The organism is Pseudomonas sp. NPDC089392 (assembly GCF_044749595.1).
In the GTDB taxonomy this organism is placed as follows: Bacteria; Pseudomonadota; Gammaproteobacteria; order Pseudomonadales; family Pseudomonadaceae; genus Aquipseudomonas.
Map to the genome: position 1 here is coordinate 56465 of NZ_JBIVIF010000019.1, position 53634 is coordinate 110098.

The window sequence follows — 53634 nt, forward strand, 5'->3', positions numbered from 1 at the left end:
AGGTCGTCGGTTCAAATCCGGCTCCCGCAACCAGATTCGAGAAAAGGCCACTGTTAACGCAGTGGCCTTTTTCTTTGCGCGCGAAAAAGACGATTTGAAAAAGTGTCGATAAATCAAATGGTAACGCTTGACACGTGCGCTACGAACTGTAGAATTCGATTCCACAGGCGCGGGATGGAGCAGCCTGGTAGCTCGTCGGGCTCATAACCCGAAGGTCGTCGGTTCAAATCCGGCTCCCGCAACCAGATTCAAGAAAAGGCCACTGTTAACGCAGTGGCCTTTTTGTTTGTGCTTGAAAAAGGCGTCTGGGCTGGTAGGTGTTCGTCGATGTAGTTGTGGCGCCTATGAGATCGAGCGCCGCCCGCGCGGCGCTTCGCGGGGCAAGCCCGCTCCCACTGTCTGTTTCGGGCCAGTCACGCCTGTGAGGTCACCGCTGTCCGCCTTGTGCGCTCCATTCAATATTGAAGGGGATGCCGTTGCTCTTCATCGTTCTCCAGCCATGTACCCAGGCGCGCGCGCCTCTGGCACAGGCATAACTGGCCCGAAACAGATGTGGAAGCGGCCTTGTGCCGCGAAGCGCCGCGCGGGCGGCGCTCGATTTGCGCACCACCTCACGACCCAAGACATACGCCTGGTAGCCCTCACATCAAAAAATTCTTGACACCTAATCACCAAACTGTAGAATGCGCCCCACTGACGCGGGATGGAGCAGCCTGGTAGCTCGTCGGGCTCATAACCCGAAGGTCGTCGGTTCAAATCCGGCTCCCGCAACCATATTCGTCAGAACAAACCCCGCCTGTTTAACAGCAGCGCGGGGTTTGTTGCTTTACCCTCCCTGCTTTTCGTCGCCTGGAACTTCCCCTCCCTCCAGCCAAACCGCAGGCTTGAGGTGTCGCCCCTTGGATGAACTATCTTTAACCCTGCCAAGCCGCTGAAAGCGCCTGAGGCCGGAGTACCATTGGATACGTTTTCCTAAAGGACTTTCAATTGGCCGCACCTTCCCCCCACCTCGCGCTGCATGCCCGGGGCACCCCATGACTACGCACAACCCCGAACCTCCGGTGCCGCTCGCCTCGGCGCTGCCCGGTGCTGTGCAACGGCTGCCCCTGCTCGAACGCTTGAGCCGCTACCGTCAGCCAATCAGCCTGGTAGTGACCCTGGTGCTGTTCACCATGGCCTTGATTGCCTGCCGCCACCTGCTGAGCGAGCTGGACATCTATGCCTTGCACGACGCCATGCTCAGCGTGCCGACCCAGGCGTTGCTGGGTGCCTTGCTGGTGACCGTGATCGGCTTCGCGATCTTGCTAGGCTACGAGTGGTCGGCCAGCCGCTACGCCGGTGTGAAACTGCCGGCCCGCAGCATGGTGCTGGGTGGCTTCAGCGCCTTTGCCATCGGCAACGCCATTGGCTTGTCGATGCTCTCGGGCGGCTCCGTGCGCTACCGGCTGTACGCACGCCAAGGGCTAGGCGCTGGCGAAGTCGCACGAATGACCGTTTTCGCCAGCCTGTCGCTGGGCTGCGCGTTGCCGCCCCTTGCCGCCTTGGCAACCCTGAGTGACCTGCATGCGGCCTCTACCGCACTGGGGTTGGCGCCTGGCCTGCTGGCAAGTATTGCCACCGCCGTGCTGGTGGCATGCGCCCTGCTGGTGTTTGGCTTGTACCGCAGGCGCCTGGCCGAGCAACCGCTGACCAATAACCTGCTGGTGCAAGTGGGCCGCCGTACACTGCGCCTGCCGGGTGCGCGCCTGGCAGGCCTGCAATTGCTGATTACCGCGCTGGATGTCGCCGCTGCCGCCACCGTGCTGTATCTGCTGCTGCCTGAAGCACCGCCTTTCGGTGCGTTTGTGCTGGTGTACCTGCTGGCCCTGGCTGCTGGCGTGCTCAGCCACGTACCGGGCGGCGTCGGGGTGTTCGAAGCGATCCTGCTGGCGGCCTTTGCCGACCAGCTCGGTGCCGCCCCACTGGCCGCCGCCCTGCTGCTCTATCGGCTGATCTATGTAGTGCTGCCACTGCTGCTGGCCTGTGTGTTGCTGCTGGCCAATGAGGCCCGGCGCTTGCTGTTCGCGCAACAGGCCATCAAGGCAGCCTCCGGGCTGGCCGCCCCCATCCTGTCGATCCTGGTGTTCCTGTCCGGTGTGGTACTGCTGTTCTCCGGTGCCACGCCCGAAATCGACACACGCCTGGAGCACATGGGCTTCCTGGTGCCGCACCGCCTGATTGATGCTTCGCACTTCGGCGCCAGCCTGATCGGCGTGCTATGCCTGCTGCTGGCCCAGGGCCTGCGCCGGCGCCTGTCCGCCGCCTGGCTGCTGACCACCGTGCTGTTGCTGGTCGGCGCCCTGCTGTCGCTGCTCAAGGGCTTTGACTGGGAGGAGGCCTGCCTGCTGACCTTCACCGCCGCCCTGCTCGCCCTGTTCCGCCGCTCCTTCTACCGCCCCAGCCGCCTGCTGGAGCTGCCGTTCTCGCCAGTGTTCCTGGTGGCCAGCGCCTGCGCGGTGGGTGCATCGGTATGGCTGTTGCTGTTCGCCTACCAGGATGTGCCCTACAGCCATCAGCTGTGGTGGCAGTTCACCCTTGATGCAGACGCCCCGCGTGGCCTGCGCGCCGCCATGGGCAGCGCCTTGCTGCTGGCCGCCCTGGCCTTGACCTGGCTGCTGCGCACCGCACCACCGGTAATCCACCTGCCCGATGAACAGGAGCTGCAGCGGGCCAACCGTATCCTGCTGGCCTCTGACCAGCCCGATGGCGGCCTGGCCCTGACCGGCGACAAGGCGTTGCTGTTCCACCCCCGTGACAATGCCTTCCTCATGTACGCCCGGCGCGGCCGCAGCCTGGTGGCCCTGTACGACCCGATCGGCCCCGCCCAGGAACGTGCCGAGATGATCTGGCAGTTCCGTGACCTGTGCGACCTGCACCACGCGCGGCCGGTGTTCTACCAGGTGCGCGCGGAAAACCTGCCGTTCTACATGGACATCGGCCTGACCGCATTGAAGCTGGGCGAGGAAGCCCGGGTCGATTTGCGCCGCTTCGACCTGGAAGCCAAGGGCAAGGAAATGAAGGACCTGCGCTACACCTGGAACCGTGGCGGGCGTGATGGCCTGAGCCTGGAAATCCACGAACCTGGCCACGCCCCGCTGGCAGAGCTGAAGGACATTTCCGACGCCTGGCTCGGCAGCAAGAACGTGCGCGAGAAAGGCTTCTCGCTGGGGCGCTTCAGCCCGGAATACCTGCAGCACTTCCGCATTGCCCTGATTCGTTTCCAAGGCCGGCCGGTGGCCTTTGCCAACCTGCTGGAGACCCATGGCAACGAACTGGCCAGCCTCGACCTGATGCGTGCGCACCCCGAGGCACCCAAGCTGACCATGGAATTCATGATGATCGGCCTGATCCTGCACTACAAAAGCCATGAATATGCGCGCTTCAGCCTGGGCATGGTCCCGCTTTCCGGCCTGCAGCCACGCCGTGGTGCACCTTTGACCCAGCGCCTGGGCTCGATGGTGTTCCGCCGGGGCGAACAGCTTTACAACTTCCAGGGCCTGCGGCGCTTCAAGGACAAGTTCCAGCCGGACTGGGAACCCCGTTACATGGCCGTGCCAGCCGGGCTTGACCCGCTGGTGGCGCTGGCCGACACCGCCGCCCTGATCGCTGGTGGCCTGACTGGATTGGTGAAACGTTGATGACCCGTCGCTATTGGTTGTACCTGCTGGTTCCCCTGCTGCTGGCTGCCTTGGGCGGTGCTGCGGCGTTCTGGTTGTGGACGCGTCCGGCCCCCGAGGCGCGTCTTGAGCAACTGAGTATCAATGACACCAGCATCACTCGCGTTACCCCTGGCGTACACCCCAAGGTCCGGGTGGCCATCGGTGTGCCCCAGGACCAGGCGCTGACCGACAAGCAGCTGCTGGACCTGGCCCAGGCCGGCGAAGCCCAGTTGGTGCAGGTGATCCTGCCGCCGAACGACTGCGGCAAGCAGCAACAGGCCATGGACCAGGCCCTGACGCAATTGCCAGAGAAGCCGACCCTGGTCGCCGGTATCGGCCCTGGTGCCGCGCAGGCCTGGCGCTGGCTGGCCAGCCAGACCGATGACAAGGCCCGGGCGATTTCCGTGGACTTCACCGTCGAGCAACCCGGCTGCGCGGCTGCGCTGCCCAAGTCTGCCGCCCACGGTCACTGGAACGTCGCCTGGAACGACAACCCCGATGACGCCAGCGCCGCCTTCGTGCGCGACCAGGCCAATGCCGAAACCAGCATCAGCGACTACGACATCCACCTGCCACAAGTGCTCAAGGCCCAGCTGACCCAGGCCTTGGTCGGCCATGACGGCAATGCCCTGGCCATCCCCGTGGTCGAAGTGCCGGCCGGGCAGACCACCGACACGGTCACCCTGTTCCTCTCCGGTGATGGCGGCTGGCGCGACCTGGACCGCGACGTGGCCGGGGAAATGGCCAAGCTGGGCTACCCGGTGGTGGGCATCGACACGCTGCGCTACTACTGGCAGCACAAGACCCCGGAACAAAGCGCCGCCGACTTGTCCGAGCTGATGCAGCATTACCGGCAGAAGTGGGGCACCAAACGCTTTGTGCTGACCGGTTATTCGTTCGGTGCCGACGTGCTGCCGGCCATCTACAACCGCCTGCCGGTGGAGGACCAGCAGCGTATCGACGCGGTGATGTTGCTGGCCTTTGCCCGCAGTGGCAGCTTCGAGATCGAGGTTGAGGGTTGGCTGGGCAAGGAAGGCCAAGAGGCGCCAACCGGGCCGGAAATGGCCAGACTGCCAGCGTCCAAGGTGGTGTGCGTGTATGGCGTGGAGGAGACCGACGAGAGCGGTTGCACCGAAAAGACCGCTGTGGGTGAACGCCTGAAGCTGCCCGGCGGGCACCACTTCGATGAGAACTACCCGGCGCTGGCCAAACGCTTGATTGGCGAGATCGAAACGCGCCAGGGCAAGTCGAGCGTGGCGGCGCAGAACTGATAGCCGTTGGTTAACCCGCTCCTACAGGCGACGCGGTCGATGTAGGAGCGGCCTTGTGCCGCGAATGGGCTGCAAAGCAGCCCCGGCGATTTCGGTGTTGATGCTGAAACCGTGGGGCCGCTTTGCGGCCCATTCGCGGCACAAGGCCGCTCCTACAGGGACCGCGCCTTGGCGCAGATTCAGATCTCGACTTGGGTCCCCAGCTCGATCACCCGGTTCAGCGGCAGGTTGAAGAAGCGCAGGTTACCGTTGGCATTCTTCAGCAAGAACGCAAACAGGTTGCCCCGCCAGCGCGACATCCCCTCCAGCCGTGAAGCAATCACCGTCTCGCGGCTGAGGAAGTAGGTGGTGCGCATCGGGGTGAAGTCCAGGTCATCCAGGTGGCACAGCTTCAATGCCGCCGGCACGTCTGGCTCATCCATGAAACCAAAGTGCAGCAGCACGCGGAAGAAGCCGTCGCCGTAAGCTTCCACCTCAAAGCGCTCCTGCTCCGACACCCGCGGCCGGTCTTCGCTGACCACGGTCAACAGCACCACCTGGCTGTGCAGCACCTGGTTATGCAGCATGTTGTGCAACAACGCATGGGGCACGGCATCGGAGCGTGCGGTGAGGAATACCGCCGTGCCTTCGACCCGGTGCGGCGGCTGAATGCGGATACTGCTGATGAACAGCGGCAACGGCAGCGCGCCTTCGTCGATGCGCTCGACCAGGATCTGCTTGCCGCGCTTCCAGGTGCTCATCAACAGGAACAGAACACCGCCGGCCAATACCGGGAATGCACCGCCCTGGAAAATTTTCGGCACGTTGGCGGCAAAGAACAGCCCGTCGACGAACAGGAAGCCCACCAGGATCGGCACCGCCAGCACCGGCGGCCACTTCCACAGCAGCAGCATCACCGACGAAACCAGGATGGTGGTCATCAGCATGGTACCGGTCACCGCCACACCGTAGGCCGCCGCCAGGGCGCCGGACGACTCGAAGCCGATAACCAGCAGCACCACGCCAACCATCAGCGTCCAGTTCACCGCACCAATGTAGATCTGCCCCTGCTCGTCACTGGAGGTGTGCTGGATCTGCATGCGTGGGATGTAGCCCAACTGGATGGCCTGGCGGGTCAGGGAGAAGGCCCCGGATATCACCGCCTGCGAGGCGATCACCGTGGCCATGGTGGCCAGCCCGACCAACGGTAGAAGTGCCCAACTCGGCGCCAGCAGGTAGAACGGGTTACGCGCAGCCTCCGGGTTTTGCAGCAGTAGCGCACCCTGGCCAAAATAGTTGAGCACCAGCGCTGGCAGCACCAGGATGAACCAGGCCCGGGCGATTGGCTTGCGGCCAAAGTGGCCCATGTCGGCGTACAGCGCCTCGGCGCCGGTCAGTGCCAGCACCACCGCACCGAGAATGGCCACACCCATGCCCGGGTGAACAACGAAGAAGTTCACTGCCCAGCCCGGGTTGAACGCCTTGAGCACTTCCGGGCTCTGCGAGATGCCATGCACGCCCAATGCACCCAGGGCCACGAACCAGGCGACCATGATCGGGCCGAACAGCTTGCCGATTTTCTCGGTGCCGTGCTTCTGCACCAGGAACAGCGCCACCAGCACTACCAGCGAAATCGGCACCACCCAGTGGTCGATGCCGTCGAACGCCAGGCCCATGCCCTCCACGGCCGACAGCACCGACACCGCCGGGGTGATCATGCTGTCGCCGTAAAACAATGAAGCGCCAATCAACCCGCACACCACCATCAACGTACGCAACCGCGGGTAGGCCGCCGTAGCCCGCCGCGCCAGCGCTGTCAGCGCCATGGTGCCGCCCTCGCCCTGGTTGTCGGCGCGCAGGATGAACATCACGTACTTGAACGACACTACCCACAGCAGCGACCACAAGATCAGCGACAGGATCCCCAGTACGCCGTCATGGTTGACCGGCACCCCGTAACCGCCGCTGAACACTTCCTTGAGGGTATACAACGGGCTGGTGCCGATATCGCCATAAACCACCCCGACCGCCGCCACGAGCAGGCCCAGCGACCGCGCCGCGCCCTGCTTCCCCTCGTGCCCGCCCTCAGCGTGACTGCTTGCCTGAACCATCGACCACTCCCGCAGACGGCCTTCACGGCCTTTAGTATTCACTTTGCCACCAGGCCCTCGAAGGCACCCTGGCGCAACGGCGCGAAGCATAGCGCAGCGTTCGTCGTATTTCTGCTGGTCAAGCGACCCTGCGCTCGCTAGAATTGCGCACTTTTTGATCAGAGGCGCCAAAAGCGCCCGTCAAGATCGCCCCCGATTCTGGCCGGGCGACCTGCATTCAATACCGAGGTTAGTCATGTCCACCACGCCCGCCACCCCCAAGGTAGGTTTCGTAAGCCTGGGTTGCCCAAAAGCCCTGGTCGATTCCGAGCGCATCCTGACCCAGCTGCGCATGGAAGGCTATGAAGTCGTGCCCACCTACGAGGACGCCGACGTAGTGGTGGTCAACACCTGCGGCTTCATCGACAGCGCCAAGGCCGAGTCGCTTGAAGTGATCGGCGAAGCGATCAAGGAAAACGGCAAGGTCATCGTCACCGGCTGCATGGGTGTCGAGGAAGGCAGCATCCGTGATGTACACCCTAGCGTGTTGTCGGTCACCGGCCCGCAGCAGTACGAGCAGGTGGTCAACGCCGTGCACGAAGTGGTGCCGCCGCGCCAGGACCACAACCCGCTGATCGACCTGGTACCGCCACAGGGCGTCAAGCTGACCCCGCGCCATTATGCGTACCTGAAGATTTCCGAAGGCTGCAACCACAGCTGCAGCTTCTGCATCATCCCGTCGATGCGCGGCAAGCTGGTCAGCCGCCCGGTAGGTGAAGTGCTGAGCGAGGCCGAGCGCCTGGTCAAGGCCGGGGTCAAGGAGATCCTGGTGATTTCCCAGGACACCAGCGCCTACGGCGTCGATGTCAAGTACAAGACCGACTTCTGGAACGGCCGCCCGGTCAAGACCCGCATGCTCGAGCTGTGCGAGGCCCTGAGCAGCCTGGGCGCCTGGGTACGCCTGCACTATGTGTACCCGTACCCGAACGTTGACGACGTGATCCCGCTGATGGCCGCCGGCAAGATCCTGCCGTACCTGGACATCCCGTTCCAGCACGCCAGCCCGAAAGTGCTCAAGGCCATGAAACGCCCGGCCTTCGAAGACCGCACCCTGGCGCGCATCAAAAACTGGCGCGAGCAGTGCCCTGAGCTGGTAATCCGCTCCACCTTCATCGTCGGCTTCCCGGGCGAGACCGAGGAAGACTTCCAGTACCTGCTGGACTGGCTGACCGAAGCCCAGCTCGACCGCGTGGGCTGCTTCCAGTACTCGCCAGTGGAAGGCGCCCCGGCTAACGACCTGGGCCTGGAAGAAGTACCGGACGACGTCAAGCAGGCGCGCTGGGATCGCTTCATGGCCCATCAGCAGGCCATCAGCACTGCCCGCCTGCAGCTGCGCATCGGCAAGGAAATCGAGGTGCTGATCGACGAAGTCGAGGAGCAAGGTTCGGTTGGCCGCAGCTTCTTCGATGCCCCGGAAATCGACGGCAGCGTGTTCATCGACGGCGACCATGGCTTCAAGCCGGGTGACAAAGTGCGCTGCCGTGTGGTGGATGCCGATGAATACGATATGTGGGCTGAGCCTATCTAAGGCGGCTGTGGCATAAAAAGCCCCTGCCCCGGCGTTCCTCATAGGGAATGATCGGTGCAGGGGCTTTTTTATGCCTGATTTGATAAGGCATCTCGGCTGCCAGGGGCTTGTCACAAGACTTTCAGCACCTGTGAGATCGAGCGCCGCCCGCGCGGCGCTTCGCAGCGCAAGGCTGCTCCTACATCTGTTTCGGGCCAGTTATTCCTGTGCCAGGTGGGTTGCAGCCTTGGCGCATGGCTGAAGATCGATGAAGAGCAACGGCGTTCCCATCGATATCAAAGGGAACAAACAAGGCGGACAGCGGTGACCTCACAGGCGTGACTGGCCCGAAACAGATGTAGGAGCAGCCTTGTGCTGCGAAGCGCCGCGCGGGCGGCGCTCGATCTGTGCATCACCTCAAATCCCCAGCCATGCACCTGGAAGCCCTGACCCCACCTCCCCGACGAGCAAACCGAAGCCACTCCTCCCCAACTTTCCATGAAGAACCTTTTTCGTCAGAACGAGTGAAACAGCATCACTCCGCCCTCCGCATCCGGGCTGGCATCGGAAAAGCCTTTAACCGCATACAGTTGCACTTTCCACTGCTGGCTGAGCTTGTGGGTGAGAAACAGTGTCAGTTCCTGAATCTGCGAGCCAGTCGAGACCACTTTCTGCCGCCAATCGTAGGAGGCGCCCGCCGAAGTGCCTGTAGCCACAGGAAATGCAAAGCCGAGGCTGGCAAATACCGGGTCGTCGAAATCGCTATCGGGCGGGTCGCCGAACTTCTTCCAACCCAAGGTGGCGAAGCCGGTAACCGGGCCAAAGCCCTTGGCGATATCAACCTGGGCGGTGTAGTCGTACTCACCGGTACCCAGGCATTGATCCTCATCGGCGGTGGGGAATTTGACCTTGCCGATCAGGTCGAGCATCACGCCGCCGTCACTGCCATCGAGCAAGGCATAGCCGGCACTGGCAACCGTGTCGCCCAACCCGCTTTCCACATCCCGGCAGCCCCCGGGCAAAGGGTCACCATTGGGGCCCACTTCGGGGTTGGTGATGCGCAACCAGGGCACGGTCACCTTGTAGGTCATGGGGCCGGTCTCATATTTGCCGACTACCGGGACGTACCAGATTTCCGAAGTGGTGCCGGTGCCATAGTCGCCACTTGAATAGTCCATGCCCGTGGCGATGCTGAAGGTATCGGCCAAGGCCGATGCACTGGTACATGACAACATGCAGGCAAGAAGAGGAAGCGCAGGTCTCATCGGCACCTCAGTACCCGTCGGGAAGTGTGGTAGGACCTACCCAGCCTAGTTGGCTAACGCCCAGATCGCTCTGGGTGCTCTACTTTTTCAGCCGTCTCGACCTTTTCGACTTTTTCTACCCGCTCTACTTTCTCTACCTTTTCGACTTTCTCAGGTACTTCGACCTTCTCTATCTTCTCGACTCTTTCTACCTTCTCGACCTTCTCTGGCTTCTCGACTTTCTCAACCTTTTCGACTTTCTCTACTTTCTCGACCTTCTCAACTTTTTCGGGCTTTTCGACTTTCTCTACTTTTTCAACCTTCTCAACCTTCTCAACCTTTTCAACTTTCTCAACCTTCTCAACTTTCTCAACCTTCTCAACTTTCTCGACCTTTTCCACCTTTTCGACTTCGACCTTTTCTACCCGTTCGGAACGGCCACTGTTGCTGCTCTCAGGCTGCTCCACCGTCTCGACATGTTCTGACTTGCCAGACTTGTCCACGCGTTCAGAACTGCCATCCCCACTGGAGTCTTCAACGTCACTGCGCCCGCTGTGATCATCTTCGACAACGGAGCCGCGGCCACTGTGATCGTCACTGCTTTCACTGCGCACGCTGGCCGCATCGCTGCTGCCATGCCCGCTGCTGCTGGAGCCACCCGAATCATTGGTGTCGTGCCCGCCGCCACGCCCCGAATGGCCTCTGTCCGGGTTGTCGCCAAGCTCATCCTGGAACTCCACACGGGTAGCCCGCAGCTCGTGATTACCACTGAGCACCCCGCTCACCCGAACACGTTGATCGAGCGCCTGCTTGCCGACGATCACGGTGCCCTGCCCCAGCGTCACATTGATGCCAGCGACCACCAATTGCCGTGCCTGCGCGCGCTGCACCAGCCCCTCGACCACTGCCTGCTGGACACGGCCAGCAAAAGGCAGGCTCGGGTCTGGACGGGTTTGCGCCACTTCCAGTTGGCGCCCGGTCCACTGGCCGCGCACCAGCACTTCCCGTGCGGGGGCTACGCGGGTTCCCAGCTTCAGCCCCTGAAGACTGCCTGGGCGATCGACCGCACCGATAGCACTGGCTTCCTTCAGGCCCGGCGCCCGTTCGATACGGGTCGCCACCACCTCGCCTTGGGCGTCACGCAGGCCGCTAACCTTGACCGGCTCGCCCGGGCGTAGCCCTTCCGCTACCCGCGCGCCTGCAGCAAGCCGCACCGGCTGGCCCATCACCCGCAGAGGTGCCGACGCATTGGGCAGCGCCGTCAGCGGCCCTTCGAAGACATTGAGGATCGAGATACGCCCTGCTTGCAGGCCGCGCTGGGTGGCAAATGCCTCCACCGCCACCACCTGCCCGATCGCCAGGTGACCACTGCTGGCTGGCACACCGTTTTCACTCACCGGTACGTCCTTGCCGTAGTGCACTTCCATGCCGTTGACACAGATCGAGGCAAACCCGGTGATGGTGCCAACGATGCCGGTGCCGCCAGTGCCGCCCGGGCGCTGGATCGGCGCACCGGTACCGCCTACGCCACCGTGGCTGTGATCGAAGTAGGTGCCATCCACACCTTCGGCCACCGCGCCAGTACCGCCTGTGCCACCGGGGCGTTGCGGCAGTGGCGCGCCAGTGCCGCCGACACCGCCGTTTTCACTGCGTACACCCGTACCACCGACACCGCCGGTCTTGGCCCCGGTACCGCCCACGCCGCCCGGAAACTGCAAGCCAGCGGCACCGGCCATGCCCACTTCGTCACGGCTGACACAAACCGGTGCTGCGGCCACCTCGGCAGGCGCCACCAGGCTCACCCCGAAAACCAGGGCGAGCGTGATGACACTGAGGCAGCGCGCGAGGAAAGTCATGGGTCTGGCGTCTTCGACAATTCGGGGTCAGTGGCCTCAGTGTAGAAATAAAGCCCGACAGTGATGCGCTGGCGTTGCTCGGTACTGGGTACATCGACGTTTTCCAGGTCTGCCGCGATCCGGCTGAAGGCAAGCAGCAGCTGCATGCCATCCTTGGCGACCACTTCACGAAATTTGTCGACGCTGGCCACGCTCAAGGCATCGTAGTGCACACTGCGCTCGAAAAATGGCTGGCCTTCGCCACTCAGGTTATGGACTGCGGCGCAAGCATGGTCATGCAGGTTGTGGCCGAAGTAAGCCGCCTTTTCATCGAAGCCCTTCTGCGGCACGAATGCCTGGGCTTCCAGATGAACACAGTCTTGCTCATCGACCCGGACGACGCCCAGGCGCAACCACTCGTCCAGCACCACCCGCCCGCGGATGTCGGTGCTGATCTTCGCCACCAGGGCATCGAAAGAACAATCTCCGCCGACACTCGCCAGCCGCGGCAGCGCTAACGCCTGGCCAGACGCCGAGCAGAACGGCTTGCAGTTGGTCCATACATTGACCAACTGTGCACCTAAGGTGATGTTTTCCGGTAGGGCGGCGGTCGACGTGTCACTTTCATTGCGCAGCCGCCGTACATCCTTGCGATGTACGCCTGTGAGCAGGCTGATGCGGCTGTCCGTCGGCGCAGCGTCGTCCAGGCGAAACTCACGATGGGCCACGTCGACGAACACTTCTTTGAGCAAGTCGGCGAACATCGTATAGGTCACCCCTTTGCGCAGCATCAGGCGCACCAGCGGGCGCATGACACGCCGCAGTGCGCTTAACATCGACGGGGGTAAGGTGGGCGATTGCATTGAGCGCATTCCTTGACAGATGAACCCAGTATACGACGCGGGAAAACATCCCACACGAACTGCAACCACTTCCCGAGAGGAATGAGAAAAAGCTGTCAGTGCTCATTGCCAGGACGTGATAAAGGCCGAGCAGGCTGGAACCTGCTCATACAAAACCCGTCCCTTGGGTTTTGTATGGGCCAATTCGGATCAGGACCAATCAGCTTCTGCTGTTGTCATCCCCGACCTCGCCGCCGGCATGAACACCGTGGTCATCACCCGGTTCGCCACCCACATGGTTGCCGTGATCATCACCAGGTTCACCACCAACGTGATTGCCATGATCATCGCCAGGCTCACCGCCGACATGATTACCATGATCATCCCCGGGCTCACCGCCAACATGGTTGCCATGATCGTCACCGGGCTCACCGCCAACGTGATTGCCGTGATCATCACCGGGCTCACCACCAACGTGATTGCCATGATCGTCACCCGCTTCAGCATGATTGCTGCTGCGCCCAGAGTTCGAGTTGCCGTCGTGATCCCTGCCATCGCGACCGCGGCCGTCGTGGCCCTGGCCGTCATGGCCGCTGCCACTGTTGCCGGCATGGCCACCGCCGTCGCCGCCACTGCCGTGGCCACCACCGCTGCCGCTGCCGCCACCACCACCGTGGCCACCACCGCCGCCGCTGCCGCCGCCACCATGGCCGCCACCACCGCCACTTCCGCCGCCACCACCGTGGCCACCACCGCCGCCACCGCCACCGCCACCGCCACCACCGTGGCCACCGCCGCCGCCACTGCCGCCACCACCACCGTGGCCTCCGCCGCCACCATGACCACCGCCGCCACCACCGCCGCCATCTTTGGCGTAGGCGCTTGAGCCATGAGAAATAGAGTCAGGGATCAAAACAATGGACGTCGACAGCACGCCAGCTACGGCAGCCGCCAGTAAAGCCTTCTTGAACAGCAGGTGGATTTGCATAGTCCGTCTCCAGGTCGTCGCCACGAGAAACGCCAAATCAAGTCGGGAATCTTTGAATTCAGTTTTTCTTTTCTTTGCGTGGGAATTTTTCCCACGTCTAATTAATAGACCCCCGCGCACAGCGCTTCAAGCGGCACACGCAAAAGCCGACCAGTGGTTGGCCTGCTATGTTTTCCTTATCACCCAGGAGGAACACCGGCATGCAATCGCCACTGACGCTGCAAACCCCGCGCTTGTGCGACTACAGCGAGCTGGTACAGGTGTGGGAGGACTCTGTACGTGCCACCCACGACTTCCTTCCAGAGGGCTACATCCTTTTGTTGCGTGAACAGGTGCTGCGCCGCTACCTCGACGCGGTGATGCTGATCTGCTGCAAGGACCGGCAACGCATTTGTGGCTTTGCCGGGGTCGCCAACGGGCGCGTGGACATGCTGTTCGTCGCACCTGAATACCGGGGCAAAGGGGTCGGCAAGCGCCTGCTGCACTACGCCATCGACGAACTGAATGCCGAGCGACTGGACGTCAACGAGCAGAACCCGCAAGCCTTGGGCTTTTACCTGCATGAAGGCTTTGAGGTGATTGGCCGCTCGGCAACCGACGGCCTGGGGCAGCCCTACCCGTTGCTGCACATGCGCCTGCGCAAAACGGCGTAAATGACACAGATTCCCAGCCCCTCTTGCGCGCGGGCAGGTACAATGCTGGTCTTTCCCTGCCTTTGCGAATTGTCGTCATGTCCGAACCCGTCCGCCTGTCCAAACGCCTTATCGAACAGCTTGGCTGCTCTCGCCGGGAGGCCGAGATGTATATCGAAGGCGGCTGGGTCACGGTCGATGGCCTGGTGGTCGAGCAGCCGCAGTTCAAGGTCGACCAGCAGCGCGTCGAGCTGCTGCCGGGTGCTCGCGCCGAAACACTGGAACCCGTAACGCTGCTGCTTAACCAGCCAGCTGGCATAGACAGCGAAACCGCCCGCGCCAGCATGAACATGGACACCCTCAGCGAGGCCCACCGTGAAGGCGTGCGCGCCCTGCACGGGCATTTTGCCCGGCAGGCCTGCGTAGCGCCGCTTGAACGCGGCGCCAGCGGCCTGCAGGTGTTCACCCAGGACTGGCGGGTAACCCGCAAGATCGAAGCCGACCTGCGTCGCCTGGAGCAGGAATTCATTGTCGAAGTGCGCGGCGAGACCACGCCCCAGGCGCTGGAACGCCTGGCGCGCGGGGCCACGCGCAATGACCGCGAGCTGCCCAAGGCCAAGGCCAGTTGGCAGAACGAGACCCACCTGCGCATGGTCTTGAAAAACCCGCAGCCAGGGCAACTTTCTGAACTGTGCGCCTACTTGCGCCTGGAGTTGGTCAGCATGCGCCGCATTCGTCTGGGTGGCGTGTCGATGGGCAAGTTGCCCCTTGGCCAATGGCGCTACCTGGCCACTACCGAACGTTTCTAAGCAATATGCTGCGCTGGAACGCGCAGCACCTGAACAGGATTCTGCAACAATGAACCACAACGACGTCCTGCGCAGCCTGCGCTACATGCTCAAGGTGAACGACGCCAAGATGGCCGAGATCATCGGGCTCTCCGGGCTTGAAGTGAACCCTCTGGTACTTGCCACCTACCTCAAGAAAGAAGAAGAGGAAGGCTTTGTGCGCTGCCCGGAACGGGTGATGGCGCACTTCCTTGACGGCCTGGTGGTCCACCGCCGTGGCAAGGACGATAGCCGCCCAGCGCAGCCGATCGAACTGCCGGTGACCAACAACCTCATCCTCAAGAAGCTGCGGGTGGCCTTCGAACTCAAGGAAGAAGACCTGCACGCGATTCTCAAGGCGGTCAATTTCCCGGTCAGCAAGCCCGAGCTCAGCGCGCTGTTCCGCAAGGCCGGCCACGACAACTACCGCCCGTGCGGCGACCAGTTGCTGCGCAACTTCCTCAAGGGCCTGACCCTGCGCGTGCGCGGCTGAGTGGCCATGCAGCACACGGTTGCCCCGGTCGGCATCGTCCGCTCCTGTTTCAAGGAGAAGTTCGCCATCCCGCGCCAACCGCAGCTGGCGCCTGCCGCCCGCGGCGTGCTGGAGCTGCTGCCGCCGTTCGACCAAGGTGATGCGGTCGAGGGCCTGGAGCAGGTCAGCCATGTGTGGCTGTTGTTCCTGTTTCACCAGGCCCTGGAAGACAAGCCGCGCCTGAAGGTGAGACCACCACGCCTGGGTGGCAACAAGAGCATGGGGGTGTTCGCCACCCGCGCCACCCACCGGCCCAATGGCATTGGCCAGTCGGTGGTACGCCTGGAAGCTGTGGAGCCCGGGCGCCTGCTGCTGTCCGGGATAGACCTGCTGGACGGCACGCCGGTGCTGGACATCAAGCCTTACGTGCCATACGCCGACAGCATCGCCGGCGCCAGCAACCAGATGGCCAGTGAAGCGCCTGCCGCAATTGCCGTGCAGTGGGGTGACAACGCCCTGCCCCAGGCCCGCGAGCAGGCCCTGCGCCTGGGGGAACCGCTGGTGGAGCTGATCGAACAATGCCTGGCGCAAGACCCGCGGCCGGCCTACCAGGTGCCACCGCCCGAGCGGGTGTATGGGGTGAAGTTCTGGGATGTGCAGGTAAGGTGGCATTACCCGCAGCCGGAGGTGATCCGGGTGTTGGAGGTTGTGCTGGCCTGAGCTCAACTCAGGCCTGTACGCGGTCCCTTGCAGGAGCGGCCTTGTGTCGCGATAGGGCTGCGCAGCAGCCCCGGCGATCTTGCAGGGTGGCGGAAATCCTGGGGCCGCTACGCGCCCCGATCGCGACACAAGGTCGCTCCTACAAGGGAACCGCGCAGGCATGAAAAAGGCGACCTCCAGGGTCGCCTTTTCGTTTTACCGCAACGCGATCAACGAGCCGGGCCTTCCGCCACGCCCAGGTCGTCGGTCGGACGAGTATCGATCAGCGGTGCACCACCGGAGGCCAGCTCCGAAGCCAGCTTGTCGTTGTCCATTTCCTTGACCCACTTGGCCACTACCACGGTAGCAACGGCGTTGCCCACCAGGTTGGTCAGGGCGCGGGCTTCGGACATGAAGCGGTCGATGCCGAGGATCAGCGCCAGGCCGGCAACCGGCAGGTGGCCAACGGCCGACAGGGTGGCGGCCAGCACGATGAAGCCCGAACCGGTAACGCCAGCAGCACCTTTGGACGCCACCAGCAGCACCAGCAGCAGGGTGATCTGGTGGGTGATGTCCATGGTGGTGTCAGTGGCCTGGGCGATGAACACCGCAGCCATGGTCAGGTAGATCGAGGTGCCGTCCAGGTTGAACGAGTAACCGGTCGGGATGACCAGGCCGACTACCGACTTCTTGGCACCCAGGCGCTCCATCTTGGCCAGCATGCGTGGCAGGGCCGATTCCGACGAGGAAGTACCCAGTACGATCAGCAGTTCTTCACGGATGTAGCGAATCAGCTTGAGCACGCTGAAGCCGTGGGCACGGCAGATACCGCCCAGCACCACCAGCACGAACAGCAGGCAGGTGACGTAGAAGCAGGCCATCAGGTAGCCCAGTTGCACCAGCGAGCCAACGCCGTACTGGCCGATGGTGAAGGCCATGGCACCGAAGGCACCGAGCGGGGCCAGCTTCATGATCATGTTGATGATGTTGAACATGACATGGGCGAAGCGGTCGATCATGTCCAGCACCGGCTTGCCGTAGCTGCCCAGGCGGTGCAGGGCGAAGCCGAACAGTACCGAGAACATCAGCACTTGCAGGATATCGCCGTTGGCGAAGGCACCGACCACGGTGTTGGGGATGACGTTGAGCAGGAAGCCGACAGTGGTCTGCTGCGCGCCGGCGGCGGCGTAGGCAGCCACGCTGCTGGCGTTCAGGGTGGTGACGTCGATGTGCATGCCAGCGCCTGGCTTGACCACGTTGACGACGACAAGGCCGATGATCAGGGCGATGGTGGAGACGACTTCAAAGTACAGCAGCGCGTAGCCGCCGGTCTTGCCGACCGACTTCATGCTCTGCATGCCGGCGATGCCGCTGACCACGGTGCAGAAGATGATCGGGGCGATGACCATCTTGATCAGTTTGACGAAGCCGTCACCCAAGGGCTTGAGGGCGACGCCCGTTTCCGGGTAGTAGTGGCCGAGCAGGATGCCGATGGTGATGGCGACCAACACCTGGACATACAGGGATTTGTACAGCGGCTGACGTGTCGTCATGGCTAATTTTCCTCAAGTGTGCCGGTTCACCCTTCCCAGGGTGATGGGGCACCTGAATCGCTAACCCTCCTGCACCTGGAGGGATTTGTCGTTGTGTTCGAGCTGCCTGGGCAGGCCTCTGCGAAGATCAATAGCAAGGGTGGTGCCAAAATGCCCATGAACAGGGCAAGGGCTGTAATTGCTAGAGATAAATGCCCAGCGACGGGGCGATTTGCCTGAGGAAGGCTGGCGGATTTCCGCCCGGTGGCGGGATTTGTACAGGGAGTGTGGCGGGAATCCGCCCATTATGGGGCTGCCTGTGCCGGCCTCTTCGCGGGTAAACCCGCTCCTACAACGATCGCGTACCGTTGTAGGAGCGGGTTCACCCGCGAAGAGGCCGGTAAAGCCAGCCAATCACTCTAGGCTGAAGGTAATCCTGAACGCCGCACCGCCCAGCGGCGAATCCCCCAGGCTCAACGCGGCGTCATAGCTGTCGACAATATCCTTGACCACCGCCAGCCCGATGCCCTGCCCCGGGTGCTGGCTGTCCAGCCGCTCGCCACGCTCCAGAATGCGCTCACGCTGATCGACCGGCACCCCCGGGCCGTCGTCCTCGATGCACAAGGTCAACTGCCCCGGCGCCTGCTCCAGGCTCACCCGCACCTGGCCCAGGCTCAAGCGGTAGGCGTTCTCCAGCAGGTTGCCGAGCATTTCCAGCAACGCGCCCTGCTCCATCGGCACCTGCGCCGCCTCTGGCAGTTCCAGGGCCACGCTCACCCGCTTGTCCCGATAAACCTTGGCCAAGGTGCTGCACAAGCTATCAAGCAAAGGCCGCAGCACCACGCTGTGGCGTACCAGGCCACTCTTGCGCAGGCTGGCGCGTTGCAGCTGGTAGTCGATCTGCTGGCTCATGCGCTCGATCTGGCTTTGCAGCACCCGCGCCTGCTCACGCTCGCCGCTGCGTTGTTGCAGGCTTTCACCCACCCCCTGCAACACCGCCAGCGGCGTCTTCAGGCTGTGCGCCAGGTCATCCAGCGAGTCACGGTAGCGCGTGCGTTGCTCACGCTCACTGCGTAACAGGCGGTTCAGCGAGCGGGTCAGGCGCAGCAACTCACGGGGATGCTCGCCGCTCAGGCCTTCACGTGCCCCCGATTCCACTTCATCGAGCTCATGGCTGAGCCGGCGCAACGAGCGCAGGCCCCAGGTCAGGCCAGCCCATAGCAGCGCCATAAGCGCCAGCAAGGCGGCGCCAAAGCCCAGGTAAAGCTTTTCTCGCAGGCCATTGAGGGTGGCCTTGTACTCGCTCAACGGCTGCAGGGCGACAATGCTGTAGGCGGCGCTCTGCCCCCCCAGCAGCTTGATCTCGACGTCGTAAACGAAGAACTCTTCACCATCGGCCTGGTGGATGCGGGCGAATTCGTTGCCGCGCCCGTCGTAGCGCGGGCGGTAGTTGATGTGCCGGTCGGCGGTGGCACGCGACTGCCAGACCAGGTTGCCGTCGCGGTCGAAGATGTAGCCGAGCAGGCCGGTGTACGGCAGGTTATAGCGCTCGTCCGGCAGCAACATCGGCATCTGCAGCTTGCCATGTTCGATACGCGCGGCGGAAATCAACGTGGTCACGTCCGAGGCCAGGCGCTGCTCGATCGACTCCTGCAGGGCCAGGCTGAAGGCCTTCTGCAAGGCTGGCAGCAGCGCCAGCATGAACAGCAGCGCCAGTACTGCGGCGGCCAGCATCAGGCGCACCCGCAGCGAGCGGATCATCGGCAGCGCTCGGTGAACAGGTAGCCCAGGCCGCGCACGGTATCGATGGGCTTGAAGCCGTGCTTGCCCTCAAGCTTGCGGCGCAGGCGGCCAACCAGTACTTCGATGACATTCGGGTCGCGTTCCTCGTCACCGGGGTACAGCTGCTCCATCAGGCGGTCCTTGGCCACCACTTGCTGGTGATGACGCATGAGGTATTCGAGGATGCGGTATTCGTAGGCGGTCAGGGCCAGCGGTTGTTCGTCGAGGGTGGCCTGCTTGCGGTTGAGGTCGAGCACCAGTGGGCCGGCGGCGATGGTCGACTGGGTGAAGCCACTGGAGCGGCGCAGCAGGGCATTCAGCCGCGCTTCGAGCTCTTCGAACTGGAACGGTTTGACCAGGTAGTCGTCGGCACCGGCAGCCAAGCCCTCGACTTTGTCCTGCCAATTGCCACGGGCCGTGAGGATGAGAATGGGGTAGGTCTTGTCCTGGCCGCGCAGGCGCGTGATCAGCTCCAGGCCGCTGATGCCGGGCAGGCCCAGGTCGATGATGGCCAGGTCGAAGTGGTACTGCCCGGCCTGGTACAGCGCCTCCTCGGCGTCGGCGACCGCCTCGACCACATGGCCGCTTTCGCCCAGGCGGGTGTAAAGGTGATGGCGAAGCAGGGCTTCGTCCTCGACCACCAGCAGTTTCATGTGCAGCTCCTTGATTTGTGTTGCCTGTGCCGGCCCTTTCGCGGGTAAACCCGCTCCTACATGGGGAATGCATCCCGTTGTAGGAGCGGGTTTACCCGCGAAGAGGCCGCCACAGGATAACCCGGCTCGCCCGTCAGAACTTGTAGGTAGCAGCCAGGTAGGTCTGCGCACTGCTGGTCAGGCGCAAGGTGCCATCCTTCGGCCCGCCATGCGCGCCCACTTCGGTCGCGGCGTTGGTGCGCAGGTAACGGTAGCCCAGTTCGACCGAGGCCTTGTCGGTAATGTCCTGGATCACGCCGGCCTGCAGGCCGTAGGCATAACCGTAGTCGGTATCACGGCTTGCACCTGGCGAGTCCTGGGTGAGCTTGGTCACGCCCAGGCTGCCACCACCGAACAGTTTGGTGGTATCGCCCACCGGCAGCAGCAGGTCGTAGCTGCCGAGCAGGTTTTCCTGCCGCAGCTTGAGGCCGCTGTGGTCACCCGAGACGTTGTCGTAGGTCATGTAGTAGCGGGCCTGGTCATTGATCTTGCCCACCCGCACACCCCAGGTGCCGTCCTTGTCGATGATGCCATCGGCGTTGAGGTGGTCGGTGGTGCTCTGCAACAGGCCAGACTTGCGAACCTTGTCGCTGGTCTGGCCATAAGTCAGGCTGGCAAAGTTGTCTTCAGCGGCCTGGGCGCTGGTGATGCCAGCGGCGCAAACGGCCATGGCGGCAAGCAGGGTATTGAAGGTTTTCATGGCTGGATACTCCAGTTGGGTGCGCTGTTTCGGTCTGGAAGCTAGAGTAAGCAGGGCACCCTGAACCGCGACTGAACCCTGGCTGAACCCCGGCTGAACGAGCCGATTGCCGAACAAGGAGTAGTGCCCATGCGTGCCCTGCTGGCCGTAACCCTGATGTGCAGCGCCGCCTTCGCCCAAGCGGCGGTACAAACCCGTGAGATCCCCTATCAGGATGCCGACGGCAACCGCCTGGTCGGCTACTACGCCTACGACGACGCCGTCGAGGGCAAGCGCCCCGGCATTGTCGTGGTGCACGAATGGTGGGGGCTGAACGACTACGCCAAGCGCCGCGCCCGTGACCTGGCGGCGCTGGGCTATAACGCACTGGCTATCGACATGTATGGCGACGGCAAGCACACCGAGCACCCTGCCGACGCCAAGGCGTTCATGACAGCGGCGATGAAAGACCCGAAGGCCGCGGAGCAGCGCTTCGATGCTGGCCTTGAGTTGCTGAAGCTGCAGCCCAACACCAACAAGCACCAGTTGGGGGCAGTGGGTTACTGCTTTGGTGGCAAGGTGGTACTCGATGCCGCGCGCCGAGGAGAGAAACTGGACGGCGTGGTGAGCTTCCATGGCCCGCTGGGCACGCAGACACCGGCCAAGCCAGACGTGGTGCGGGGGGATATCCTGGTCGAGCACGGGGCGGCGGACACCATGGTGCCTGAAGAACAGGTGACTGCATTCAAGGCGGAAATGGACGCAGCCAAGGTCAACTACCAGTTCGTCAGCATTGAAGGGGCCAAGCATGGGTTTACCAACCCGGATTCGGACCGCCTGAGCCATGGCGAGCATGGTGGGCCAGACATTGCCTATAACAAGGCGGCGGACGAGAGCTCGTGGGCGGATATGCAGGCGTTTTTCAAAAAGGTGTTCAAATAAAGGAAATCTAAAGGCTTGCGCAATCTTTGTAGGAGCGGCCTTGCGTCGCGAAAGGGCCGCGAAGCGGCCCTGGCGATCTTGCAGGGTGGCTGAAATTCTGGGGCCGCTGCGCGCCCCTATCGCGACGCAAGGCCGCTCCTACAGGGATGCGTTGCAGCACCACCTCCCTTAGCGCCTGCACAGCTGGCACAATAGCCCCCATGAACACACTCCCCGCCTGCTGCGCCCCGCTTCAGCACCACTGGCCTCTGCCCTGCCCACTGCCCGGCGCGGTGCTGGTCAGTTGCGCCTTCGACCCCGCCCGCCTGGAACACGACGACTTCCAGCGCGCCGGCATCGTGCCCAGTGCCAGCCTGCAGCGCTCGGTGGCCAAGCGCCAGGCCGAGTACCTGGCCGGCCGCGTATGCGCCCGTGCCGCCCTGCAGCGCCTGGACGGTCGCGACTACGTGCCCGGCAGCCACGAGGACCGCTCACCCATCTGGCCCGCCGGCATCCACGGCTCGATCACCCACGGCAAAGGCTGGGCCGCCGCCGTGGTCGCCGCCGAAGGCAGCAGCCAGGGCCTGGGCCTGGACCAGGAAGCGCTGCTGGATGACGAACGCGCCGAACGGCTGATGGGCGAAATCCTCACCCCGGCAGAGCTCGAACGCCTGGACCGCCGCCAGCTCGGCCTGACGGTGACCCTGACCTTCTCGCTGAAGGAAAGCCTGTTCAAGACCCTCTACCCGCTGACCCGCCAACGCTTCTACTTTGAGCACGCCGAACTGCTGGACTGGTCCGCCGACGGCCTGGCGCGCCTGCGCCTGCTCACCGACCTGTCGCCGCAGTGGCAGCATGGCGCAGAGCTGCAAGGCCAGTTTTGCCTGCAGGACGGCCACCTGCTCAGCCTGGTCAGCGTCTGACCCTTACAGCGGCGCCTGCTGCCGTGGCCAGTTCAGGCTGAAGCAGGCACCGCCCAGCGTTTCACTGCGCCCCACGGTGGCCCGCCCTGCGTGCCAGTAGATGATCCGCCGCACGATCGACAAGCCCAGGCCATGCCCGCCCGAGGCGCGGGTGCGACTGTCGTCAAGGCGGGTGAACGGCGTGAAAATGCGGTCCCAGACACCCTCGGGGATCCCGGGGCCGTCATCTTCCACATCGATGCGGCAGCGTTGCTGCCCCAACTGGTAGCTCAGGCGCACCTCGGACTCGGCATGGCGCATGGCATTGCCCACCAGGTTCTGCAGCGCCCGGTGCAGGTAGCGCGGCTCGGCCTCGGCCCAGGCGCCGTCGCCATCGGCCCCTTGGCAGTCGCCACGCACCACCCGTATCTCGGCACGCAACGGCGCCAGCTCTTCGATCACCCGGTCGAGCAAGGCATCCAGGTCGACCCGCTGGAACTGCAAGGCCGGCGCGCCCTGCTCCAGGCGGGCGTAGGTCAGCATCTCGTCGACCAGCTTGTCGAGGTCCTGGATATCCCCGTCCATACCCGCCAGGTGCTTGGCCCTGGCCTGCTCGGTGGTGGCGCTTTCAATCATCTCCAGGCCAAAACGCAGGCGCGCCACCGGCGTGCGCAGCTCGTGAGAAACCGCCCGCACCAGCTCGCGCTGCATGGTCAGCGAACGCTGCAGGTGCTCGGCCATGCCGTTGAAGGCCGCCGCCAGGCGCCCTACCGAGTCGGCATCGCCGGCTGGCACACGGGTGTCCAGGCTGCCCTGGGCAATGCGTGTGGCGGCAATCTCCAGGCCCGACACGCGCCGCTCCAGCTGGCGCACCAGCAGGTAGACCACCAGGCCGATCAGGCACAGGCCAAGGAAGGCAATCAGGATCAACAACTGCGGCGGATAAGGGTTGAGCTGGTAAAGCGGGCCGATTTCCAGCACCCACGGCGAGCCGGACAGCCCGGCGAACACGCGGATCGAATCGCCATCCCTGCCCAATGCCATGACCGTGTCGCCCTCCTCGACCCGCCGCCGCTGGTCGTCATCCAGGCTGACCCGCTCGATGCGCTGCAGGGCAATCCCGAAACCAAAGCCCTTGTCTCGTTTGATCTGCTCAAGCCGCTGCTGCTGCTCGGTTACCGGATAGCGCACCAGTTCATCGGCCAACAGATAGAGGGTGGCCCGCGCCAGCTGCTCACTGATCTGTTTGATTTGCGCAACCAGCATCAGGTCTTCCTGGCCGACCTTGCGCAGCACCTGGGCGGCGTGCGGGCCGGTCTTCTCGACCACCACCAGGCCGCGGTAAAGGCGCGCCCGCTGGCCGCCGTCGAGTGTGCGCGCAGTCATCGGTTGCAGCGCCAGCGGCACACCGAGCAGGCGCTCCCAGATCAGCAGCGAGCGCTTGCGTTCGGTGTCATTCTGCTGCGCCAGGTTGTCGGCCATCAGGCTGAAGGTGCCTTGGGCCAGGCCTTCGCGATGCTGGGCGGCACGTACTTCGTTGACCAGGTGCAGGCTGAGCACGCCGAGCAGGGCCACCAGCACCAGCACGGCCAGCATTCCTCCATAAATACGCAGGAAGATCGAATTGTTCATGGCGCCTCGCCGACGAACAGGTAGCCCTTGCTGCGCAAGGTCTTGATCAGCCGTGGCTGGAGCGGGTCATCGCCGATCTTAGGGCGGATTTTTGAAATGCGGATGTCGATGGAGCGGTCCTGGCCGTCGTAACCGACGCCGCGCAGTGCGGTGAAGATCTGCTCGCGCGACAGCACCCGGCCGGCGTTGCTGGCCAGCAGCCAGAGCAGGTCGAACTCCGCGCCGGTCAGCTCGATCAGTTGCTCGCCCAGGCGCGCTTCGCGCAGGCGGTTGTCGATGCGCAGTACGCCGAAGGCCAGGTTCTGGCACTTGCTGTCTGGCGCCTCGCTGCGGCGCAGCAGGGCCTGGATACGCGCCAACAATAGACGCGGGCGTACGGGTTTGCAGACGTAGTCGTCGGCGCCCAGGTCAAGGCCCTGGACCTGATCAAGTTCATCGCTGCGGGCGGTGAGCATGAGGATCGGCCCGAGGTACTGGCTGCGCACCCGACGGCAAATGCTCAGGCCGTCCTCGCCGGGCAGCATGAGGTCGAGGACGACCAGGTCGGGCTGGCTTTCGAGGATGCGCCGTACCGCGCGTGCGCCATCGCCCTCGACGCTGACCTCGTAGCCGTTGGCTTGCAGGTATTCGGCGGTGAGCTCGGCAAGGCGCTGGTCGTCTTCGACGATGAGGATGCGGGGTGTGGGGTGGTCCATGGCTTTGGCCTTTTTTGTTCTTGAGATCGCAGCAGGGCAGTTGAGCGTAGGACTGTAGATGTTTGGTGTCTATGAGATCGAGCGCCGCCCGCGCGGCGCTTCGCGGCTAAAGCCGCTCCTACGTTTGTTTCTGGCCAATTATGCCTGTGGCATTTGCGCGCGAACGCCTTGGCGCATGTCTCGATATCGCGTCGTACAAACAAGGCGGTCGCGCGCGCCTGGCACAGGAGGGACTGGCCCGAAACAAACGTAGGAGCGGGTTTACCCGCGAAGCGCCGCGCGGGCGGCGCTCGATCTCACAGGCACCAGACATCTACAGACATGCACCTGCGCCCCCCTCGACTGAACCGTTTTTTGTGTTAGTGTTCGCGCCCGAAAATTTCTGCCCTGGGGCGGCAAGATGCAGAAAAAAACTGCACGCCACTTGGCACAAGGCCTACAGCGAAAAGCCAGCTTTCACCCACAAAGTACCCACAAGTTATCCACAGATGCTCGCCTTGCAAAGGCCCCAATACCGCATTATCTTGTATCCCGATCGCAGCGAACCACTACATGTTGGGGTTCGTGCAAAATCACACACAAAAGTCAACCCGGAAAATCAAGCGATTTACCCGGCTGAACTTCAGGTGATTTCAGCAGCCAAACCGCTCCTGCGGAGGCGACCGAGGCAAGCCCTTACAAGGCCTTGTTCGGGTATGGGTGTGGCAGGTCAGGCCTGGCATCCATCAGCAACAGTTTTTGGGCCCAGCCCAGAACCTTTGACTTCGGCCAGGGAGCGGCAAGCTATTGCCCCTTATTCCTGAGTCTGTCCCGAAGTCGGTACGCCCGCGCGGGCGGATGCGTATGCATTGCGCATCCCCGCGAGGTTATCGAGCAAGTGGACGGAACGGTGGGCGCCCAAAAGGCGCCTGAACAATATAGAAACTGTGGAGACACCCACCCATGCAAACCGACACAACTCGCGAGAACCCGCAGGCCCAGGTGCCGCAGGCCGCCGATTCCAACCAGGATCTGGCCGCCACCGCTCCCGGCCAACTGCGCGTGATCAAGCGTAACGGCACTGTCGTCGCCTACACCGACGACAAGATCACCGTGGCCATCACCAAGGCGTTCCTCGCAGTTGAAGGCGGCACTGCCGCCGCTTCGTCGCGCATCCACGACACCGTCGCGCGCCTGACCGAACAGGTTACCGCCACGTTCAAGCGTCGCATGCCATCGGGTGGCACTATCCACATCGAAGAAATCCAGGACCAGGTCGAACTGGCCCTGATGCGTGCCGGCGAACAGAAAGTCGCCCGTGACTACGTGATCTACCGCGACCAGCGCGCCAAGGAGCGTGCCACCCGCGCCAACACCGATACCGTGGTCGAGCCGCACCCGTCCATCCGCATCACCCTTGCCGACGGCAGCCTGGCGCCGCTCGACATGGCCCGCCTGAACACCATCATCAGCGAAGCCTGCGAAGGCCTGGCCGAAGTCGATGGCGACCTGATCCAGCGCGAAACCCTGAAGAACCTGTACGACGGCGTGGCCATCAAGGACGTCAACACCGCCCTGGTGATGACCGCCCGTACCCTGGTAGAGCGCGAGCCGAACTACTCGTTCGTCACCGCCCGCCTGCTGATGGACACCCTGCGCGCCGAAGGCCTGGGCTTCCTCGAAGTGGCCGAAAGCGCCACCCACCACGAGATGGCCGACCTGTACGCCAAGGCCCTGCCGGCCTACGTCGCCAAGGGTATCGAGTTCGAACTGCTGAACCCAGCCCTGGCTGACTTCGACCTGGAAAAACTGGGCAAGGCAATCAACCACGAGCGCGACCAACAGTTCACCTACCTGGGCCTGCAGACCCTGTACGACCGCTACTTCATCCACAAGGATGGCGTGCGCTTCGAGCTGCCGCAGGTGTTCTTCATGCGTGTGGCCATGGGCCTGGCGCTGGAAGAGAAAGACAAGGAAGCCCGTGCGATCGAGTTCTACAACCTGTTGTCGTCGTTCGACTACATGGCCTCGACCCCGACCCTGTTCAACGCCGGTACCCTGCGCCCGCAGCTGTCCAGCTGCTACCTGACCACGGTGCCGGACGACCTGTCGGGCATCTACCACGCGATCCACGACAACGCCATGCTGTCGAAATTCGCCGGTGGCCTGGGCAACGACTGGACCCCTGTGCGCGCACTGGGCTCCTACATCAAGGGCACCAACGGTAAATCCCAAGGCGTTGTGCCGTTCCTGAAAGTGGTCAACGACACCGCCGTTGCCGTGAACCAGGGTGGCAAGCGCAAAGGCGCTGTATGTGCCTACCTGGAAACCTGGCACCTGGACATCGAAGAATTCATCGAGCTGCGCAAGAACACCGGTGATGACCGCCGTCGTACCCACGACATGAACACCGCCAACTGGATCCCTGACCTGTTCATGAAGCGTGTCTTCGATGACGGCAAATGGACCCTGTTCTCGCCATCTGAAGTACCTGATCTGCACGACCTGACCGGCAAGGCCTTCGAAGAGCGTTACGAGTACTACGAAGCCCTGACCGAGTACAACAAGATCAAGGTGTTCAAGACCATCCAGGCCAAAGACCTGTGGCGCAAGATGCTGTCGATGCTGTTCGAGACCGGCCACCCGTGGCTGACCTTCAAGGACCCGTGCAACCTGCGTTCGCCGCAGCAGCACGTGGGCGTGGTCCACAGCTCGAACCTGTGCACCGAGATCACCCTGAACACCAACAAGGACGAAATCGCGGTCTGCAACCTGGGCTCGATCAACCTGCCGAACCACATCGTCGATGGCAAGCTGGACACCGCCAAGCTGCAACGCACCGTGAACACCGCCGTGCGCATGCTCGACAACGTGATCGACATCAACTACTACTCGGTGCCGCAAGCGCGTAACTCGAACTTCAAGCACCGCCCGGTCGGCCTGGGCATCATGGGCTTCCAGGATGCGCTGTACCTGCAGCACATTCCTTACGGTTCCGATGCTGCCGTCGAGTTCGCCGACAAGTCGATGGAAGCGGTCAGCTACTTCGCTATCCAGGCTTCGTGTGACCTGGCTGACGAGCGTGGCGCCTACGAGACCTTCCAGGGCTCGCTGTGGTCCAAGGGCATCCTGCCACTGGACTCGCAACAGATCCTGATCGAGGCCCGTGGCCAGAAGTACATCGACGTCGACCTGAACGAGAGCCTGGACTGGGCGCCAGTGCGTGCCCGCGTGCAAAAAGGTATTCGTAACTCGAACATCATGGCCATCGCGCCAACCGCGACCATCGCCAACATCACTGGCGTGTCGCAGTCGATCGAGCCGACCTACCAGAACCTGTACGTGAAATCGAACCTGTCGGGCGAGTTCACCGTGATCAACCCGTACCTGGTTCGCGACCTGAAGGCTCGCGGCCTGTGGGACTCGGTGATGATCAACGACCTGAAGTACTACGACGGTTCGGTGCAGCAGATCGAGCGTATCCCGCAAGAGCTGAAAGACCTGTACGCCACTGCGTTCGAAGTTGAAACCAAGTGGATCGTCGACGCAGCTTCCCGTCGTCAGAAGTGGATCGACCAGGCTCAGTCGCTGAACCTGTACATCGCCGGCGCCTCGGGCAAGAAGCTGGACGTGACCTACCGCATGGCCTGGTACCGTGGTCTGAAAACCACCTACTACCTCCGTGCCCTGGCTGCGACCAGCACCGAGAAGTCGACCATCAACACCGGCAAGCTCAATGCCGTTTCCAGCGGTGGCGACAGCGCCCCGGTCCAGGCAGCCGGCCCAGCGCCAGTGCCAAAGGCCTGCGCGATCGACGAGCCTGACTGCGAAGCCTGCCAGTAAGGCCTGAATGCCGCGCGGGGTGCCTTAGGGTGCCCCTCGCGGCATTTTTGTATCTGCGCCCCGGAGAAACCTTGCCCTTTGCCCACCGCTCGCGCGGCTCGGTAAAAGGACAAGACCTCTCACAACAGGACGCAAGCCCATGGCGCGGAAAAAAGTGGCATCTCGCAAGATTGGTCGCAACGCTGAAACCGGCCGCTTCACCTCGGTCGAACAGGCACGCAAGCACCCCAAGACACACGTAGTCGAAACGCTGCACCCGACTCGCTAGCTGCAAATTGACGCGGTCCCTGTAGGAGCGGCCTTGTGTCGCGATAGGGCCGCGTAGCGGCCCCGGCAATTCATGCTGCGAAGCTGAAATCCTGGGGGCGCTTCGCACCCCATCGCGACACAAGGCCGCTCCTACAAGGATCGCGCAAACCCAACATGATGTGCCTTGAAAATAAAAAGCCACAACATGTAGTGCCACCCGCTTTTTGCCGCTACACTCCCCCCCATAGAAAACGACACAAACCAGGTGAACGGACGCACGCAATTCCGGTCGAAAAAGTTACCCTCGCCCGCAAGACACGCGCCCCGATCCAAGGCGAATTCCTATATACTTCGCCCCCTCTGAAAAGAGCACCATTCAATTGTCCTGGCCCCTCAGCGAGGCTTGGCCAGGTACAAGCCAGAACACATTCAGATGTAAACGAGAGTCAGCCTCTCGAGCTGTCCATTCGCCGTAACGGCCTTGCGTCAGGCATCACATTCTTAAAATCCAACCGGTTGCCCCAGGGCGACCCTCAAGCAGGAGCCAAACCATGCTGAGCTGGGACGAATTCGACAAAGAAGACGGCGAAGTAGCCGCCAAAGGCAACACCCCTGCGCAGGCCGCTGCCGCCGCCACCCTCGATAAACTCGACAGCGCCGGTGGTGCCGCCGCCCTGGAAGCCCGTGCGGCTACCGCTTCTGACTCCGAAGCCGTCAAGCGTGCCAAGGCAGCCCTGGACGCCCTCGACGTCGCCGAAGGCCTGGCCGAGCTGGAAGGCTCCTCGGCCCGCGTTGCGGTTGACGAAAAGCGCATGATCAACTGCCGTGCCGACCTCAACCAGCTGGTACCGTTCAAGTACGACTGGGCCTGGCAGAAGTACCTGGACGGCTGCGCCAACCACTGGATGCCGCAAGAGGTCAACATGACCGCCGACATCGCCCTGTGGAAGAGCATGGACGGCCTGACCGAAGACGAGCGCCGCATCGTCATGCGCAACCTCGGTTTCTTCTCCACCGCCGACTCGCTGGTTGCCAACAACCTGGCCCTGGCCGTGTACCGCCTGATCACCAACCCGGAGTGCCGCCAGTACATCCTGCGCCAGGCCTTCGAAGAGGCGATCCACACCCACGCCTACCAGTACTGCATCGAGTCGCTGGGCATGGATGAAGGCGAGATCTTCAACATGTACCACGAGATCCCGTCGGTCGCGAAAAAAGCCGCCTGGGGCCTGAAGTACACCCGCGCCATCTCCGACCCGGAGTTCAACACCGGTACTGTCGAAACCGACAAAGAGCTGCTGCGCAACCTGATCGCCTACTACTGCGTACTGGAAGGCATCTTCTTCTACTGCGGCTTCACCCAGATCCTGTCGATGGGCCGCCGCAACAAGATGACCGGCGTCGCCGAGCAGTTCCAGTACATCCTGCGTGACGAGTCGATGCACCTGAACTTCGGTATCGACGTGATCAACCAGATCAAGATCGAGAACCCGCACCTGTGGGACGCGGCGATGAAGGAAGAAGCGACCCAGATGATCCTGCAAGGGACCCAGCTGGAGATCGAATACGCCCGTGACACCATGCCACGCGGGGTATTGGGCATGAACGCGGCGATGATGGAAGACTACCTCAAGTTCATTGCCAACCGTCGTTTGACCCAGATTGGCCTGAAGGAAGAGTACCCAGGGACTACCAACCCGTTCCCATGGATGAGCGAGATCATGGACTTGAAGAAGGAGAAGAACTTCTTTGAGACGCGTGTGATCGAGTATCAGACTGGTGGGGCACTGAGCTGGGACTGATCGTCCGGGCTGAGCATCGAGAAGGCTGCCGATTGGCAGCCTTTTTTATTGGCTCAGGAATGGCAGAACAGGAAGCATCCTACAAGCTTCGCGATTGTCACTTTGAAGGTGTCGCGATAACGTTTCATGGCGCTTAAGAACGCTCACGCAGCGGAACCCCGTTCCCGTTAGCAACGGCTCTCCAATATAGGATGGCCAAACATGGACAGTCTCAATACACCGACCCTCTTCACCCGCCACAACCGCCCCCTCCACACCCTCTGGCTCGAATCCCAAGCCTGGTTCTGCGCCCACGAACTCGGCCGGCTGAGCGGACACTTCTTCGACGAACATTGCATGCGCAAGCTCGACCCGGACCAGTACCGCACGGTGAAACTGCTGCGCTATGGCAAGTATCAGGAGACCACCATGGTCAGCGAGTCCGCGGCCTATACCTTGTTGGCGCATCACCATGTGCCGGAGAACCGCCATTTACGCTGGTGGCTGACGCATGAGGTAGTGGCGGTACTGCGTGATGGGCAGGCGGACGGGGTTGAGGATGCGCCGCGGCTGGGGCAGATGTGCTGGCCTGGGGGGAGGACGGCAACGTTGTTGTATTGGCAGAGTGAGCCGTGGGTGAGGATGCGGGATATGCCGGTGGTGCTGGCTGGGGAGGTGGACCCGTTGGGGCCGGTGGAGAAGTGCAGGTTGAGTTGGCGGGAGTGTGAGCAGCGGGCGCTGCGGATGCATGGGGTTTAGGGGGCGGTTTTTGCCTGTGGGGGCCTCTTCGCGGGTGAACCCGCTCCTACAGGGATCTCAGTTTGCTGGAATGTCTGAATCAGCCTGCAAGAACAGGTAGCCAGCCATGTGCGGTATCTGTAGGAGCAGCCTTGTGCTGCGAAGAGGCCATTACGGCCGGAGAAGGTCTACTGCCCCACCGGCCTCTTCGCAGCACAAGGCTGCTCCTACAAGGCAATGAGGCAACCTGATTAATGGAGCAAGACAGAATCTCCCACCCCCAACCGCATCGATTTCAAGCCATACGCAGTACCTGTGGGGGCTGGCTTGCCGGCGATGGGCCGCAAAGCGGCCCTAATTTGTATGACTGACTGGCATGCGGAGTTACCCGCGAACACCGGCGAAGCCGGTGCCATGTACCGCGTCGCACTCTTCGCAGGCACGCCCGCTCCCACAGAAGTCGAGGCTATAGGTCATCCAGCGTGACTTTTACGCGCTGCGAGGAAGTGAGCCGCTCATTTACAGTCGCGATGAGGTCTTCATCGCCCTCGGTCAACTGGGCTGGTCCGAAGGGCAGCTTGCCCTGCTCTGCTACATATTCCAGGGCCTGGTGCATAAGTTCGGAGGGGGTTACGCCAAGGCGCTCTAGCTCTTTAAAGGCGCGGGCTTTGAGAGCGTCGTCTATGCGGATGTTGATGGAAGCCATGTGTCGGCCCTCGGGTATGGCAATTGCCGGCAAGAATCCGACAGGGCCTGAAACGAAAAAAGCGCCATAGGCGCTTTGATCGACGGTTGGTAAAACAGGTCCGGACACTGCTTCGGCTTAACGCCTCGGCCCACCTTGCGTGGGCACCCCGTAGGGCCAGGGAGCGCTCGATCTCATCCGGTCAGTCGCTCCGCAAATCAAATAAAGAAGCCCCGCCCACGCCGACAAGGGGGGTACGGCACAGCGGATCGAGGTGCCGGGACTGGACGTGCCAGTCTACGTGGTCGAGGGCGAGGCCTGATTTGAAGATAGCTCAGGGTAGCAGCGGCGTCCACTGCCAGGTCGGGTAGATTTGTAAATCATGTGTCCGGTTTGGCTGAAAAGCAGTAGGTGGAGGCTGGCACCTGCTGTGCCGGTGTTCGCGGCGGTTCGACGCCTCGATGAACCCGCTCCCACAAGTTCTCATGCCTGCTGCGTCATCGTATCTCTTTACAGAGCGCACGATAGAGCCGCTACGCGTTTATTTACGAATATGTAACCTGTAATCATTAGGCCATTATGCGTTGACAGCTCCTCTCCCCCTTGCTAATAATCGCCCGAAGTTGTACGACAACACATAACAAAAACAACAATCACTGGACGAACCCATGTCGACACCCATCCCGCTGCACGCACGTCTGTTGCATCCCCCCTTCCAACGGCCTGCTGGCGTACACCCACCAGTACCTAGCGTCCGGATACCGCACATTCACCCAAGGCCCTGACCGGCCCGTTACCTACCCGCCCCTGCCGCAGGCCGCTTGTGCGTGCACGGTGGACGGGTTGCCATACCCTTCGGGAGCACAACAATAATGAAAATCTGCCACACCCTGCCCTTCGCCCTGCTTGGCGCCGGGGTCATCGCCGGCCTGCCGGGTACCAGCCTGGCTGCGGGTTTTGTCGAGGACAGCAAGGCCACCCTCGGCCTGCGCAACTTCTACATCAACCGCAACTTCACCAACCCCAGCAACCCGCAGAGCAAGGCCGAGGAATGGACGCAAAGCTTCATCCTTGATGCCCGATCGGGGTTCACCGAGGGGCCGGTGGGCTTCGGCGTGGATGTGCTGGGGCTGTGGTCGGTCAAGCTGGATGGCGGTGGCGGTACCTACGGCACGGCATTGCTGCCGCGTCATGACGACGGCAAGCCAGCGGATGATTACGGGCGCCTGGCGGTGGCGGGCAAGGCGCGGATTTCCAAGACCGAGTTGAAGATCGGCGAGTGGATGCCGGTGCTGCCGATTCTGCGTTCGGACGACGGGCGCTCGCTGCCACAGACGTTCCGTGGCGGGCAGGTCACTTCCAACGAGATTGCCGGGCTGACCTTGTATGGCGGGCAGTTCCGCGGCAACAGCCCGCGCAACGACGCCAGCATGGAAGACATGAGCTACGGCGGTGGGCTGTCGGACCGCTTCAACTTCGTCGGCGGCGAGTACAAGTTCAACCAGGACCGCACCCTGGTCGGGCTGTGGAATGCCGAGCTGAAGGACGTGTACCAGCAGCAGTACCTGCAACTGAGCCACAGCCAGCCGGTGGGCGAATGGACCCTGGGCGCCAACCTGGGCTACTTCCATGGCGATGACGACGGCTCCAAACGCGCCGGCGAACTGGACAACAAGACCTACTCGGGGATGTTCTCGGCCAAGTACGGTGGCAACACCTTCTGGATCGGGCTGCAGAAGGTCGATGGCGATACCTGGATGCGGGTCAACGGCACCAGTGGCGGGACCCTGGCCAACGACAGCTACAACTCCAGCTTCGACAATGCCAACGAGCGCTCATGGCAGGTGCGCCATGACTTCAACTTCGTCACCGTCGGAGTACCGGGGCTGACCTTGATGAACCGTTATATCAGCGGGCGCGATGTGCACAGTGGCGTGGTGACCGATGGCAAGGAGTGGGTGCGTGAGACGGAGCTGGCGTATGTGATCCAGAGTGGGGCGTTCAAGGATTTGAGTGTGAAGTGGCGCAATTCGTCGATTCGTCGGGATTACAGCAATAACGAGTTTGATGAGAACCGGTTGATTTTCAATTATCCGTTGTCGTTGCTCTAATCAAAAGCTACGGGATATGGCACCGGCTTCGCCGGTGTTCGCGGGTGAACCCGCTCCCACAGGGATCGCGTAGGTCTGAAGAACAGCTATCTCCTGTGGGAGCGGGTTTACCCGCGAAGAGGCCGGCAAAAGCCACACAAGCCTCATTGACAACCACCAGAATCACCGCCAATAATCACGGCAGTCATACGACAACCTACAACAATCAACAACAAGAGCCGGCCATGACCACTACTCCCCTCAATCGCCTGCTGCTCACCGGAGCCGCAGGCGGCCTGGGCAAGGTCCTTCGCGAACGCCTGCAAGGCTACGCCGAGGTCCTGCGCCTTTCCGACATCAGCCCCATGGCACCTGCCGCTGGCCCGCATGAAGAGGTCATCACCTGCGACCTGGCCGACAAGGCGGCGGTGCATGCCCTGGTCGAAGGCGTCGATGCCATCATCCACTTCGGCGGCGTGTCCACCGAGCATTCCTTCGAAGACATCCTCGGCCCCAACATCTGCGGCGTGTTCCACGTCTACGAGGCGGCGCGCAAGCACGGCGTGAAGCGCATCATCTTCGCCAGTTCCAACCACACCATCGGCTTCTACCGCCAGGATGAGCGCATCGACGCCCACTCCCCGCGCCGCCCCGACAGCTACTATGGGCTGTCCAAATGCTATGGCGAGGATGTTGCCAGCTTCTACTTCGACCGCTACGGCATCGAAACCGTCAGCATCCGCATCGGCTCGTCGTTCCCGCAACCCCAGAACCCGCGCATGCTCTGCACCTGGCTGAGCTATGACGACCTGCTGCAACTGATCGAGCGCGGGCTGTTCACGCCAGACGTTGGCCATACCATTGTCTACGGCGCTTCCGACAACCGCACCGTGTGGTGGGACAACCGCCATGCCGAGCACCTGGGCTATGTGCCCAAAGACAGCTCCGAACCCTTCCGCGCCGCCGTGGAAGCCCAGCCGGCGCCCGCCGCCGATGACCCGAGCATGGTCTATCAGGGCGGCGCCTTCGCCGTGGCTGGCCCGTTCAACTGACCCACGCCAGGAGGCACGGCCATGAACTGCGAACTGATCGTCGACGCCCGCAACGGTACCGGCGAAAGTCCCGTGTGGCACCCCAGCGAACAGGCCCTGTACTGGGTCGACATTCCCGCGCGCCAGCTGCACCGCTGGCAGGCGACCGATGGCATGCATCAGGTCTGGCAGGGTGACGAAATGCTCGCCTGTATCGCCCGTAGCGGCGACGGCTGGGTGGCCGGTATGGAAAGCGGCATCTTCCAGCTCCAGGCCAAGGCCGACGGCAGCCTGGATAGCCGCCTGCTCAGCAGCGTGGCGCATGCCCAGGCTGGCATGCGCTTCAACGACGGCCGCTGCGACCGCCAGGGCCGCTTCTGGGCCGGCACCATGCTGCTGGACATGCAGCAAGGCGCCCATGTCGGCGCGCTGTACCGGCATGACGGCGAAGGCCAACTGCACCTGCAGCAGGATGGCATGATCGTGCCCAACGGCCTGGCCTTCAGCCCCGATGGCCGGCGCATGTACCTGTCCGACTCGCACCCCAACGTGCAGAAGGTCTGGGCCTTCGATTACGACATCGACAGCGGCACGCCGCACAACAAGCGGCTGTTTGTCGACATGCGCGGTTACCCCGGCCGCCCCGACGGCGCCGCCATCGACCAGGACGGCTGCTACTGGATCTGCGGCAACGATGCCGGGCAGATCCACCGCTTCACCCCCGACGGCCGCCTCGACCGTTCGCTCAACGTGCCGGTAAAAAAACCGGCGATGTGCGCCTTCGGCGGCGCCAACCTCGACACCTTGTATGTCACCTCGATCCGCCCTGCGGGCATCGACCTCAGCGACCAACCACTGGCTGGCGGGGTGTTTGCCCTCGAACCTGGTACCAAAGGCCTGGAGGAGCCTGCCTACCGGGGCTGAACCGCATTTGCCGCACCCACACTTGCACGCCCGAAACCGGATAATAAAAAACACGGAGTTTCATCATGACGTTCAAACGCAAGCTGCTTCTTGCCGTACTCCCGTTCGCCTTCAGCGTGGCCATGCCCGCCTCGGCGCTAGACATCAAGTTCGCGGAGATCCACCCGGCCGGCTACCCGACCGTGGTCGCCGAGCAGAACATGGGTAAAAAGCTGGAACAGGCCAGCAATGGCGACATCACCTTCAAGATGTTCGCCGGCGGCGTGCTGGGTTCGGAAAAGGAAGTCATCGAGCAGGCGCAGATCGGTGCCGTGCAGATGACCCGCGTCAGCCTTGGGATAGTCGGCCCGGTAGTGCCGGATGTGAACGTGTTCAACATGCCGTTCGTGTTCCGCGACCATGAGCACATGCGCAAGATCATCGACGGCGAGATCGGCCAGGAGATCCTCGACAAGATCACCAACTCCGACTTCAATCTGGTGGCCCTGGCCTGGATGGACGGCGGCTCGCGCAGCATCTACACCAAGAAGCCGGTACGCAGCCTGGAAGACCTCAAGGGCATGAAGATTCGCGTGCAGGGCAACCCGCTGTTCATCGACATGATGAACGCCATGGGTGGCAACGGCATCGCCATGGACACCGGGGAAATCTTCAGCGCCCTGCAGACTGGCGTGATCGATGGGGCCGAAAACAACCCGCCAACGTTGCTTGAGCACAACCACTTCCAGAGCGCCAAGTACTACACCCTGACCGGCCACCTGATCCTGCCCGAGCCCGTGGTGATGTCCAAGACCACCTGGAACAAGCTCACCCCCGAGCAACAGGTGCTGGTGAAGAAAGTCGCGCGTGAAGCGCAGATGGAAGAACGCGCGCTGTGGGACGCCAAGTCCGCCGCCAGCGAAGAGAAGCTCAAGGCCGCTGGTGTTGAGTTCATCACCGTCGACAAGAAGCCGTTCTACGACGCCACCGCTTCGGTGCGCGAAAAATACGGCGCACAGTACGCCGACCTGATGAAGCGTATCGACGCCGTCCAGTAACAGCGGCCCCTTCCCAAACGACCTCGGCAGTGCGGCGCCCGCCGCCCTGCCGCTTTGGTGATGCCCATGAAAAACCTTTTCCTGCGTGGGAACGACGCGCTGTACCGCAGCTGTATCTGGATCGCCGGCCTGTCGATCCTGACCATGTCGCTGATCATCCCCTGGGGCATCTTCGCCCGTTACGTGCTTGGCACCGGCGCCAGCTGGCCGGAGCCGGTGGCCATCCTGCTGATGGTGGTATTCACCTTTGTCGGCGCCGCCGCCAGCTATCGGGCCGGGGCGCACATGGCGGTGGCGATGATCACCGACCGCCTGCCGCCGCTGCAGCGCCAGCTGGTCGCGCTGCTGGTGCAGGCGCTGATGATCCTGGTGTGCGTGTTCATGACCTACTACGGCACCAAGCTGTGCATCACCACCTGGAACCAGTTTCTGGCGTCGTTGCCGGGCGTACGGGTGGGCATGACCTATGCGCCGATCCCGGTGGGCGGCGTACTGACCCTGGTCTTTGTGCTGGAAAAACTCCTGCTTGGCGACCAGAGCCACCGTAAGGTGGTGCGCTTCGACCAGTTGGAAGAAAACGAAGGAGCGGCATAAATGGATGCGTTCATTCTGTTGGGCAGTTTCATCGCGCTCATCCTGCTGGGCATGCCGGTGGCCTACGCCCTGGGCCTGTCGGCGCTGATTGGTGCCTGGTGGATCGACATCCCGTTGCAGGCGATGATGATCCAGGTGGCAAGTGGGGTTAACAAGTTCTCACTGCTGGCCATTCCGTTCTTCGTGCTGGCTGGCGCGATCATGGCCGAAGGTGGCATGTCACGGCGGCTGGTGGCGTTTGCCGGGGTGCTGGTGGGCTTCGTGCGTGGCGGGCTGTCGCTGGTCAATATCATGGCTTCGACCTTCTTCGGCGCGATTTCCGGCTCGTCGGTGGCCGACACAGCATCGGTAGGCTCGGTGCTGATCCCGGAGATGGAGCGCAAGGGCTACCCGCGCGAGTTCTCTACGGCCGTGACCGTCAGTGGTTCGGTACAAGCGCTGCTGACCCCGCCCAGCCACAACTCGGTGCTGTATTCGCTGGCGGCGGGCGGCACGGTGTCGATCGCCTCGCTGTTCATGGCCGGGGTAATGCCGGGGTTGCTGCTGAGCGCGGTGATGATGGGCCTGTGCCTGATCTTCGCCAAGAAGCGCAACTACCCCAAGGGCGAAGTGATCCCGATGCGCCAGGCGCTGAAGATTGCCGGTGAAGCGCTGTGGGGCCTGATGGCCATGGTCATCATCCTTGGCGGCATCCTCTCGGGCGTGTTCACTGCAACCGAATCGGCGGCGGTCGCTGTGGTGTGGTCGTTCTTTGTGACCATGTTCGTCTACCGCGACTACAAGTGGCGCGACCTGCCCAAGCTGATGCACCGCACGGTTCGTACGATCTCGATTGTGATGATCCTGATCGGCTTTGCCGCCAGCTTCGGCTACGTGATGACGCTGATGCAGATCCCGTCGAAGATCACCACGGCGTTCCTGACCCTGTCGGACAACCGCTATGTGATCCTGATGTGCATCAACTTCATGCTGTTGCTGCTGGGCACGGTGATGGACATGGCGCCGCTGATTCTGATCCTTACGCCGATCCTGCTGCCGGTGATTACCGGTATCGGCGTGGACCCGGTGCACTTTGGCATGATCATGCTGGTGAACCTGGGGATCGGGCTGATCACACCGCCGGTGGGGGCCGTGTTGTTCGTCGGCTCGGCCATCGGCAAGGTGAGTATCGAGTCGACGGTAAAGGCGCTGCTGCCGTTCTACCTGGCGCTGTTCCTGGTGCTGATGGCGGTGACCTACATTCCGGCCATTTCGCTGTGGCTGCCTAGCGTGGTGTTGTAAATGAAAGGCGGGGCTGCTTTGCAGCCCATCGCAGGCAAGCCAGCTCCTACAGGTATTGCGCAAGTCTTGAAAGTGGTGCGGTCCCTGTGGGAGCTGGCTTGCCTGCGATGGGCCGCAAAGCGGCCCCCTTGGCCCTACCTGCAAACGGATCCTGCACATGGCTGTCCCCTCCTCTGCTGTCCCCCTGTTCCCACGCAAGCTGGCCATCGCCCTGCTGGCTCTGCTGGCCTGCTCATTCGCCGGCAACCACATCGCCGCACGCATCGCCTTCGATGACGGCACCGGTGTGCTGCTGGCCATCCTCTGCCGCTCGGGCATCACCCTCCTGGTGCTGGCCTGCCTGCTGTTGTGGCAGCGCCAGGCCCTGGCCCTACCCACCGGCACCCGCCGCTGGCAGCTGCTGCTCGGCCTGCTGATCGCCACCCAAAGCCTGTGCTTGTATTCGGCGGTAGCGCGCATTCCCGTGGCCCTGGCACTGCTGGTGGGCAACACCTTCCCGATGCTGCTGGCGCTGCTCACCTGGGCCTTGGGCGGTGCGCGCCCCACCGGTCGGACAATGCTGTTCATGGGCCTGATCCTGTGCGGCCTGGTACTGGCGCTGGATGTACCGGCACGCTTGGCCGACAACGGCGCGGCCAACCCGCACTGGGCGTTGGGCGTAAGCCTGGCCTTCGGTGCCGCCTGTGCCTTTGCCTGCGCCCTGTGGATCACCGACCACAAACTGGCCACTGTGCGTGGCCCGGTACGCAGCCTTCTGACCTTGCTGATTGTGTTCTCCAGCATGCTGGTCGCAGGCGCAAGTGGCGTGATGCCGTCCGGCTTGTCGCTGCCGGACAGCAGCAGTGGCTGGGCGGCCCTGGCCAGCCTGGTGGTGCTGTATGGCCTGGCCTTCACCTTGCTGTTCGTCTGCGTGCCACGGCTGAACATGGCGCAGAACGCACCGGTGATGAACGTTGAACCCATTGCCACCCTGCTGTTGGGCTGGGCCTTGCTTGACCAGCAACTTAGCACCCTGCAATTACTCGGCGGCGCCGTGGTGGTGTGCGGCATCGTGCTGCTCACCTATCGCAGGGCCGCTTGATACCTCTTTTTTCAAAGGAGCCTTGAATGGCTGTGACCGAACTGCACCTGCATGACCGCCTGACCCGCCTGAGCCTGGCCCCGGATCTGGGCGCCAGCCTGGTCAACTGGGAGGTGACGGCGACCGGGCAGGCGCTGTTGCGCCATTCTGACCCGGCCGCGCTGGCCAGTGGCACACCACGGCGCCTCGCCTGCTACCCGCTGGCGCCATGGTCCAACCGTGTTGCCGAAGGTGGCTTTGCCCGCCCTGAGGGTTGGCAGGCATTGGCCCCGAATACCGGGCACGACGCCTACCCGATTCATGGCAGCGCCTGGCAGCAGGCCTGGCAAGTCGAGCATCACAGTGAACGGCGTGCACGGCTGACGCTGGACAGTGCAGTGCCGTTTGCCTACCAGGCCACGCTGGATGTGCACTTGCATGAGGGTTGCCTGAACCTGGATTTACATGTGACGCATCTGGATGAGCTGGCTACCTGGTACGGGTTGGGGCTGCATCCTTACTTTCCGCGGTACCCCGATACCAGGCTGTATGCGGCGGCGCGCAAGGTGTGGCTGGCCGAGGATGGACGGTTGCCGTCATACCAGGCCGAGGTGCCGGAGCAGTGGAAGTTTGAATCGTTGGCCAGCCTGCCGGAGACGGTGGTGGATCATGCCTTCAGTGGCTGGCCGGGAGAGTGCGTGATCGAGCAGCCAAGCGCCGGGTATCGGTTGGCGTGCAGCGCCATCGGGGCTGAGCATTTCTTGCTGTTTTGCCCGCAAGGGCAAAGGTTTTTCTGCTTTGAGCCGGTTAGCCACCCGGTCAATGCGCATCACCTGCCGGGGCGGCCGGGGTTAAGGCTGTTGCAGCGGGGGGAAGTGATGAGCCTTGGGTTCAGGATGCAGTATCGGGCGTTGTGATGGTGTTGCCTGGATTGGGGCTGCTTTGCAGCCCATCGCGACACAAGGCCGCTCCTACAGGGGACCGCGTCAGCTCATGCCACGCGGTCCCCTGTAGGAGCGGCCTTGTGTCGCGATGGGCTGCAAAGAGGCCCCAAATTCTGAAGCCTTACGCCAATGCCTCGGTCGCCCCCATCACTGGCTTATTGGAAACATCCCCCCGCACTTCGCGCGCCACCTTCCACACCAGCACCGCCGCGACGATATCGAACGCCGCCAGTACCACGAACAGCGGGCTATACCCAATCTGCGTCACCAGCACCCCGAATACCAGGGTAAACGCCGCCGCCCCCAGGTAACCACACATGCCACCCATGCCGGTCGCGGTAGCCACCTGGTCCTTGCTGAACGAGTCCGAAGTGATCGAGTACAGCGCCCCCGACAACGTCTGGTGGGCAAAGCCGCCAATGCACAGCAGCAGGATCGCCGTGTACGGGCTTTCCACCAGGCCAATACAGGCCGGGCCGATCATGCAGCTGGCACCGAACACCAGCACCATCTTGCGCGAGGTGAACAGCGACACCTTGAAGTAACGATGGAACAACGGGCTGAGATAACCGCCCAGCACACAGCCGATATCGGCAGCCAGGAACGGCAGCCAGGCGAACATCGCCACTTCCTTGATGTTCATGTGCCGCTCGGTCATCAGGTACAGCGGGATCCAGGCATTGAAGGTTTGCCAGGCTGGTTCTGAGAGGATCCGCGCCGAGGCGATGGCGTAGAAGTTGCGGGTCTTGAAAATGCGCTTCCATGCGCCCTTCTCACGGGTCTCCAGTTTGAAGTGTGCTTCCTGCCCGGCAAGGATGTAGTCGCGCTCCTCGTCACTCAGGCGCTTCTGGTCGCGCGGGTGCTTGTACAGCAGCATCCACAGCAGGGTCCAGACAATGCCCGAAGCGCCAACAATGACGAACGCCAGCTGCCAACCGCTGTGCAGGATCGCCCACACCACCAGCGGCGGCGCCAGCAAGGCGCCGAGCGACGAGCCAATGTTGAACCACCCGATCGCCACCGAGCGCTCCTTGGCCGGGAACCACTCGGTGGTGGCCTTGACCCCGGCCGGCAGGCCGGCAGCCTCGGTCATGCCCAGCAGCCCGCGCATGAACGCCATGCTCTGCCAACCGCTGGCCAGGGCCGCACCGGCACAAGCCAGCGACCAGGCCATGGCGAACACGGCAAAGCCCAGCTTGGTGCCGATGAAATCGATGAACCAGCCGGCAATCGGCTGCATGAGGGCGTAGCACACCTGCCAGGCGGCGACGATCTTGGCGTATTGCTCGGTACTGATGGAAAGGTCGGTCATCAAGGTGGGGGCAGCCACCGAGAGGGTGTTGCGGGCGAGGTAGTTGACGACCAGCCCAGCCGTGACAAGGCTGACCATCCACCAACGGATGCCTTTCATCTTCATGGTTCACCTGAATTTTTGTTTTTAGAGATGCGGGTGATTGGCACAAATGCCGGCAGGGCTATTTGCGACAAATTGTTTCAGGTGAAAGAGTGCCATGTCATAGGTCGTCGTACAACACTTATTATTTCAAGATGTTTTTAGATGCGTTGTACGATCTCAGTTCAGCTGCTGGGCGCGCAGCGTCTGCGCCAGCATGTCAATGAAGGTCCTGACCTTGGCCGAACCATACTTGCTCTCACGGTGCAGCACATGAATCGGCCAGGGCGCCTCTTCGTATTCGGCCAGGATCACCTGCAACTGCCCACTGGCCAACTCATCTGCCACCTGGTACGACAGCAGGCGGGCAATCCCCAGCCCGCCACTGGCGGCGGCAATTGCCCCGTCATTGCTGGTTACCGTCAGCCGCGGCTTCATGCGCACCAGGGTTGGCTCATCGGTCACGCCAAAGCGCCAGCCGGCCCGAGGCGACAGGTTGGTGGTGCCGATCACCGCATGGCCGGCCAGGTCCGACGGGTGCTTGGGCACGCCATGGCGCGCCAGGTAGTCGGGGGAGGCACACAACATGCGCCGTACCCTGCCGACCCGCAGCGCCTTCAACCCGGAATCGGGTAACGGGCCGATGCGCACGGCCACGTCCATGCCCTCCTCGACCATGTTCACCACGCGATCGAGGAAGTAGGCGGAAACATCGACTTCCGGGTACTGCTGCAGGTAGCGGACGATACACGGCATGACGAACTTCTTGCCGAACAGGATCGGCGCTGTCACCGCCAAATCGCCCTTGGGGGTGGCGTTGATGCCTGCGGCTGCTTCATTGGCCTCATGGATGCTGGCGAGGATATGCCGGGTGTCTTCCAGGTACCGGCCGCCGGCTTCAGTCAGGCGCACGCTGCGGGTGGTGCGCAGCAGCAGCTTGACCCCGAGCTGCTCTTCCAGGGCACTGACAGCACGGGTGACGGCGGCTGGGGAGATGTCCAGGCGGCGGGCGGCGGCGGCGAAGCTTTCCAGTTCGCCGACGGCGACGAACACCTTCATCAGGTGGATCTGGTCCATGCGGGCTCCTGTCCTGGGGGCTATGAGGTGCCGGGATTATCTTTCATCTGGGGGTTTTGTGTGACCTGTAGCGGCCTATTCGCGGGTAAACCCGCTCCTACATTCAGGCGAGGTCAATTGTAGGAGCGGGTTTACCCGCGAAGAGGCCAGCACAGGTAAATCAAACATCAAGCACCAACGCCTGCCCACCCTCTTCCACCTTCGCCGGCACGGCACAGCAGATCAGCACCGAACCCGCCTCCGGCATCTCTGCCGGCGGTTTGGGGTAATGCACCTGCCCACTGATCAGCTGGGTCTTGCAGGTACCACACGACCCACCCCGGCAACTGAACTCCGGCGCCAACCCGCGTGCCTCGGCCAGCTCCAGCAACGTGCCGCTACCCGGCGCCCAACGCGCCTCCTTGGCCGAAGCCGAAAAGTACACCGGCACCGGCTCGCTGGCAGCGGGTGGCTGTTGCAATGTCGGCTGGTCATCGTCAGTGTGCCGCCGCAGCGTCGACGGGCCAAAGGCTTCAGCGTGGATCCGCGCATCCGGCACATGCACCCCGCGCAGCCCCTCATACAGCTCCTGGGTAAAGTTACCTGGGCCGCACAGGTAGAAATCGTAGTCGTCTAGCGCCAGCGTCGCCTTGACCTGCTCAATACCCAGCCTGCCGGCAAACTCATAATCTTGCACGGCCACCGCGTGGCTTTCCGGTTGGCTCAGGGCACGGTACACATGCAGCACGCCAGCGGCTTGTTGCTGCAATCTGGCCAGCTCCTGGCGGAACGGCAGGTCGGCCAGACTGCGCGCGCCATGGAACAGGTGAATGCCCCGTGCCTGCCCCATGCTCACCTGCTCGCGCAGCATGGCCAGCAGCGGCGTAATGCCAACGCCCGCGCCGATCAGCACCAGCGGCCGCGTGCTCTGTTGATCCAGCGTGAAGCTGCCCATGGGTGGTCGCACGTTCAGCACATCGCCCGCCACGACGCGCTCATGCAGGTACTGCGAGGCCGGGCCCTGGCTTTTGACGCTGATACGCACATAGCCGTCAGAAGGCGCGCTGGACAAGCTATAGGTGCGTATCAGCGCAGCCTCACCGTCGAGCTGGACCTGCACCGGAACATGTTGCCCAGGCGCAAAGGCCACGGCACTGCCGACGGGTGGTTCAAGGTAGAACGAGCGGATATCGCGGCTCTCCTGCTCCACCCGTAGCACTCGCCAAGCCTGCCATTGGCGCTGTTGCTGGCGCTGGCGCAGGCGCACTTCGGCCTCGGCCCAGGTGCCGGTCATGAGGCTGGTCGGCGCGAATTCCTTGAAGGCCCAACGCAGGGATACCGCAGCCGGACGCCACACCACCTGCTCGACATCCAGCGTCCATAGCCGTTCGGCGCCTTCGAAGGCCTGAATAGCGGGGCTGTCCAGCAGCACCTCGGCGTGCCCATAAAGCTGCAGCACGTTGCCGTTACTGAAGTCGATGAACAGCAAGCCTGCCCGTGGGTTCAGCAACAGGTTGCCCAAGGTGTTGAAGTGCAGGTTGCCAGCGTAGTCGGGAATGGTCAGGCGGTTGCCCTCGACCTTGACGAACCCAGGCCGGCCGCCACGGTGGGAGACATCCACCGAGCGCTGGCCCTCGCCGTGCTCAACATAGCTGGCAACGAAGAAGGTATCGGCGGCCTGGATCATGCCGATGGCTCTGCCATCCAGTGCAGTCGCGTCGACACGCTTCTGGGCGCGCTCTTCGACATGGATGTATTCACGCAGCTGGATGTACTGCGGGCAGTTGCCGAACGACTGCTCCACGGTCACCTGCAGCTGCCCTTGTGCAGCTTGGTGGATCTGCCCATTAATGCGATTGCGCCGGCGCGTGTGCAGTTCGATACCCAGCAGGCCAACCGCCTGCCCGGCTACCAACCCAGGGGTGGCGGGGTCGTCTGCAGGCAACGTAGTGTTGATCATCAATTGGCGCGGGTCCGGCGAGCTGACAAAGCCTTCCGGCCCTTCCAGCAGCGTTGCCCATGGCCGGCCCTGGGCGTCCACGCTGGCGGCGACCATGAACGGTAGTTGGTGATAGAAATTGCGGTGCTGGTCGGGCATGAAGTCACGAATGACCTTCTGCCCGAACGCCTCCATGCGCTCTGCTACACCGACCTTTTCCTGCAGGGCTTTCTCACCCGCATGCCAGGGTGAGGCGCGGTGGTCCGGGGGCTGTTGCATGGCGGCGTTCCTCGCGATGGCGGGGTGTCAGGCGCTGGTCTGCAGCCCGATCACGGTGCGTGGCATGGGCACGAAGCCCGGCAGTGCCTCGATCCGTGCCAGCCAGCTGCGCACGTTGGCATAGGGTTCCAGCGACACGTTGCCTTCTGGTGCGTGGGCGATGTACGAGTAGTTGGCGATGTCGGCGATGGTGGGCGTGCTGCCTGCCAGGAATGGCGACTTGGCCAGCTCGGCGTCGATCACCTTGAGCAGGGTGTGGGCGCGGGCAATCACTTCGTCGGTATTGAACGAAGCACCGAACACCGTAACCAAGCGAGCGGCGGCGGGGCCAAATGCCAGCGGGCCGGCAGCCACCGAGAGCCAGCGCTGCACGCGGGCGGCGGCGGCGGGGTCTTCAGGCAGCCATGTGCCGTTGTCGTACTTTTTTGCCAGGTAGACAAGGATGGCATTGGAGTCGGCGATCACCGTGCCGTTGTCATCAATGACCGGCACCTGGCCGAACGGGTTGAGGGCAAGGAAGTCAGGCTGCTTGTGCGCGCCTTTGGCCAGGTCGACGAATACCAGCTCGGTGGGCAGGTTCAGCAGCGAGAGCATCAGCTCGATGCGGTGGGCGTGGCCAGACTTGGGGAAGTTGTAAAGCTTGATCGGGTTCGACATGGGCTTGGCTCCTGGTCAGCACCGGGGCGGGCTGATGGAGCACATGCTGCACCGGTTCGGCGGGCAGCAGAATCCGTGTGGCGGGGAAACCATAATTTCGCGGGGCGGAATAATGCATACAGTTTTCTAGCATTTTCGCGGGTAAGCCCACTCCTCAGAGAGCACAGAGAACTGAGATCGTAGGCGGTTCGGGTACCCTGTGGGAGCGGGTTCACCCGCGAAGAGTCCAGCGCGGTGCATGGCACCGGCTACGCCGGTGTTCGCGGGTAAACCCGCTCCCACAGAGGGCAGCTGGATCAATGAGTTATGTACAGTTCTATGAGCGTGGGCGTGCCCGCGACCATTCACTTGGTGGTACCAGGCGCGGAGAGCTGCAGATGGCATTCACGAAGCCATCTAGCTCGCTGATATCAAGTATGGCGTCATCGTTGCCATACTTGAAAAGCAGCTCACCCAGCTTGTCCAGCTCCTGGTCAGTTATAGGGCTGTTCACAGGTTTCAATTGTTCAGGCGATGGAAACTGTAAAGCTGGCGGGCAGCCTGGATCACCTGAGGCACGCAGGCCTGGATATCTTCATCGCTCATCTGGTCCAGCAGTTCGAAGTTATCCTCCAGCCCGTGCAGGGAAATGGCCTTGAGCAGTTGGTCCTGCTCCGCCGGCAACTCGCCCCAGCCGGCGATCTGGGTACCGCGCATGTAGCCAAAGCACCACTCCTCCATGACGATCACAGTGCCCTGCTCGCCTTCGCTTTCCTCGAACAGCGGCTCAAACTGGTCGACGTCGTCACCCAACTCTTCTGCCACCTGGCTGGCATAGCGCAGCATCAGCGCCACATAGGCCTCTTCATGCGCAGGCTTCTTGAACTTCGGCACCTTGCCGCCAGCCACTGCGGGCAACCAATGCTCCGGGGTGACAGTAGAGGGTGAGCTGGCCAGTGCAGTAAAAAAGCCGTTGAGCTCGGCCAGGTTGAGCACCGAATAGTCATTGCCGTAGGTGATCAACAGGTCTTCGAGGCGGTCGAGTTCTTTTTCGCTGAGTGGAGGGAGCATGGGTGGGGATCCTGGGAGGCAAAAGTGTGTGCACCCTAGCACAGCAACGTTCGAAGGGCTGCCCGCGCTTACAGCTACGCGGGCAGATTGCTCAACAAGGCAACCAGCTGTGCAACTGTTGCTGCCTACCGGTACCGATCAGTAGCCACAACAGAATCCGGCACTTGCGCGGGCACAATTGCCCCGCCATTTGTACCCCCTTGGCCTGCAGGTCAATTTCGGCACCGGCAAAACCGTACGATGCAGAAGCGGTGGGACCACTGCCTGTGCGGGTGGCTACAATCACCGGCAAGGCAGGCACGAGTTGGCCCAGCACTTCAGACCAGCCACCAGAAACGTGGCCAGCACCAAAGCCGGCGATCACCAGCCCCTCGTAGCCTAGTGTCGCAACGGCCTGCAACAACGCCGTATCGGCGTCCAGGCATACTTCCAGCAGTGCAACGCGATGCTCGGTGCAATGGGGTAACGGCAACACCTTCCGTCGAGCAGGCGCCTGGCGGTACACCACAACGCCCTCCACAACATCGCCCAACGGGCCACAGCCAGACCTGAATGCAGCCATCGCCAGGCTGGCCGTCTTGCGAACCCTGGCTGCGCAATGGACCTGATCATTCATCACCACCAGCACACCACGCCCTCGGCTGTCTTGTGCCAGTGCAACCTGTGCCGCAGCCAGCAGGTTGGCGGGGCCGTCGTTGCCCGGCTGGTTGGCAGCGCGCATGGCCCCCGTCATCACCAATGGCGCATCGAACGGCCAGAGCAAGTGAAGGAAATAGGCCGTTTCCTCGAGGCTGTCAGTACCTTGGGTCAGTATCACCGCCTGTGCCCCCCGCTCCACCTCAGCCCGGGCCCAAGCCAGCACGTCGAGCAGCGCCGCAAAACCCATCGAGGCACTGGGAAGCAGGCCCAGCGTGGCAACTTCAAGATCTGCCAGCTCGCGTAACTGCGGCACCTGGGCCAGCTGCGCGTCGCAACCAAGCGTTGGCCTCACTCCACATCCAAGGGTGCTTGCCTGCATGCTCACCGTGCCACCCAGGCTGCCAATGGCCAGTCTGGGCAGGCTTGTTTGCTCATTCATACGCCACCTCCGGCAAGCATGCCGACCAGTGGCACGATTGCCAGCGTGCTGATGGCCATCGACAACACATTGCCGATATAGCCGTGCATGTAGGTGGGTAAGCGCTGGGTAATGGCCACTGCCAGCGGCGGAGCCACCAGCGCGCCCAGTACCGCACTGGCCACGACCACTTGCCAGCTGCCTCCGTGGGTAAGTACTGCGGCGGGAACAATCGAGACGATGGGAATGTACGTGGGGTACCACCCGCGTGCCTGCCACTGGCGACGCCAGAACACGACCCCGACCAATGACGCCAGCGCCTGCCCGGCGATCATTGGCATCAACAGCAACGAGCCGTACACCGGTGCTGCAGGGACCAGCATGTAAGCAAGCAAGGCACCCAGCAGGAGCCCAAGGCTGGCCAGTTCATTACCGAAGAATGGCGCCTCGCTGAAGTCGGCCAGCACGCGGCGCAAGGTCCAGACCACGCCGTAGTCGGGTTGGACTGCAACGGGATCGGGGTCGGCTGATTCATGGCTGGGCCGCACCCAGGAAGGAAAGCGCTTGCACAGCAGGAACGCCACAAGGCTTGCCAGCGCCATGCCACTCACATTGCCAACCACCACCGGCAGCTGTAGGGGGTAGCACAGGTAGTTAACCATCAGCAGGCTGGCGGGGGTTACCAGCAATGCACCCAGCAGGGCGCCGGTTATGGCTACCCGCCAGCCCGCACCAAACAGCAACACCATGGCTGCCGGCAACGAAACGAAGGCGACGAAGGTGGGTTGCCAGGTGCCACTGGCCAAGGTCCAACCCCACAACGCGTGGCTGAGCAGCAGGCCCAACAGCGAACTGGTGAACACCCATGGCCACAAGCCGCTACCATAGCAAATGGCAAAACCCTGCCATCGATACCCGCGCACATGTGCCCAGTGCCCCAGGCAAGCCCCAAGCAGCAAGCCCAGGGCGGGCAGTTCATGCTTGTAGAAAGCCACTTCGCTGATGTCACCGACTATCCAGCGCAAGCGGCTCAACGGTTGATCAAGCGTAGCCGCCAGTTGCGCGTAGTCCGGCCATCGGCCATGGGCGAGGAACGCCACCAGCAGCAACAGCAAACAGGCGAGGATCAACACCGGTGAACGCTGCCGGTTCGGTAAGAGAAGCATATTCATGTGCGACTCCTCAGCGCGGCATCGGGTCATGCAGGCGGTAGCCAAGGTTTGCATCGTAGAGATCGGTGCGCCGATCTCGCGGCAAGTCGTTTAGGCTGTTCCAGATCGGCGCCGAACGTGCACTGCTGAGGTCGACATCGGCGTAGAGAATGCCCTCTTCCTCTGCACTGGCTACCTCGCCGATGGGCCAGCCATTGGTGCCGGCGATCAGCGAACAACCCAGGAAGCGCCCGCCCCGCTCGTTGCCTATGCGGTTGGCGGCGGCGATGTAGACGTTGTTCACATGCGCCGCCGTCATGGTCAGGTAGGAGGCCATGCAGCGCCCTGCTTCATCGAACAGCGGTGGTGGTGTCCATACCCAGTTGTTCAGGCTGCAGATGATGTCGGCACCTTGTGCGGCCATCAAACGCGGTACTTCCGGGAACCAGATATCCCAGCAGATCAGCAGGCCGATACGGCCAATCGGCGTCTCGAACACCGGAAAGCCCAGGTTGCCAGGGGTGAACCAGAGCTTCTCCTGGTTCCACAGGTGTGCCTTGCGGTAGTGCCCGAGCAGGCCTTCGGGGCCGAACAGCACGGCGCTGTCGTAGAGCTTCAGCCCGTCACGTTCGGCAAAGCCCGCAGCCAGGTAAACCTGGTACTCCCTGGCGAATTCGGCCCAGGCTTGCAGGCTGCGCCCTTCTTGAAGCGTCTCGGCATGGGCATAGGCCTCGGCACGGGAGTGGAAGGTGTAGCCGGTATTGGCCAGTTCGGGCAGCACGATCAGGTTGGCGCCTTCACGCGCTGCCTGCCTGGCCATTGCCAAGCCTCTGTTCAGGTTGCCATCACAGTGCTCAAGCCCAACCTGAGGGTCGTACTGGATGACAGCGATGCGTACGGGGCTGACGAGGGTACGGTTTTCAGACATGGCAACTTCCTTTTTATGGTTGTTGTGGAAGGGCGCCAGTAAAACGGGGTTGGGCTTGGGTGTGACAGTCGGGCAGTTCCTATGGAGCCCAAGGACAAGAGATCTGATGTAGTAGGAAAAATCGCACTAAAACGAACAGGTCCCGCTATTTCCCAATTTGATAATGTGGGTAGTGATCCAGAGTGAACCCCCCATTGAATTCTGCGGATGTTCGGTTGCAGATATTGATGACGACATCGAGCGCCGTGCGCAAACACGGCTCGGTCCAGCCGGCGTCAACAGAGAAGGACTCTCCAGCCAGATACAAGCCCGAACTGGCACTCAGCTCGCGGTTGTATTTCATCAGGCTGACGGCATCGTAGTAGGTACCTGCCCGATACAGTTTTGCGCAGCCGAGTGCGTTACGATCCGTCATCCAACGCTGTATGCGAATGTTTCGGGTATCGATATAGGTTTAGCCACATTGCTGCAGCGCAGCAGAAACTGGCACGCCGCAACGCGCCAGGGTGACCAGTCAGCAGCCGCTGGCAGCGTTCGACCCGGCGATTCTCGACCCGGTTGCTGATATCAAGGATGTCGAGCTTGCCCGCTGAGCGGGTAACGCGATGGATGGCACCGGCTTTGCCGGTGTTCGCGGCTGAAGCCGCTCCTACAGGGATCGTGTCAGCCTGCAAAGTTCGTAGGCTTGCGCGGTCCATGTGGGAGCGGCCTTGTGTCGCGATGGGCCGCAAAGCGGCCCCGGGATTTCAGCTTCGCAGCAGAAATTGCAGGGGCCGCTGTGCGTCCCATCGCGACACAAGGCCGCTCCTACAAGGACGGTGCCAGCCATTGCGGGTGGCGCCGGACCTCAGGGCTTACACCGCCAGCGCGCGCTCACGCAGCTCGCTGTTGAGGATGCGGTCGTTCTCGCTGTAATCGACCGGGCAGTCGATCACGTGCACGCCCGGGGTCTTGATGCAGTGCTCCAGCAGCGGCAGCAGGCCTTCGGCGCTTTCCACGCGGTGGCCGTTGGCACCGTAGGCTTCGGCGTACTTGACGAAGTCCGGGTTGCCGTAGTCCAGGCCGAAATCGGTGAAGCCCATGTTGGCCTGCTTCCAGCGGATCATGCCGTAACCGTCGTCACGCAGGATCACCACGGTGATGTGCATGCCCAGTCGTACCGCCGTTTCCAGCTCCTGGCTGTTCATCATGAAGCCGCCGTCGCCGCACACCGAGATCACCGGGCGGTCCGGGTGTACCAGGTGCGCAGCCATGGCCGATGGCAGGCCGGCGCCCATGGTCGCCAGGGCGTTATCCAGCAGCACGGTGTTCGGTTTGTGCGCCTTGTAGTTGCGGGCGAACCAGATCTTGTAGATGCCGTTGTCCAGGGCGACGATCCCTTCGGACGGCAGCACGCGACGGATGTCGGCAACCATACGCTGCGGGTAGACCGGGAAGCGGTTGTCGTCGGCGCCTTCGGCGATCTGGGCTTCGTTGGCTTCACGGATGGCCATCAGGCGGGTGAAGTCCCAGTGCGAGGTCTCGGTCAGGGCTTCACCGATCTGCCAAACGGCGTTGGCGATATCGCCGATCACTTCCACCTGCGGGAAATACACGGCATCGACTTCGGCGGAGCGGAAGTTGATGTGGATGACTTCGGTGCCGCCACGGACCATGAAGAACGGCGGCTTCTCGATCACGTCGTGGCCGATGTTGACGATCAGGTCGGCGGCTTCGACGGCGCGGTGCACAAAGTCACCGGACGACAGCGCAGCGTTACCCAGGAAGCGCGGGTGGCGCTCGTCGACCACACCTTTACCCATTTGGGTGGTGATGAACGGGATGCCGGTCTTGTCGATCAGTTGCTTGAGGACCTTGGCGGTCATCTTGCGGTTAGCGCCGGCACCGATGACCAGGATCGGGTTACGCGCGGCCTGCAGTTTCTCGACGGCCGCTTCGATGGCCTTGTGCTCGGCCAGTGGGCGGCGGTGCAGGCTGCGCGGGATCGGCAGGGCGTCGGTCTGCTCGGCGGCGATGTCTTCCGGCAGTTCCAGGTGAACGGCACCCGGTTTTTCTTCCTCTGCCAGGCGGAAGGCTTCGCGCATACGGGCTGGGATGTTGTCGGCCGAGGCGAACTGGTGGGTGTACTTGGTGATGGGGTCCATCATGCCGCACACGTCAATGATCTGGAAGCGGCCCTGCTTGGACTTCTTGATCGGCTTCTGCCCGGTGATCATCATCATCGGCATGCCGCCCAGGTAGGCGTAGGCGCTGGCGGTTACCAGGTTGGTCGCGCCGGGGCCGAGGGTCGACAGGCTGACGCCAGTCTTGCCGGTCAGGCGACCGTATGTGGCAGCCATGAAACCTGCAGACTGCTCATGGCGGGTCAGTACCAGCTTGATCTTCGACTTGCGCAGGGATTCGAGCAGGTCGAGGTTTTCTTCACCGGGAATGCCGAATACATACTCGACACCTTCGTTTTCCAGGCATTGCACAACGACATCGGCGGCCTTGGCCATCTTGCTTGCTACCTCAAGTGATGGGACGGTGGAAGTCCAGAAATGCGCAGCACGGTACGCTGGCATCGCTCAGCCCGGGGCCAGGAATGCCCCGAAGCAAAGTCTTGACGTAGGGTGGGCGCGGGAAAGTCACGTTAGTAAGACGGGAATATTGTCGCAGCCAGGGTATTTCGCGATCCCTGTAGGAGCGGCTTTAGCCGCGAAGCGGGCGGCGCGGTGGATGGCACCGGCTTTGCCGGTGTTCGCGGCTAAAGCCGCTCCTACAGGGATTTGGGTGAGGCCAGGGACCGAGCAAGGCGGGGGATTTTTGCGCCACAAAGACAAAACCCCTACCTGCATGTGCAGATAGGGGTTTTGCGAAATGAATCTTGACGATGACCTACTCTCACATGGGGAAACCCCACACTACCA

Annotated in this window: 43 protein-coding genes, 3 tRNA genes and 1 pseudogene (1 of these 47 running past the window's edge); 24 read left to right on the plus strand and 23 right to left on the minus strand. The window is 62.6% G+C overall.

From position 1 onward, the window contains the following. The 5 genes from ACIP1G_RS17405 to ACIP1G_RS17425 all read left to right on the plus strand — a co-directional run. Positions 1 to 33 (plus strand) — tRNA-Met (locus ACIP1G_RS17405); it begins 44 nt to the left of the window's first position. Between the two features lie 135 nt (positions 34 to 168). Next, positions 169 to 245: transfer RNA gene (locus tag ACIP1G_RS17410), tRNA-Met, on the plus strand. Positions 246 to 697: 452 nt separating this feature from the next. Further along, positions 698 to 774 (plus strand) — tRNA-Met (locus tag ACIP1G_RS17415). A 260-nt stretch (positions 775 to 1034) separates the two neighbouring features. Then, positions 1035 to 3677, plus strand: a complete 2643-nt coding sequence (gene mprF, locus ACIP1G_RS17420) for a bifunctional lysylphosphatidylglycerol flippase/synthetase MprF (RefSeq protein ID WP_400739148.1) — start codon at positions 1035 to 1037, stop codon at positions 3675 to 3677. Continuing rightward, on the plus strand, positions 3677 to 4969 hold the full coding sequence (locus ACIP1G_RS17425; RefSeq protein ID WP_400739151.1) for a virulence factor family protein: 1293 nt from the start codon (positions 3677 to 3679) through the stop codon (positions 4967 to 4969). Before mprF ends, ACIP1G_RS17425 begins: the two co-directional genes overlap by 1 nt. A gap of 179 nt (positions 4970 to 5148) precedes the next feature. Here ACIP1G_RS17425 and ACIP1G_RS17430 read toward each other — a convergent pair whose 3' ends face one another. Continuing rightward, on the minus strand, positions 5149 to 7059 hold the full coding sequence (locus ACIP1G_RS17430) for a potassium transporter Kup (RefSeq protein ID WP_400739153.1): 1911 nt from the start codon (positions 7057 to 7059) through the stop codon (positions 5149 to 5151). A 235-nt stretch (positions 7060 to 7294) separates the two neighbouring features. Here ACIP1G_RS17430 and rimO point away from each other — a divergent pair, with 235 nt between their 5' ends. After that, the gene (rimO, locus tag ACIP1G_RS17435; protein ID WP_400739156.1) at positions 7295 to 8626 is read left to right on the plus strand and encodes a 30S ribosomal protein S12 methylthiotransferase RimO; all 1332 of its coding nucleotides are present in this window, start codon (positions 7295 to 7297) and stop codon (positions 8624 to 8626) included. Positions 8627 to 9120: 494 nt separating this feature from the next. On the opposite strand, the gene ACIP1G_RS17440 is transcribed toward rimO, so the two are convergent. The 4 genes from ACIP1G_RS17440 to ACIP1G_RS17455 all read right to left on the minus strand — a co-directional run bounded on the left by ACIP1G_RS17440 (position 9121) and on the right by ACIP1G_RS17455 (position 13514). Beyond that, positions 9121 to 9870, minus strand: a complete 750-nt coding sequence (locus ACIP1G_RS17440; protein WP_400739159.1) for a hypothetical protein — start codon at positions 9868 to 9870, stop codon at positions 9121 to 9123. Between the two features lie 53 nt (positions 9871 to 9923). After that, positions 9924 to 11705 carry a DUF5666 domain-containing protein gene (locus ACIP1G_RS17445; RefSeq protein WP_400739161.1) on the minus strand — a complete coding sequence of 594 codons (1782 nt, stop codon included), beginning with the start codon at positions 11703 to 11705 and terminating at the stop codon, positions 9924 to 9926. After that, positions 11702 to 12547: a DUF6502 family protein gene (locus ACIP1G_RS17450; protein ID WP_400739163.1), complete on the minus strand. Its 846-nt coding sequence runs from the start codon at positions 12545 to 12547 to the stop codon at positions 11702 to 11704. The genes ACIP1G_RS17445 and ACIP1G_RS17450 overlap by 4 nt, the downstream gene beginning before the upstream one ends. A 199-nt stretch (positions 12548 to 12746) precedes the next feature. Continuing rightward, positions 12747 to 13514 (minus strand): hypothetical protein, encoded by a 768-nt coding sequence (locus ACIP1G_RS17455; protein WP_400739166.1) that lies wholly within the window; start codon positions 13512 to 13514, stop codon positions 12747 to 12749. Positions 13515 to 13714: 200 nt separating this feature from the next. Between ACIP1G_RS17455 and ACIP1G_RS17460 the strand changes: the two genes are divergently transcribed. From ACIP1G_RS17460 to tsaA, 4 genes are all read left to right on the plus strand, one after another. After that, complete coding sequence (locus ACIP1G_RS17460) at positions 13715 to 14167, plus strand: GNAT family N-acetyltransferase (RefSeq protein WP_400739169.1); 453 nt, start codon at positions 13715 to 13717, stop codon at positions 14165 to 14167. Positions 14168 to 14244: 77 nt separating this feature from the next. Next, positions 14245 to 14955: an rRNA pseudouridine synthase gene (locus ACIP1G_RS17465; protein ID WP_400739172.1), complete on the plus strand. Its 711-nt coding sequence runs from the start codon at positions 14245 to 14247 to the stop codon at positions 14953 to 14955. Positions 14956 to 15004: 49 nt separating this feature from the next. Beyond that, positions 15005 to 15466 (plus strand): DUF1456 family protein, encoded by a 462-nt coding sequence (locus ACIP1G_RS17470; RefSeq protein WP_400739174.1) that lies wholly within the window; start codon positions 15005 to 15007, stop codon positions 15464 to 15466. Positions 15467 to 15472: 6 nt separating this feature from the next. After that, positions 15473 to 16165 (plus strand): tRNA (N6-threonylcarbamoyladenosine(37)-N6)-methyltransferase TrmO, encoded by a 693-nt coding sequence (gene tsaA / locus ACIP1G_RS17475; RefSeq protein WP_400739177.1) that lies wholly within the window; start codon positions 15473 to 15475, stop codon positions 16163 to 16165. A 209-nt stretch (positions 16166 to 16374) separates the two neighbouring features. Here tsaA and ACIP1G_RS17480 read toward each other — a convergent pair whose 3' ends face one another. From ACIP1G_RS17480 to ACIP1G_RS17495, 4 genes are all read right to left on the minus strand, one after another. Continuing rightward, the gene (locus tag ACIP1G_RS17480) at positions 16375 to 17697 is read right to left on the minus strand and encodes a dicarboxylate/amino acid:cation symporter (RefSeq protein WP_400739179.1); all 1323 of its coding nucleotides are present in this window, start codon (positions 17695 to 17697) and stop codon (positions 16375 to 16377) included. Positions 17698 to 18090: 393 nt separating this feature from the next. Further along, positions 18091 to 19437: an ATP-binding protein gene (locus ACIP1G_RS17485; protein WP_400739181.1), complete on the minus strand. Its 1347-nt coding sequence runs from the start codon at positions 19435 to 19437 to the stop codon at positions 18091 to 18093. Continuing rightward, the gene (locus tag ACIP1G_RS17490; RefSeq protein WP_400739184.1) at positions 19434 to 20111 is read right to left on the minus strand and encodes a response regulator; all 678 of its coding nucleotides are present in this window, start codon (positions 20109 to 20111) and stop codon (positions 19434 to 19436) included. Before ACIP1G_RS17490 ends, ACIP1G_RS17485 begins: the two co-directional genes overlap by 4 nt. Positions 20112 to 20244: 133 nt before the next feature. Further along, complete coding sequence (locus tag ACIP1G_RS17495; protein ID WP_400739187.1) at positions 20245 to 20850, minus strand: outer membrane beta-barrel protein; 606 nt, start codon at positions 20848 to 20850, stop codon at positions 20245 to 20247. Positions 20851 to 20979: 129 nt separating this feature from the next. Between ACIP1G_RS17495 and ACIP1G_RS17500 the strand changes: the two genes are divergently transcribed. Together ACIP1G_RS17500 and ACIP1G_RS17505 are read left to right on the plus strand one after the other, a co-directional pair. Beyond that, positions 20980 to 21771 (plus strand): dienelactone hydrolase family protein, encoded by a 792-nt coding sequence (locus tag ACIP1G_RS17500; RefSeq protein WP_400739189.1) that lies wholly within the window; start codon positions 20980 to 20982, stop codon positions 21769 to 21771. Positions 21772 to 21971: 200 nt separating this feature from the next. Beyond that, positions 21972 to 22673 (plus strand): 4'-phosphopantetheinyl transferase, encoded by a 702-nt coding sequence (locus ACIP1G_RS17505; RefSeq protein WP_400739192.1) that lies wholly within the window; start codon positions 21972 to 21974, stop codon positions 22671 to 22673. 3 nt (positions 22674 to 22676) lie between these two features. Here ACIP1G_RS17505 and ACIP1G_RS17510 read toward each other — a convergent pair whose 3' ends face one another. Both ACIP1G_RS17510 and ACIP1G_RS17515 read right to left on the minus strand, forming a co-directional pair. Next, positions 22677 to 24284 (minus strand): ATP-binding protein, encoded by a 1608-nt coding sequence (locus ACIP1G_RS17510; RefSeq protein WP_400739195.1) that lies wholly within the window; start codon positions 24282 to 24284, stop codon positions 22677 to 22679. After that, positions 24281 to 24979 carry a response regulator gene (locus ACIP1G_RS17515; RefSeq protein WP_400739198.1) on the minus strand — a complete coding sequence of 233 codons (699 nt, stop codon included), beginning with the start codon at positions 24977 to 24979 and terminating at the stop codon, positions 24281 to 24283. The genes ACIP1G_RS17510 and ACIP1G_RS17515 overlap by 4 nt, the downstream gene beginning before the upstream one ends. Before the next feature lie 942 nt (positions 24980 to 25921). Here ACIP1G_RS17515 and ACIP1G_RS17520 point away from each other — a divergent pair. The 4 genes from ACIP1G_RS17520 (at position 25922) to ACIP1G_RS17535 (ending at position 31590) form a co-directional block, all read left to right on the plus strand. Further along, entirely contained in the window at positions 25922 to 28801 is a 2880-nt protein-coding gene (locus ACIP1G_RS17520) for a ribonucleoside-diphosphate reductase subunit alpha (protein ID WP_400739201.1), read from the plus strand. Between the two features lie 139 nt (positions 28802 to 28940). Next, entirely contained in the window at positions 28941 to 29069 is a 129-nt protein-coding gene (locus tag ACIP1G_RS17525) for a hypothetical protein (RefSeq protein ID WP_400739204.1), read from the plus strand. A 532-nt stretch (positions 29070 to 29601) separates the two neighbouring features. After that, on the plus strand, positions 29602 to 30852 hold the full coding sequence (locus ACIP1G_RS17530) for a ribonucleotide-diphosphate reductase subunit beta (RefSeq protein WP_346646667.1): 1251 nt from the start codon (positions 29602 to 29604) through the stop codon (positions 30850 to 30852). A 201-nt stretch (positions 30853 to 31053) separates the two neighbouring features. After that, positions 31054 to 31590 (plus strand): Bro-N domain-containing protein, encoded by a 537-nt coding sequence (locus ACIP1G_RS17535; protein WP_400739207.1) that lies wholly within the window; start codon positions 31054 to 31056, stop codon positions 31588 to 31590. A 445-nt stretch (positions 31591 to 32035) separates the two neighbouring features. On the opposite strand, the gene ACIP1G_RS17540 is transcribed toward ACIP1G_RS17535, so the two are convergent. Next, positions 32036 to 32275, minus strand: coding sequence for a type II toxin-antitoxin system RelB/DinJ family antitoxin (locus tag ACIP1G_RS17540; protein ID WP_400739210.1), 240 nt, complete (start codon positions 32273 to 32275; stop codon positions 32036 to 32038). Positions 32276 to 33126: 851 nt separating this feature from the next. Here ACIP1G_RS17540 and ACIP1G_RS17545 point away from each other — a divergent pair. The 8 genes from ACIP1G_RS17545 to ACIP1G_RS17580 all read left to right on the plus strand — a co-directional run bounded on the left by ACIP1G_RS17545 (position 33127) and on the right by ACIP1G_RS17580 (position 41188). Next, entirely contained in the window at positions 33127 to 34365 is a 1239-nt protein-coding gene (locus tag ACIP1G_RS17545) for an OprD family porin (protein WP_400739213.1), read from the plus strand. A 224-nt stretch (positions 34366 to 34589) separates the two neighbouring features. Beyond that, entirely contained in the window at positions 34590 to 35396 is an 807-nt protein-coding gene (locus ACIP1G_RS17550) for an NAD-dependent epimerase/dehydratase family protein (protein WP_400739216.1), read from the plus strand. 21 nt (positions 35397 to 35417) lie between these two features. Continuing rightward, positions 35418 to 36299: an SMP-30/gluconolactonase/LRE family protein gene (locus tag ACIP1G_RS17555; RefSeq protein WP_400739219.1), complete on the plus strand. Its 882-nt coding sequence runs from the start codon at positions 35418 to 35420 to the stop codon at positions 36297 to 36299. 65 nt (positions 36300 to 36364) lie between these two features. After that, entirely contained in the window at positions 36365 to 37336 is a 972-nt protein-coding gene (locus ACIP1G_RS17560) for a TRAP transporter substrate-binding protein (protein WP_161775186.1), read from the plus strand. A 66-nt stretch (positions 37337 to 37402) separates the two neighbouring features. After that, positions 37403 to 37930, plus strand: a complete 528-nt coding sequence (locus ACIP1G_RS17565) for a TRAP transporter small permease (protein WP_400739221.1) — start codon at positions 37403 to 37405, stop codon at positions 37928 to 37930. Next, entirely contained in the window at positions 37931 to 39211 is a 1281-nt protein-coding gene (locus tag ACIP1G_RS17570; protein ID WP_400739224.1) for a TRAP transporter large permease, read from the plus strand. 157 nt (positions 39212 to 39368) lie between these two features. Continuing rightward, positions 39369 to 40292 (plus strand): EamA family transporter, encoded by a 924-nt coding sequence (locus ACIP1G_RS17575; protein ID WP_400739227.1) that lies wholly within the window; start codon positions 39369 to 39371, stop codon positions 40290 to 40292. Positions 40293 to 40318: 26 nt separating this feature from the next. Then, on the plus strand, positions 40319 to 41188 hold the full coding sequence (locus ACIP1G_RS17580; protein ID WP_400739230.1) for an aldose 1-epimerase: 870 nt from the start codon (positions 40319 to 40321) through the stop codon (positions 41186 to 41188). A gap of 148 nt (positions 41189 to 41336) precedes the next feature. Here ACIP1G_RS17580 and ACIP1G_RS17585 read toward each other — a convergent pair whose 3' ends face one another. From ACIP1G_RS17585 to ACIP1G_RS17635, 11 genes and pseudogenes are all read right to left on the minus strand, one after another. Then, a complete protein-coding gene (locus ACIP1G_RS17585; protein ID WP_400739232.1) occupies positions 41337 to 42632 on the minus strand; it encodes an MFS transporter in 1296 nt (431 codons plus the stop codon). Positions 42633 to 42788: 156 nt separating this feature from the next. Then, positions 42789 to 43685, minus strand: a complete 897-nt coding sequence (locus ACIP1G_RS17590; protein WP_400739234.1) for a LysR family transcriptional regulator — start codon at positions 43683 to 43685, stop codon at positions 42789 to 42791. 160 nt (positions 43686 to 43845) lie between these two features. Continuing rightward, complete coding sequence (locus ACIP1G_RS17595; RefSeq protein ID WP_400739236.1) at positions 43846 to 45882, minus strand: pyridoxamine 5'-phosphate oxidase family protein; 2037 nt, start codon at positions 45880 to 45882, stop codon at positions 43846 to 43848. Positions 45883 to 45909: 27 nt separating this feature from the next. Continuing rightward, positions 45910 to 46539, minus strand: coding sequence for a glutathione S-transferase family protein (locus ACIP1G_RS17600; RefSeq protein ID WP_400739239.1), 630 nt, complete (start codon positions 46537 to 46539; stop codon positions 45910 to 45912). 316 nt (positions 46540 to 46855) lie between these two features. Then, positions 46856 to 47032 (minus strand): UPF0149 family protein, encoded by a 177-nt coding sequence (locus tag ACIP1G_RS17605; protein WP_400739241.1) that lies wholly within the window; start codon positions 47030 to 47032, stop codon positions 46856 to 46858. Positions 47033 to 47037: 5 nt separating this feature from the next. Next, the gene (locus ACIP1G_RS17610; protein ID WP_400739244.1) at positions 47038 to 47589 is read right to left on the minus strand and encodes a UPF0149 family protein; all 552 of its coding nucleotides are present in this window, start codon (positions 47587 to 47589) and stop codon (positions 47038 to 47040) included. Positions 47590 to 47680: 91 nt separating this feature from the next. Beyond that, on the minus strand, positions 47681 to 48667 hold the full coding sequence (locus ACIP1G_RS17615) for an asparaginase (protein WP_400739246.1): 987 nt from the start codon (positions 48665 to 48667) through the stop codon (positions 47681 to 47683). Beyond that, on the minus strand, positions 48664 to 49818 hold the full coding sequence (locus tag ACIP1G_RS17620; RefSeq protein ID WP_400739249.1) for a hypothetical protein: 1155 nt from the start codon (positions 49816 to 49818) through the stop codon (positions 48664 to 48666). The genes ACIP1G_RS17615 and ACIP1G_RS17620 overlap by 4 nt, the downstream gene beginning before the upstream one ends. Before the next feature lie 10 nt (positions 49819 to 49828). After that, on the minus strand, positions 49829 to 50725 hold the full coding sequence (locus ACIP1G_RS17625) for a nitrilase family protein (protein ID WP_400739252.1): 897 nt from the start codon (positions 50723 to 50725) through the stop codon (positions 49829 to 49831). 145 nt (positions 50726 to 50870) lie between these two features. Further along, positions 50871 to 51179: pseudogene (locus ACIP1G_RS17630) on the minus strand (amine oxidase); the annotation flags it as partial. Positions 51180 to 51579: 400 nt separating this feature from the next. Then, entirely contained in the window at positions 51580 to 53223 is a 1644-nt protein-coding gene (locus ACIP1G_RS17635) for an acetolactate synthase large subunit (protein WP_400739255.1), read from the minus strand. Positions 53224 to 53634: the final 411 nt, after the last annotated feature.

Excerpts from the sequence above, each read along its gene's own strand:
- ACIP1G_RS17540 (WP_400739210.1), bottom strand. The coding sequence starts at position 32,275 with ATGGCTTCCATCAACATCCGCATAGACGACGCTCTCAAAGCCCGCGCC.
- ACIP1G_RS17595 (WP_400739236.1), bottom strand. The coding sequence starts at position 45,882 with ATGCAACAGCCCCCGGACCACCGCGCCTCACCCTGGCATGCGGGTGAG.
- ACIP1G_RS17585 (WP_400739232.1), bottom strand. The coding sequence starts at position 42,632 with ATGAAGATGAAAGGCATCCGTTGGTGGATGGTCAGCCTTGTCACGGCT.
- ACIP1G_RS17635 (WP_400739255.1), bottom strand. The coding sequence starts at position 53,223 with ATGGCCAAGGCCGCCGATGTCGTTGTGCAATGCCTGGAAAACGAAGGT.
- rimO (WP_400739156.1), top strand. The coding sequence starts at position 7,295 with ATGTCCACCACGCCCGCCACCCCCAAGGTAGGTTTCGTAAGCCTGGGT.
- ACIP1G_RS17440 (WP_400739159.1), bottom strand. The coding sequence starts at position 9,870 with ATGAGACCTGCGCTTCCTCTTCTTGCCTGCATGTTGTCATGTACCAGT.
- ACIP1G_RS17485 (WP_400739181.1), bottom strand. The coding sequence starts at position 19,437 with ATGATCCGCTCGCTGCGGGTGCGCCTGATGCTGGCCGCCGCAGTACTG.
- ACIP1G_RS17430 (WP_400739153.1), bottom strand. The coding sequence starts at position 7,059 with ATGGTTCAGGCAAGCAGTCACGCTGAGGGCGGGCACGAGGGGAAGCAG.
- tsaA (WP_400739177.1), top strand. The coding sequence starts at position 15,473 with ATGCAGCACACGGTTGCCCCGGTCGGCATCGTCCGCTCCTGTTTCAAG.
- ACIP1G_RS17505 (WP_400739192.1), top strand. The coding sequence starts at position 21,972 with ATGAACACACTCCCCGCCTGCTGCGCCCCGCTTCAGCACCACTGGCCT.
- ACIP1G_RS17480 (WP_400739179.1), bottom strand. The coding sequence starts at position 17,697 with ATGACGACACGTCAGCCGCTGTACAAATCCCTGTATGTCCAGGTGTTG.
- mprF (WP_400739148.1), top strand. The coding sequence starts at position 1,035 with ATGACTACGCACAACCCCGAACCTCCGGTGCCGCTCGCCTCGGCGCTG.
- ACIP1G_RS17575 (WP_400739227.1), top strand. The coding sequence starts at position 39,369 with ATGGCTGTCCCCTCCTCTGCTGTCCCCCTGTTCCCACGCAAGCTGGCC.
- ACIP1G_RS17510 (WP_400739195.1), bottom strand. The coding sequence starts at position 24,284 with ATGAACAATTCGATCTTCCTGCGTATTTATGGAGGAATGCTGGCCGTG.
- ACIP1G_RS17515 (WP_400739198.1), bottom strand. The coding sequence starts at position 24,979 with ATGGACCACCCCACACCCCGCATCCTCATCGTCGAAGACGACCAGCGC.
- ACIP1G_RS17620 (WP_400739249.1), bottom strand. The coding sequence starts at position 49,818 with ATGAATATGCTTCTCTTACCGAACCGGCAGCGTTCACCGGTGTTGATC.
- ACIP1G_RS17470 (WP_400739174.1), top strand. The coding sequence starts at position 15,005 with ATGAACCACAACGACGTCCTGCGCAGCCTGCGCTACATGCTCAAGGTG.
- ACIP1G_RS17425 (WP_400739151.1), top strand. The coding sequence starts at position 3,677 with ATGACCCGTCGCTATTGGTTGTACCTGCTGGTTCCCCTGCTGCTGGCT.
- ACIP1G_RS17465 (WP_400739172.1), top strand. The coding sequence starts at position 14,245 with ATGTCCGAACCCGTCCGCCTGTCCAAACGCCTTATCGAACAGCTTGGC.
- ACIP1G_RS17615 (WP_400739246.1), bottom strand. The coding sequence starts at position 48,667 with ATGAATGAGCAAACAAGCCTGCCCAGACTGGCCATTGGCAGCCTGGGT.
- ACIP1G_RS17625 (WP_400739252.1), bottom strand. The coding sequence starts at position 50,725 with ATGTCTGAAAACCGTACCCTCGTCAGCCCCGTACGCATCGCTGTCATC.
- ACIP1G_RS17590 (WP_400739234.1), bottom strand. The coding sequence starts at position 43,685 with ATGGACCAGATCCACCTGATGAAGGTGTTCGTCGCCGTCGGCGAACTG.
- ACIP1G_RS17600 (WP_400739239.1), bottom strand. The coding sequence starts at position 46,539 with ATGTCGAACCCGATCAAGCTTTACAACTTCCCCAAGTCTGGCCACGCC.
- ACIP1G_RS17555 (WP_400739219.1), top strand. The coding sequence starts at position 35,418 with ATGAACTGCGAACTGATCGTCGACGCCCGCAACGGTACCGGCGAAAGT.
- ACIP1G_RS17460 (WP_400739169.1), top strand. The coding sequence starts at position 13,715 with ATGCAATCGCCACTGACGCTGCAAACCCCGCGCTTGTGCGACTACAGC.
- ACIP1G_RS17455 (WP_400739166.1), bottom strand. The coding sequence starts at position 13,514 with ATGCAAATCCACCTGCTGTTCAAGAAGGCTTTACTGGCGGCTGCCGTA.
- ACIP1G_RS17535 (WP_400739207.1), top strand. The coding sequence starts at position 31,054 with ATGGACAGTCTCAATACACCGACCCTCTTCACCCGCCACAACCGCCCC.
- ACIP1G_RS17565 (WP_400739221.1), top strand. The coding sequence starts at position 37,403 with ATGAAAAACCTTTTCCTGCGTGGGAACGACGCGCTGTACCGCAGCTGT.
- ACIP1G_RS17525 (WP_400739204.1), top strand. The coding sequence starts at position 28,941 with ATGGCGCGGAAAAAAGTGGCATCTCGCAAGATTGGTCGCAACGCTGAA.
- ACIP1G_RS17550 (WP_400739216.1), top strand. The coding sequence starts at position 34,590 with ATGACCACTACTCCCCTCAATCGCCTGCTGCTCACCGGAGCCGCAGGC.
- ACIP1G_RS17500 (WP_400739189.1), top strand. The coding sequence starts at position 20,980 with ATGCGTGCCCTGCTGGCCGTAACCCTGATGTGCAGCGCCGCCTTCGCC.
- ACIP1G_RS17570 (WP_400739224.1), top strand. The coding sequence starts at position 37,931 with ATGGATGCGTTCATTCTGTTGGGCAGTTTCATCGCGCTCATCCTGCTG.
- ACIP1G_RS17445 (WP_400739161.1), bottom strand. The coding sequence starts at position 11,705 with ATGACTTTCCTCGCGCGCTGCCTCAGTGTCATCACGCTCGCCCTGGTT.
- ACIP1G_RS17490 (WP_400739184.1), bottom strand. The coding sequence starts at position 20,111 with ATGAAACTGCTGGTGGTCGAGGACGAAGCCCTGCTTCGCCATCACCTT.
- ACIP1G_RS17545 (WP_400739213.1), top strand. The coding sequence starts at position 33,127 with ATGAAAATCTGCCACACCCTGCCCTTCGCCCTGCTTGGCGCCGGGGTC.
- ACIP1G_RS17520 (WP_400739201.1), top strand. The coding sequence starts at position 25,922 with ATGCAAACCGACACAACTCGCGAGAACCCGCAGGCCCAGGTGCCGCAG.
- ACIP1G_RS17610 (WP_400739244.1), bottom strand. The coding sequence starts at position 47,589 with ATGCTCCCTCCACTCAGCGAAAAAGAACTCGACCGCCTCGAAGACCTG.
- ACIP1G_RS17580 (WP_400739230.1), top strand. The coding sequence starts at position 40,319 with ATGGCTGTGACCGAACTGCACCTGCATGACCGCCTGACCCGCCTGAGC.
- ACIP1G_RS17530 (WP_346646667.1), top strand. The coding sequence starts at position 29,602 with ATGCTGAGCTGGGACGAATTCGACAAAGAAGACGGCGAAGTAGCCGCC.
- ACIP1G_RS17560 (WP_161775186.1), top strand. The coding sequence starts at position 36,365 with ATGACGTTCAAACGCAAGCTGCTTCTTGCCGTACTCCCGTTCGCCTTC.
- ACIP1G_RS17495 (WP_400739187.1), bottom strand. The coding sequence starts at position 20,850 with ATGAAAACCTTCAATACCCTGCTTGCCGCCATGGCCGTTTGCGCCGCT.
- ACIP1G_RS17450 (WP_400739163.1), bottom strand. The coding sequence starts at position 12,547 with ATGCAATCGCCCACCTTACCCCCGTCGATGTTAAGCGCACTGCGGCGT.